We start from the raw sequence: 57,671 nt of genomic DNA on the forward strand, positions 1-57,671 counted from the left end.
GGATGGCGCCTTGCAGCAGACTCGGGTACGCGGCTGCGGCCGACAGGTGATGTTCCGATGAGCACGTTCGGCGGGCTCAAGGCGCGCGGCAATCCCGTGGGCGCGACCGGCGTATATCAGGCTGTAGAGGCTTACACACAACTCATGGGACTTGCAGGTGACAATCAGGTTCCTGATGCAGAGTTTGCGCTGATTCAGTCCGTAGGTGGTTTTGGTGCATCTGTATTCACTCATGTGCTGCGCCGTACAGACTGAGAGTGTGTGATAGTCGACACGGCCGCGGTGAGAGCTTTTGAGAGCGGCGACCGCCTATCGTTGAACATGAAGTTGCGAATGGAAGAAGTGAGGACAGTATGCAGATTTCCCGGCATTGGCGACTGAACGCAAACCGCTACCGTCTGGAAGGCTACGTGCTCGCGGACGGTGAGACCAGTCTTGAACCACGCAAGACGGTCGCTCCGGCTGAAGCTATTGCTGAAGAGCGCGACTCGCATCAGACTGAGGTCAAACTACCGGCAGTCGAACGCACTGCAGCGTAGGCTGATCATGACGACTGCTGCACCTCTGGTCACGCCGGAGCGCGTGCAATTTTCGGGCCGTGGGGTGGTGGAGAGCTTCACTGTTGTGATGGAACCTCCGACCGGCTTCGAAGATCAAGCACCGTACATGATCGCGCTCGTACGCTTAGACGAAGGCCCCATGGTGACCGCCCAGTTGACGGATGTCGACGGAAAAGTCTCCATCGGAGATCGCGTCGAAATGGTCACGCGGAAGCTCTCCACCGAGGGAGAACGAGGCATGATCATCTACGGTTACAAGTTTCGGCCCGTCCTCAAAATATGGAGAGTCGGGAACCACAGCCAATAAGAAAGAGGCGCTCGTAAACGGAGCGCCTCTTTTTGTTCTGACGTGCTGGCTGCGGAACCGATCAGCTCATGTCGGCAAGCGAGATCTTCGTGTCTGCATCGAACAGGTGCATGTTGTCGGTAGCCAGAGCCACACCGAGGCGATTGCCAACCGACGCTTTCGTGCGCGGGTCAACGCGTGCGATGAAGTTCTTGCCCTGCTCCTCGAGGTAGAGATTGACTTCGTTGCCCATTTGCTCGACAACTTCGACGTTGACCTCAATCGTGGCAGGGGTGATGCCTTGCGGCTTGAACTCGACGTCGTGAATGTCCTCAGGACGGATGCCCAAGATAACCTTCTTCCCGGCCGCCTTCTCGAAACGTGCAAGCTTCGCTGCGGGAACCGGGATCTTGAACGCGCCGAGATCAACGATGAGCTGCCCGTCGACCTTGTTGAGTGTACCGTCAAAGAAGTTCATGGCAGGGCTGCCGATGAAGCCGGCAACGAACAGGTTGTGCGGGTGGTGATACAGGTTGAACGGCGAATCGATCTGCTGCAGCTCGCCAGCGTTCAGCACGCAGATGCGCGTACCCATCGTCATAGCTTCGACCTGGTCGTGGGTCACGTAAATGAACGTGGTACCGAGGCGCTGATGCAGCTTCGAGATGAACGAACGCGCCTCGACGCGGAGCTTGGCATCCAAGTTCGAGAGCGGCTCATCCATGAGGAAGACCTTCGGCTCACGCACAATCGCGCGACCGACGGCGACACGCTGCCGCTGACCGCCCGAGAGCTGACGCGGGCGACGATCCAGAAGCTGCGCAATACCGAGCTGGTCGGCCGCTTCCTTCACGCGTTGATCGATCACGTTCTTGGGAGTCTTGCGCAACTTGAGGCCGAACGCCATGTTGTCGTAGACCGTCATGTGCGGGTAGAGCGCGTAACTCTGGAATACCATCGCGACGTCGCGATCCTTCGGGGCAACGTTGTTCACGATGCGATCACCGATCCAGATTTCGCCTTCGCTGATTTCCTCCAAACCGGCGAGCATACGTAAACTGGTCGACTTGCCGCAGCCCGAAGGTCCGACGAATACGAGGAACTCTTTATCCGCAACCTCAATATTCAGATCCTTGACAACGGCATTGTTGCCATAACGCTTGTACACATGCTTGAACGAAATGCTCGCCACAGTATCCTCCAGAGACTAAGTGACCTATGAACATCCGGCTGGTTTGTGCAACATGCACAGACTTGTTGCATTCTGCATAACTACGTTTCCAACCACAGCAGATTATAATTGCGCGAGTACAAGAATTGCAACAAATCCGTCGAAAGTGATCCAATCTCATGACCCAAACCATCAACAGCGAGTTGATTAGTGTCGGCACCGAGATTCTACTCGGTGAGATCACCGATACGAACTCGGTCTATCTAGCACGTTTCCTGCGTGATTACGGCATCAACGTCCTCTACATGACATCAGTCGGTGACAATCGGGCAAGGATTGCTCAAACCGTGAAGATGGCGATGGCTCGTTCCAACATCGTGATTATGTGCGGGGGGCTTGGGCCGACCGTCGATGACATGACACGCGAAGCGGTCGCCGATGCAACGGATCGCGAGCTGGAATTCCATGAATACCTCTACGCCCAAATCGCCGACCGTTTCCGCAGTTTCCACGCAGTGATGAGCGAGAACAATCGGCGGCAGGCCTACGTGCCTGACGGGGCAATCGTGTTGGAGAACGCCGTGGGCACGGCTCCTGGGTTTGCCGTCGAACACAACGGCAGCCTCGTCGTCGCGCTACCCGGCGTACCGCGTGAGATGAAGTTCCTGATGAACGACAAGGTGCTGCCGCTGCTCAAGTCGCGTTATGACTTAAGCGTGATCCTCCCTCGCGTTCTGCATACGGCGGGGATTGGGGAGAGCGCGCTAGACGAGCTTATCGGCAACGAACTGCTGGAGAGCGGCAATCCAACCGTGGGGCTGGCGGCGCATAACGGCCAGGTAGATGTGCGAATTACGGCCAAGGCCGCGACACGCGCAGATGCCGAAGCGATGATCGAAACGGTCGAAACCGACCTTCGTCAAAGAATCGGCCGTTATGTGTACGGGGTCGATAGCGAGACGCTTGCCGGAACACTCCACAAGCGCCTCGAGCAACGAAATATCGGCGTCTCCCTAGTGGAGTGCGGAATTGCCGGGCTTCTAGCCGACTTGGGCACCGACGTGGTTGATCGTAAGGCATATCCCACAGTCGCGGCACTACTGAGCGAGTTGCCAGATGCGCAGGACGTATCCTATCGCAGCATAGCCGAGGCGGCGGGCCGTGTGCTCGCCGATAGTGGTGAAGGCACAAGTAATCGTGCGTGTGTTGTCGTGGTCACGGCTGAGGATATCGATGAGGCTAGCGATCAGCAACCGGGTACGTCCGTCTACGTCTCATATGGCGGCCGCACAAGGTCGCGCAGCTACGGATTCGGTGCTCGGTCCGAACTTATCCGCAGTTGGGTCGAGACATGGTCGATGGCTCAGTTGTGGTGGATGATCGAAGAACAAGCGGCTCATGCGTGACATAAGTGACAAGGTGCACGGTATTGCGGCGCAGAAGAGACTGCTTGCGCTGTACATCTCGCCCAGATTCGACTACCTGCCGATTGAAGCGCAGCGGTATGACGAACCACTCCTCCCGTACGGCAGGCTGATACTCGAAGCGACAGGGGAGTATCTTGGGGCGGTTGTGTTCGACCTGGCAGCGTATGCGCGGTTCGGCGGGACAGGAACAGTCGCTCTGGAACGCTCCATACGCCTCTTCTCCGAGTCCGCGCTCACCGTGATCGACGGCCCGTTTGCGGATCCGGCGTTTGCGGCGCTGCTCGACGATCTTTCGTTCGGACCGGATGCAATCACCGTCGTCGGCGATTCGTGGGACACTTTTGTGCCAAATGCACGATTAATCGCGACAGCCAACAATGGATTCAGGACTGTCAAATGGTTCGATCTACATATCGGGAGCGCGATGTTTCAACTCGCCGGCTCGCCACTGCTAGACGAAGCACGCAGCCTCGACTTCCGCACATCGCTCAGGATTGCCGCCGCTGAGTTTCTCAGCCAACCCAGAACCGGCTAGTCCTCGTCATCGAGGCTGAGCAGCGCCATGAACGCATCCTGCGGCACCTCTACGGAGCCGATCATCTTCATGCGCTTCTTGCCTTTCTTCTGCTTCTCAAGCAGTTTCTTCTTGCGCGTGATGTCGCCGCCGTAGCACTTGGCAAGCACGTCTTTGCGCATGGCACTCACGTTCGCACGTGAGATCACTCGTTTTCCAACCGCCGCCTGAATAGGAACGACGAACATCTGCCGCGGGATGAGCTCCTTCAAGCGCGATACCAAGCGCTGGCCCTTGTGGTAGGAGTCCTCCCGATGGACGATCAACGCCAACGCGTCGACCGGTTCGTTATTGACCAATACGTCCAGCTTGACCAGATCGCCCGTCTCGTACTTGTCGAACTGGTAGTCGAGGCTCGCATATCCCCGTGTGACGCTCTTGAGCCGGTCGTAAAAGTCGATGATGAGTTCGGCAAGCGGAAGACGGTAATGCAGCACCACACGAGACCGATCCAGATACTCGGTTGTATCGTAGATCCCGCGCTTCTTGATCACCAGATCCATGATTGGCCCGATGAACTCCTGCGGGGTATACACCTGAATCTTCATCCACGGTTCGCTGATCTCTGCGATGACCGACTCGTCTGGCATTTGTGCCGGACTATCAATCTCGATCGTTTCGCCGTCACGCTTGACGATGCGATATTTCACACTCGGGGCTGTCGCAAGAATATCGAGATCGTATTCGCGCTCAAGCCGCTCTTGAATGATCTCCATGTGGAACAACCCCAAGAAGCCCACACGAAATCCGAAGTTCAGTGCCTGAGAGCTCTCCGGTTCGAACTGCAGCGACGCATCGTTGAGCTGCAGTTTCTCCAGGGCATCACGAAGCTCACCGTACTCGTCATTGTTAGTCGGGTAGATTCCCGCAAACACCATCGGCTTGACCTGCTGATAGCCGGGCAGCGGGTCATTCGCCCCGCCCACGGCCAGCGTAACTGTATCGCCGACCCGGCACTCTTTGACGGTCTTGAGCCCGGTGGCGATATAGCCGACTTCGCCTGTCTGCAACTGATCGACGGCCAGCATGCCCGGGCTAAAGACGCCAAGTTCCACGGGTTCGAACGCGACGTTGGTCGCCTTCAGGCGCAGTTTTTCCCGTGACGACACCGATCCGTCGATCACGCGTACATACGCGACCACGCCCTTGTATGAGTCGTAGTGGCTGTCAAAGACAAGAGCGCGCAGAGGTGCGCTGGCGTCGCCTGAAGGCGGCGGAACGGCGCGGATGACCTTCTCGAGCACGGTGTCGATGCCGATGTTGTTCTTGGCTGAGATCGGAACGATATCCTCGGCCGGGGTACCAAGCAGTTCTTCGACCTCGTGGGCGATTTCATCGGGACGAGCCGCGGGGAGATCAATCTTGTTGATGACGGGGACCAATTCGAGATCCTGCTCGAGCGCAAGATACACGTTGCTGAGTGTCTGTGCTTCAATGCCCTGACTGGCATCAACGACAAGAATCGCGCCTTCGCACGCTTGCAGCGCACGGCTCACTTCGTACGTGAAGTCGACATGCCCCGGCGTATCGATCAAGTTGATTAGGTATTCGGAACCGTCCTGCGACTGATAGTGCATACGCACGGCGGACGCCTTGATCGTTACGCCGCGTTCGCGCTCAAGATCCATGCTGTCGAGCACTTGTGCCTGCATCTCACGGTCGCTGACCGTGTGTGTGAGCTGCAAAAGCCGGTCGGCGAGCGTTGATTTGCCATGATCGACGTGAGCGATGATGCAGAAATTTCGGATATGGGATTGGTCCATGATTGGGCCGGATCGACGTCCATTACTGTCTGCTGAATGTGGCAAGCAGTATATCAGAACGATGGCCGGGCGTCGCTACCGGTCTGCCGCGAGCGCTTGCTCGATGAGCGCTTTGGAGTCGCTGCTGGACTGTTCGCCAGACAGCCAGACGAGAAACTCGATATTGCCCGCAGGACCGACAAGCGGTGATCGCATCAATGCCCGCGGGTAAAGGCCGATCTCAGCCGCATACGCGAGGATCTCCTGCAGTACACGCCGATGTACCGCCATGTCCCGCACAACGCCACCTCTACCGACATCTCGACGCCCTGCCTCAAATTGCGGCTTGATCAGCGCGATCACGCTGCCGGTGGCTTTGAGCCACCGGATCATTACGGGAAGCAGCAGCTTCAGGCTAATGAACGACGCGTCCACAACAGCAAGATCAACCAATTCATCGAGCTGATCGACGAACCGGGCATTTGTGCGCTCCATAACGACAACGCGTAGGTCACTTCTTAGGCGCGCATCGAGATGACCGTAACCAACATCGATCGCGTAGACGCGTGCAGCACCATGTTGGAGTAAGCAGTCCGTGAAACCGCCTGTGCTTGCGCCCACATCTGCGCAGACAAAGCCCTGAGGCGCAAACTGAAACGCAACCAGTGCCGCATCCAGCTTGTCGCCGCCGCGCGAAACGAATCGCGGCTTGGCTTTGGTTGAGATTGTGCTGTCGATCGGAACGCGCATTCCGGGTTTGTCTCGCACAACACCGTCTACGGACACCTCGCCAGCCATGATCATGCCGCGGGCTTTTTCGCGGCTAGGTGCTAAGCCCCGGCGTGCCACTTCGATGTCGAGTCGTTCGGTCTCCGCCACGGTCAACCTTTGGTCATGTAGATGTCGATTTCCAGCGGGTTCGCGGTCGTCTCGTCTACGACTATACCGTCGGCGGTAATTGGTAGATAACCGTCCGTGGTGATAATGATGCTGTACGGCACGTCGTAGCGGAGCAGGTCGGAGAACTGATAGCGTCCGTCACGATCCGTAGTGGCGATCGTGAAGACCTGATCGGCCAGTGCGAGATAATCTTCGACCGAAAATTGTTCGCTGAGAACCACGATCGTCACATTCTCGACACCGAGACGTGAATCGGCATCGATCACTCGACCACGCAGCAGCACGCCGGCGCCCTGTGCGAAAATGTCGATTGGGAGCTGACCAATGCCGACTTCTGCTTCGACGCGCTGGAGGAGAATGCCGTTCATCTGCAGGTCGAGGCGATAGCGTCCGTCAGGCAAAGCAGTGTTGGCCGTGAGTTCGATCCAGTAGCCGGCGCCGTCTTCAGGCAAGGTCCACGGGGCGATTCTGTCGAACAGAACGCGGTCGTCCACGCTGATTGTCACCTGCCAGAGCGTACCGACTGCGATCGATTCCCAGTCGAAGACTGCGAACAAGCGCTGAATCGTGTTTGTGACCGAGGTTGCCGGTCGCGCACCGATGGCGTCGGCGGGTGTGTCGGCTACCGCAAAGCGCTGACGACTGAACACGCGCGGGCGCAGTTCTTCCTGTATTCCAGCGACGGTGAAGTCTGCCAAGGCACTCAGCGTCCCTTGGATGTACAGCTCGAGTCGATAGCGTCCCGGCAGCAGCCCGCCGGGCACGGTGAATGATGTCGACTGCGAGCCGTTGGCTTGGCCGGTGTTCCATTGGCCTCCCACGCGAGGCTCGAGTTCCTGCCCGCCGAAGTACCAGACCCCAGCCCATTCAAGACCGTCCACCATATTGTCATACGTGAACTGCGCAGTCACGGTCGATCCACGGCCAAGGATGTAGCCATTGCCAAAGGCCTGATTCTCACCGGTAGAGACGAGAAATGCGATGCTGCGAAATGTGGGCCTCGGTTGGGCACCGCCGCCAATACGTATCGTCTTTGGATCACCCGATACCTGCCCATCAACCAAGAGCGTAAATGTATACTCGCCGTTGGGCAGCGCCTGACCGGTAAGCCCGATATACCACAGGCCGGCTTCGCCGCCGCTCCAACGCACCGGCGGAAGGCTAAACACCGTGCTCGTCACGCCGTCGACGGCGACGCGCAGTTCGTACACGGTGGTGGGCCGCATTCCGCGGTAGTCGAAAAACAAGTACAGACTAGTCGCGCCGGCAGGCATGTCAGCCAACACCGTCGTCGGCATCCCGTTGGTAACCGAAGGGGCGAAGAACAAGTTCGAAATCTGCGGGACCGGTGAACTCACAAGAGAAGTCTCGGTAGTGGTGCGGATCGCAATCCCGAGCTGCGCGCTTTGGAGAAGCGGAAGCGCGAAAGCGACAGGACGGATGGTGTTGATCGAACCTCCCAACGGCACACACGCGTCCTGCAGCGTAATCAAACCGTCCTGATTGGTATCCTGAATCTGGATACAGCTTGTCGAGTCGGCGGTACGGACCAGCGGGGCAATGGTTGGAATTCCGACGAGCAAACCGCTGCGGTTGTACGCGCCGCCACCCGACATTGGGCCGCTGATGGTCACATCGCCTTGAACGGCGCGTACCTTGAGCCAGGACTTTTCAGCGCGAGGCTCCGCAGCAAATCCCTGCACGCTGGCCTGCACTACGGTAGTAGGGTCGTCACCTATCCCAGGAAATCCGACCACGTACACGGTCTCATCGAGTATGACATCGCTAGGTCGCGCTACCTCCGTATAAGGAAGGCTCAGCGAAGAACTGTCGATTGGCTGTCCATTCAATTCCGCGACGATCTGAAGTAACGCGATGTCGAGACCGTTGTCGGCCTGAATCACCTGTGCCCGGAAAGTCGGAACCGGCGGTTCGCCGTCACGCACGCTGATGGCGACGATCAAGAGATTGCCGTCGCAACTCTCGTTATGGACCGTGCCGTGCGCATTCGTCAAGATCAGACCGGTCGGTGTGACCAGACTGCCTGAGCTGACACATGTGATTTGTGTTCCTCCGCCAGCCGTACGGGCCTGCATGATCTGAACGGTCGCGCGTTGCACACGGGCAAGGTCGAACGATACTGCTGGGACCTGTGCAGTGACCTCAATGGCGAGAGTAATCACGAAAACGAGTACGGCTGCGAATCGAAACATTGGGGCTAGAATTCCAACGTATCCAGAAATCGTTCGAAGACTGCCAATTCGCGTTCATAGACGCGGGCATCCGCTTGAAACGTCACGAGGATGACCTGATTTCGCCGTTCAATCGCAACGTCGCGTCCTACGACGACGGTTGGAACCGAGACGAGGAAAGGGTCGTTCAAGGCGCTGACGAACGTATACTCGTTAACGATGACCTCGTCTTGCGAACGGAGCAGGGAAGGGAACGTGGTCAGGCTGCGATAGTAGGGCAGGGACTCCCGCCGCTTAAACGTCAAGTCGTCGATGATGTTGCGTGCGCTCATACGGGTTCCAAAGGGCAGCACGGATATTTCGATGACGGTCTTGAACTCGCGTTGGCTGACGTCCGTAGCGCGCATTACGCTGCCGCTGGTGTCGAGCAGCCAGTTTGCTGGATAGTAGGCGACAATACCAACCTCGGCATTGCTGAACCGCGTCGTAGCGAACAGAGAGGAATCGCGCAGGCCAAGCGCAACGATGAGCGCGAGCACCATGTAGATTACGGTGAAGTAGTGGGCGAAGCGAACACGCCGCGATGTCGTATCGATGTCGTCGAAATAGGCCGCCACGAGCTACTCCGGTGTTCCGAGCCGTCGTTCGGCCGACTGACGCTCGGAGAATCGGTAAAGAAAGTGCATGACGAAGATCAACCCGGTCAAGAAGGCCCCGACGAATAGGATGGCGAACAAATAGCGCGGCAGCGATGTGCCGCCGGCCGAAAACGACGCATTAAGGAATCCCCCGAAGAGGGGGATCGACACGCCAACTACGGCCGCTCCAACAGCGAGAATGATCGGCTGGGCCAGCGCCGACACGCTGTCAATTGTAACGGCAGCAATGCCATAGCCGACGACGACCAAACCCATCGTTAGCGTCGTGACCCCGGCGGCCGTATGCAGCGCGACGACATACGCAAGCGGATTGCCCGTAACAGCAAATTCGATGTTTGGTATGAGTGTGTATCCAAGCGCGGCGACGGCAGCATAGGCGACAAAATCGTAGCGTGACCGTACGTTGTTAGGCCACACAATCGCGCGAATGACGAGATAGCAGATTCCTACCTCAACGAGTCCCGTCGTTAACGAGTATCCTGCAATGCGCGTCAGCGCCGACGACAGCGGCAGCCACTCTTGGACGCGAAGTACATCGTTGATCAGAGGCCTTCCGACTGCCTGACTCAACAGCCCGGACATGAGGAAGATCAGAATCAAGCCGGACCGGGGTTGAGGTGCGCGTTGTTCCGGCACGTACGACCAGATCAACCACAACACGACTGGAAGCACTGCCAGAGCGACATTGATGGGCAGGGATAGCGAGTCTGGAGGTGCAAAACCCAGAAACACCTGAACGGCGAACGTGCCTACGACAACCGCAAACATCCCGTACTGCTCGAAGATCAGGCTTCGCCAAACGGGCCGGAACGGACTGCGCTCTTCCTCTTCACGAGGCGGGGTGAGAAGCCCTGAACGAAATGCAGACAATCGGCCTCCGATGGCTCCGCGCGGCATGGTAGAATCTAGCCGCTCCATTTTAGTGTAACGGCCTAGATACTGGAACCATGTCTCTACGCGTACCGTGGAAACGCCCCGTTCTCTTCTGGTTGGCGCTCGTAGTGGCCTGTGGAATTGTCACTGCGTGCGCGTCCAATCCATCGACCGCCGTGTCGCGCAATCGAATCGTCTACGGCTTGACACTCTCGCCAAGCGGGTTCGACCCGCATGTGAACCAATCATCCGAGATCGGCATCGTGCTCCGGCAGGTCTACGACACGCTCGTTTATCGCGATCCGGACACCGGGCAGTTTGTGCCGGGGCTCGCTGAATCGTGGATGGTGTCGCCTGATCAAACCACGTATACATTCACGTTGAAGCAGGGCGTCACGTTTCACGACGGGACACCGTTTAACGCCGCGGCTGTCGGTACGACATTATCCCGTATCACAGCACCGGAAACGCGGTCTCAGGCAGCACTCGGGCTGCTCGGGCCTTACGCCGGGTACGAAATCTCCGACGATTACACGATCTCGATCATCTTGGCTCAGCCATTTAGTCCGCTGCTCGATGGACTGAGTCAGTTCTATCTCGGTATCGCCAGTCCCACGGCCTTGAGCACCTATCCGAGCGAACGGTACCAGTTCAATCAAGTGGGGACGGGGCCCTATACGTTCGTCGAGTACATCCCCGATGAGCGAATCGTCCTGCGCCGAAACCCGAACTATGCGTGGGGTCCGCCGTTCTATCAAGCGCCGAGCGCGAACCCGATTGAGGAAATCGAGTTTCGTTTCTTCGTCGATCCGTCCACACGCCTCACTGCGCTGGAACAGGGGGACGCGCAAGTCGTCGGCGAACTCCCGCCTAGCGACGCGCGTGTCGTTGTCGGAAGCAGCGTGATTGACCTCCAGACCGTACGCATTCCCGGCCAACCTGACCAATTCTTGTTTAACGTCCGGCAGTTTCCTACGGATAATCCGACATTTCGGCAAGCCCTATTGATCGGCCTTAATCGACAGACGATCGTCGACAATATCTATCAGGGCTTTTCGCCGGCAGCGCAGGGTCCGCTAACACCCGGAGTCCAGTTTTATCTCGACGTCTCGGTCGAACAATACGAGTTCGACGTACAGCAGCCGCGTGCGCTGATTTCCACATTGGGCTTTGTGGATGCCGACGCGAACGGCTATTGGGACGACGCCGGCGGCGATCTGACAGTGCGTGTGCTGGTACCGCCATGGGGAGAATACCGGCAGATCGTGCAGGTCATTCAGGATCAGTGGCGTACGATCGGTGTGCGTGTTGAGCCGGTGGCGGTACCGGACTTTCCGTCGCTCGTCAGTGCCGTGGACAATGGCGAATACAACCTAGTGTCGCTCACATCGTACGGGGTCGATCCCGCCTTTTTGCGGACATACTTCACCACCGACGCGGCACGAAATTGGACGGGCTTTGCGAGTCCAGAATTCGACAACCTGATGCGTGAAGCCGTGCAGCAGCTTGACCCGGGTCTGCGCGCCGAACGATACGGCGCTATCCAGCAAGCGATCATGGATCAGGCGCTCATCGTGCCCATCCGGCACAAGGTGAATTTGAACGGCGTGTCGAGCCGCGTGCGAGGTCTGCGCTTCGACGTCTACGGCTGGTATCCGATTATCTACAATGCGAGTTACGACCCTAGCGGCTAGAGTAGCATACGCGCTGGTAACAATCGCTGTCGCGGTGACCATAGCGTTCGTGGGCGTGCGTTTGCTGCCTGGCAGTGCTCTACGCGCGCAGCAAGTCGAGTCCGGGTCGAACGATGCGTTCCCGTCGGCTGACGGCACCGACGCAAGTCTCAGCGATCCGGTCGCGGTTCAGTACGCTGCGTATGTCGGTCAGCTCGTGCGTGGCGACCTCGGGGTATCGTTGTACGGCGGTCGTCCTGTGTCGGAACTGATCGGTGAGCGGCTTCCGAGCACCGTGGTACTCGCCTCGACCAGCCTGCTCTTTACGACTGCGTTCGTCGTGATCGCAGCGGGCACCAGTGCGAACCCTCGACTTCGGCGCATCGTCAGCTCGCTGTGTATCGTGGGCTCGGCAGCGCCGACGTTCATTACTGGCACACTGGCAATCGCGGTACTCGGAATTCCCAGTCCCTCGTCGCTTGAGAACGTCGTGGCAGCGGCGGTGGTGCTCTCGTTCTACGTAGCGTCGACGATAGCGATACCGCTTATCGCCAATATCGCCGATCTCGAGAAGCGCAGTTTTGTCACAACGGCGCGCGGCAAGGGGTTGCGGCCGCGCCGGGTCTTTTGGATTCACGTCATGCCTAATGCGATGCGGCCCCTGCTGGGATTGATTGCCGTGCAGTTCGGTTTCCTGCTCAGCGGCACAGTCGTGACGGAAGCTCTGTTCACGAGGGGCGGAGTTGGCCGGCTTATGCTCGACAGTGTAATGCGACGGGACTATCCCGTCGTGCAGGGACTGGTGTTGTACGCCGCCAGCCTCTATGTTATCGGACAGACGATTGCCCGCATGGTGGCCGGCAGGGATGAGCCGGGGCGTCTCGATGCGTAATCGCGCTGCCGCGTTGACTTTGATCTGTGCTTTGGCTGTTTTGATCGCGCTGCCCATGTTGCACAACGCCGATCCGTATGCAACCTTCGTCTTCGACCCGCGCTTGCCACCGAGTGCCGATCATCTGCTGGGCACGGACGCGCTTGGCCGGGACGTTCTTGTTCGGCTTGTAGCGGGTGCGCTGCCGACGTTGGCCGGGAGCGGCGTTGCTCTGGCTGTCGCACTTGTGGGTGCCGCCCTGCTTGGCGGGATTGCTGCATTTGGGGCGATGCCCTTCGTGCGGCGTGTGGGCGACCTAGTGATCGAAAGCCTGCTTTCGATGCCGTCAATTGTGGCCGCAATGGTGATCTTGACAGCGCTTGACCGTACGGGGATTTCAGTTGCGGTCGCCGCGGGGCTGAGCCATATCCCGTTGGCTGCAGTCGTGTTTCGGGATCAGATTCAATCGACGTCCGGGCAGCTTCACGTTACTGCCGCTCGTTCACTCGGCGCGCGTCGCTGGCGCATTCTCGTCGTACACATCTTGCCCGTGTCGAAACCCGTGCTGCTGGCCTATTCCGTCACGGCTTTTGCGTCTTGTCTGCTGATGATCACCACCCTGTCGTTTCTTGGCTTTGCCGGGGATGTTGCTTCGCCGGAGTGGGGGAGCATGATCGCCGACGGGCGTGCAGATGTCCGAAGTGCGCCGTGGGTCGTCGCCGCGCCGGCCATCGGAATTATCCTTGCAGCGGCCGGGCTTTCGGTCGCAGCTAGGCGCCTGAGTCGGCAACGATAACCGTGCCGCCGTCGTAGTTCCCGACCAGCGCGCGAAATATGGCGTCAGTCTCCAACCCGTTGACAATCTGAATTCGCAGAGACGGATACTGCGTGACAAGCCGAAGCATGTCGGTCACCTTGGTCAGCATTCCGCCCGTTACGTCGGTCCCGGTGCTTCCGCCTAAAAGATGCGCAACGCCGCCCGCGATACCCGGGGTGATTCGCTTGATGACCTGCCCGACGTCGTCAAGCACGCCCGGCACTTCCCCAGCGAGTATGATCGACGTCACGGCAAGCCGGTCGGCCAAGTACGTGAACAACGACTCGGTCGAGACGATTGTCCCGCCGCGCACCTCGTCAAACGCCACATCGCCATGGACGACCGGAATCAGACCGTGGTCGAGGGCGTGTGAAATTACCGCAATGTCCATTTGCACGGGCACGCCGTCGTGCGCAATGATCGACGCGGAGGGCTGCATCCGCATGGCCGACAAGCCCGCATTCCATAATTCCGCCGTGACAAGCTCGTTGAGCTCAGACGCAACGCGGGCGACTTCTGCGAAACCACGCCACTCCTCGTCAGAATGCACGCCGCTGATCGTGCCATACTTACTGGCAGGTACGTGCCCGAACGACCCGCTGCCGTGGCCGATGACAAGCCGTGTCGCGAAACTGTCGTTGGCCCGTTTGACCTCATGTGCGATTCGCCGCATCACATCCTGACGGTACGCTTTTTCGCCACGCTTATCAGTGATCAGCGAACCGCCGAGCTTGAGCAAAGTTGTCATCGTGGCGCGACCTCCGTACCTGTGCGCAGCACGGTCACAAACGCGTGCGCCGCACCTGCGGCACGAAGAGCAGCCTCGACTGCAGGGGCGGTGTCTGAGGCGACGAGCGCGATCATGTTTCCGCCGCGCCCTCCTCCCGAGAGTTTCGCACCGATCGCCCCCGCGTCGATCGCGGCCTGTACAAGGCGATCCAGTTCCGGCGATGACACGGTAAGCTGCTGGAGCAAGGAGTGATTCTGGTTCATGCAATTGCCCACATCCCGACTATCGCCGACCGCTAGCGCATCCCGCGTGCGCGTTGCGAGTTCGCCGATTGCGGAAACGGCGGCTGTTGTTGCTGCCGGCTGAGTCACCATGAGCGCGCGAACGTCCGCGACGGACTCGCGCGTAGGCGCACGAATGCCTGTATCGGCTACGACGAACGTGTACTCTCCCCGCACGTGAAGGCGTTGGATCGGATGACCTCTTACGAAGTAGACGGGCTGTTCGTACACGACGACCGTATTATCGATACCGCTCGGCGTCCCGTGATAGAGACGCTCGACCTCGAAGACGACGTCATTGAGCACCGCCGGATCGATGTCGATGCCAGCCGCTAGGGCGACGGAACGCCCGAGCGCAGTTGACAGCGCCGCTCCACTTCCGAGGCCACTTGCTGCAGGTATATCGGACTCGATGGTGTAGTGGCGAATAGGGATAGGGATTCCGAGAGCTTCCGCCGTCAGGCTGATGGCCGAGTACACCGGGTCGGCATGCATCGCAACGTCGGCAATCTGATATGACCGGTCCCATATCGCAGAGGTAACGCGGAGTTGATCCGCAACATCGACGGTTACCCGCGTCCGCAGTGCCGACACGGGAAACGCAATCGCTGGCTGACCGTACACGACGGCATGCTCACCCAACAAGATCACCTTGCCGGGAGCGCTGGCGTTAGGGGACTTATCGCGGGACGACATAGAGAATGACTGCGAATGCCAGTGCATAAAGCGCAATATCGATTTGGAGCGCACGATCCTTGAGCAAGACCTCGTCAGGAGGAGCACTCTCGCCCCGCACGTAGATGAGATACAGGTACCGGAACAAGCCGTACATTACGAATGGCACAGTGGCGAGCGCCAGATTGGTCTGCGCAAGTAAGGGAGATGGGGTTTCTATCGTATAGAGCGTGTAGGCGATAAACGTACTTGTGGCTGTGATGCGCAGTAGTTCATCGAGCAGCGGCAGAGAGTAGTCGCCATAGGTCTTTCTTACCGCGCTGGCATCGTCTCCCAACAGAATGAGTTCCTGCCGACGCTTGGCGACGGACAGAAACATGGCGAGAAGACCTAGGCAGACGTAAAGCCATGGTGAAAACCGCGTGACTTCGATGACCACGACTCCAGCCACCACACGCAGAACGAACCCGGCCGTCAACGCCATGATGTCGACGAGGACCACATGCTTGAGCCAGAAGATATAGAACAACTGCAGGATGTAGTACGCGCCAAGAACGACACTCAGGCGCCAGTCGAGAAGGTAGGCGACGATCAAGCCTACAACAGGGAACACGATAGCTGCAGCGCGCGCGATAGACGTGGGAAGCTCGCCGGAGGGTAGGGGCCGCAATCGCTTGCGTGGATGCTGACGGTCGCTCTCAATATCGACGAGATCGTTGAGGATGTATACGGCGCCCGCGATCAGGCACAACAGCGCACACGCCGCCGTCACGCGCAGAAACGGAACCGCCAAGAACATCTGACCATCGGCGATCAACGCTGGATACACGAACAGGACGTTCTTGGTCCACTGCTTGGGCCGCATCGTTCGAAGCAGCGCGATCAGGACAGGCAACCGATGATCCTCTCACGGAGTTGAGGTCTTTATCAGAAAGGGATTATATCTGAGGGCGATTCCGGTACAATGCTGACGTTTCGTCTTGTCTAGGGAAGTGGCTGCAGTGAATCGTACCGCGACTGCGCGCGCGCATCCGAATATCGCGTTCATCAAGTACTGGGGCAATGCCGACGAGCGGCTTCGAATCCCGTCGAACGGCTCGCTCAGCATGAACCTCGACGGCCTCTACACTGAGACGCGTGTCACGTGGTTGAACGATGCGGAGCATGATAGCTTGACTCTCAACGGGCAGCCGACTTCCGGTCCTGCGCTGGATCGCGTCAGCCGTCACGTTGATCATTTGCGTGAGCGGCTTGGGCTGACGGGTAGGGTAGACGTACAGTCGCAGAACAATTTCCCGATGGGGGCAGGTATCGCGTCCTCTGCATCGTCATTCGCAGCGTTGACGGTTGCGGCCGTTGCGGCAGCCGGTATCACGCTGCCGGAACGCGAATTGAGTGCCCTTGCACGCTTGGGCTCGGGTTCGGCATCGCGTTCAGTGCCGGGCGGATATGTGGAATGGGTTGCAGGTGAAACCGATCAGTCGTCGTATGCATTCAGCATTGCCGGGCCGGACCACTGGGACTTAGTCGATGTGGTTGCGGTGATATCGGACGCACATAAGGATGTTGGATCGCGCGAGGGGCACGCAGTCGCGGCGACAAGCGAGTTTCAGAGCGAGCGTGTTTCGACAGCGAATGGCCGCATCGATACGTGCCGCGCAGCCCTACTTGAGCGCAACTTCACGCAGCTTGCGCAGGTCGTGGAGCACGACTCCGACATGATGCACGCGGTGATGATGACGAGCAGTCCGCCGTTGTTCTATTGGCTTCCCGGTTCGCTTGAACTGATGGCGGCCGTCCGGCGTTGGCGTTCTGAAGGGCTGCAAGTGTGTTATACGCTAGACGCCGGACCGAATGTTCACTGCATCACGACATCGCGCGACGCCGACGAGGTCGAACGCCGCGTGCAATCACTGGTGAGCGTACACACGACGCTGCGTGCAGGCGTAGGCGGTCCGGCGCTTGTCGTAGGCTAAACAACCGATGAACGTATGTAGATATCACGCGCGAGTCGACCAATTGTTCCGGTATACTTCGTGCACCGACCACAGAAAGGCAGCGTACCGCCACAGGTCAGCCCATGTTTGATTTTCTCCTCGGAAGCGACCTTCTATCGTCACTCGTAGCGTTCGGGCTCGTCCTGATCCCCGCAGTGATCGTGCATGAGTTTGGGCATCTGCTTGCGGCCAAGGCCGTAGGCATTACGATTCTCGAGTTTGGAATCGGATATCCGCCGAAGATCGCGCGCCTGTTCCGCTGGCGTGAGACCGACTTCACGCTCAACCTGATTCCGCTCGGCGGGTTTGTCCGGCCACTTGGCGAGGACATGATCAAGACGTTGAGCGAGGCGGAGACTGATGCCGCGCGCGCAGAACTTGCGGCGATAGAACCAAGTCGACTGCCTACGAAGACCAAAACCGTGAACGAGACCAAGCCATTGAGCCGGATCGTGTTCATGGCGGCGGGGGCGATTGCAAATGTTCTCGCGGCGCTGGTCGTGTTCGTGATTATCGGGTTGATCGGGGTCGATCAACCGATTGGCGAAGCATATGTCGCCGGTAACGTGACCTCGGATAGCCCCCTATACGCGATCGCCGAGGGAGACGAATTCGTCATCGAGACAGTAAACGGGGCGCCGTATCAGTCGCTGGAGGAGCTTCTCGCAGTTCTCGAATCCGAGAATCAGCCTGTCACTTTGGGCGTTTTAGTTCGCCCGATCGAAGACGGACCCGTCGAACACCGCGAAATCGAACTCGCACTGACTGATCAAGAACGCACGGATCTTCGAGACTTCCGGAGCCGGCTCGTGGTAGGATCGATCCAATCCAACTCGCCTGCGTTCGATGCCGGGCTGCAGCTCGAAGACGCGATTATCGGTATCGCCGGGGTCGATCTACAGACCAGCAGCGACCCGTTCAGCATATTGCAGGAAATCAATCGTGAGAGCGCAGGCACGCCCGTTTCCCTGACGGTACTGCGTGACGACGAAGAGGTAACGCTGAACGTGACACCGCGCCTCAATCCTGCGCCCGGACAAGGTTACCTCGGTGCGGGGGTTACGGTAGACGTGTACTCGATCGGTCTAGGTGCAAGCCTGTATACGGCCGGGCCACTAACGCAGGTCGTGCCGCTATCGCTGCCAGACGCCATCGTCTACGGCGTTACCGAAATCCGCAACGTGTTCGATGCAATTTTGGGCCTTCCGGCGCGATTGTTGTCCGGTGATGCAGCGCCTGAAGAAGGCCGTGTGATCAGCATTGTCGGGATTAGCCAAATCGGCGGGTCGTTCCTCCAGGACAGTATCGAGACCGGGTCGCCTACGCGTATTCTCAGCTTCATCGCGCTGGTCAACATCGCGCTTGGCCTGACCAATTTGCTTCCGCTGCCGCCCCTAGACGGTGGCCGAATCCTGTTCATCCTGATCGAAATTCTCCGCGGCAAGCCGCTTTCGCAGCGCCGCGAGGAAGCAATCATGATTATCGGGATGCTTTTCCTACTCGCAATCGGTATCGTGGTCATCGTACAGGATATCCGCGAGCCGATTCTCAACCTACTTCCGAGGTAGAACGACAGAATGGGACTGAAAGACGAAATTCGCCCGGTTGGGCCCAGCTTCACACAGACGCTCGCGCTAGTCATGCAGCTTGAACCGGGACAGATGATCCCGCCGACGATTGTGCAGGGATTGAGCGAACTGCTCCCGACGCAGATCATCGACATGTACCCGGTTTGGGAGTCATTGACGGCCGAGGTAAAACGCGACTTGATGACGGCGTTGATCGAAGCCAGTGAAACGGACTTCGCGACCGACTTCGCACTGCTCGGTATTATGGCCCTCGACGATAGCGACGCTGACGTACGCTGCCTCGCTATCGATCTATGCGTCCATGTGACGAGCCAGCGTCATGCCGAGATACTGCTTGAAATGGCCCAGAATGACGAGGCGGAGACTGTCCGTGCCGGCGCCATCCGTGCACTTGGCGCCTTCGTCCTGGAGGGCGAATTCGGGAAACTCGACGCAGCCTTGAACGACTCCGTCGTGGACTATTTGCTGCGCGTCGCAGCAAGCAACGAAAGCGGGCCCCTCGTGCGAAGCCGTGCGATTGAGTCGCTCGGTTACAGCAGCCACCCACGCGTCGCCAAGCAGATTTCGAGGGCGTACGAGTCCGGTGAACCGATGCTCAAGACCGCATCGATTTTCGCTATGGGAGTGAGCAGTGATGCCCGCTGGCGCGATCATGTGATTCATGAGCTCGAGCGCGGAACCACCGAAGATCGATACGAAGCGGCACGCGCTGCCGGTGAACTTGAGCTTGCAGAGGCTGTCCGTCCGTTGTCCGAGATCGCATTGGCCGAGGAACGGCAGCTTGCCGGCGCGGCGATATGGTCGCTGGGCGAAATCGGCGGCAAGGAGGCTGTCCGGGTGCTTGAGGCACTCGCCGAGCGCGCAGGCGCTGACGAAGACGACGACTTGCTCGACATGATTGAAGACGCGCTAGACAGCGCGAACGCAGCAGCAGGCCTAATTCCCGGATTCGAAACGTCGGACGACGAGTAACAGAGGAGTCGGATTGGATGGTGATCCTAGGGGTTATTGCCGCCCTGCTTGCGGCCCTGTATCAAACCACGCCTACACCCATAGCCACGCCCACCGCAGAAGCCGAAGCGACCGAAGTGCGTGTGCCGTTCGAGGTCTTGACGCAGGAAGACCTGACTGTCATTACGGGCAACGTACAGCGCCCGAACGGCATGCAGTGGTTCAATGGCTTCCTGTACGTCGTTTGTACAGGTGACTGGACGATTTACGAAGTCGACAGCGTGAGCGGCTCGACCCGGACGTTTATCAGCGGTGTTCGAAATGGTCACGCCCTTGTTGTCGAGCAAGGCGAATCGGATCGTCCGCGTGTGTGGGTGCCAGACAGCGATACTAGCCGCTTGCTCGACGTCGACCAGACGCGTGCTCCAAGCCCGTCGGCGGACAATCTCAACACCCCGTGGGGTATCACGGTCTTCGACGAAGAGTCGTTCCTGATTACCAGCTTGGGCGCAAACGCGTTGATGCACGTGACGCGGACAGGAGAAGTAGAGACGGTTGCCGCCGACTTGCGATCCCCGACCGGCGTGGCGGTGGACGACGAACGCGTCTATGTCGCCAACAGCGGCAGTTCGCGCAGGGCGATTGAATGGCTGGATCGCGAGGCCGTCGAAAGCGGGGACGAAATCGTTTTTCAACCTCTTGTGCGTGGGCTGCAGAATGTGGCGAATATCGCCATGGGGCCCGATGGCTACCTGTACTTTGCCTACGCCATTGGGGCACGCGGGGTTGTCGGGCGGGTGATGCCGGGCGAATGCGCCGAGAACGGCGGTTGCGATAACGATCAGGTCGAGCTCATCCTGTATACGGACCTGTCGGCGCCGCTTGCGGGCCTGACCATTTCCGACGACCAACGCATCTTTGTACACACGTTGTTCCGGCCGGAGATCTATTGGGCTAGCCTCGATCAGGAAAGCACTGCCACCGACTGAGCTATTTGCCGAGCGGTGTTGCAAGCGTCAAGCCGACCAGCGCGAAGAGCACGCCGACGCTGTGTGTGATCGTGCCCGCGATTTGCAGGGCGCGCGAGTTCGACGCGTAGCCAACGAGATCGATGATCAGCGCGACGGCAACGAGCACGATCCCGATCACTACTGGGAGGCCGCGGCGTCGGGCCAAACTGGACGAAGCGAGATCGATTAGGCGCCCGAGACGTCGAGAGCTGTCCAGCCTTCTCATGATCTGACCTCGTGTTCCTTCAACTGTTCGGCGAATGCCGCGGGCATTCGTGCGGTTAAGTGTACCCCATCTGCCTTGTCTTCCCGCGTCAGTACCGTCGCGTGTTCATACGCGAGTGACACCAGATCGCCACGGTCGTACGGGAAGCGAAGGTGCAAGGTGTGGGATGCCGTGGCCAACCCGTGATCGATCGCTTCACGCAGTTCATCCAAACCACTACCGGCGACCGCACTCACGAGGACTGCGGAGGAATAGCCGATCTCGTGAGCGTTAAACGGGAGTTCGGCGCCGTGCCACCGGTCCGCTTTGTTGAAGACGAGTATGCGCGGAATAGGCGGGACATCTATCTCCGCGAGTGTGTCTTCTACAGCCTCGAAGTGCTCCGCGACATTTGGGTGTGTGACGTCGATAACGTGGAGCAGGAGGTCCGCCTCGGCGACTTCTTCGAGCGTGGCACGAAACGCCGCGATAAGCGTGGTTGGCAGCTTCTGAATGAAGCCCACGGTGTCGGTCAGCACCGCTTGCCGTCCTGAAGGAAGTTCGAGTTTGCGGGTTGTCGGGTCCAGTGTCGCAAAAAGTTGATCTGCCACGAACGCGTGCGCGTCAGTCAACGCATTGAGCAGTGTCGACTTGCCCGCATTGGTGTAACCGACCAGTGCCACGACCGGCACACCAGAGCGCGACCGTTGACTGCGCTGCCTGCCGCGGTGACCGCGTACGATCTCCAGTTCTTGCTTCAGCTTGGCAATCTTGCGCGACATTTCGCGACGATCAACCTCAAGCTGCGTTTCGCCGGGCCCGCGAAGACCGACGCCTGCCGCCGCTCCCTTGCCGCCACCTTGCCGGGCGAGGTGTGTCCATTGCCGGGTGAGGCGTGGCATGCGGTACTCGTACTGCGCCAGCTCGACCTGAAGCGAACCCTCCCGCGTTTGGGCGTGTTGGGCGAAGATATCGAGTATGAGGGCTGACCGGTCGATGACTTTGACCTCGGGTATGGACGGGCGCAGTCGCTCCTCGATCTCGCGCTGATGGCGCGGAGAAAGCTCGTCGTCAAAGATCAGGACACGGGCGTCCATAGCCACGAGCAAGTCCCTGACTTCTTCGAGCTTTCCCGAGCCGATGAACGTTGCCGGCTCAATCTGACGCAGGACCTGCGTGGTCTGACCAACCACGTTGATTCCCGCTGTCGAGGCCAGCAAAGCCAATTCGGACAGCGAGTCTTGCATAGACATTAGCGGGCGCGAACCACGTTCCATCGCGGCCACGAGGATGGCCCGCTCGACTTCAAATCGCACGACCTCGTGCAAGTTAGGCATATTGTGCTGCGTACCACTCCTTTAACCGCCGGATAGCATCGTCGAACTGATCATCTGGCACTCCGATGCTGAATCGGATCCAATCCGTTCCGTCCGGGCCGTACGCCGCCCCGCCTGCCAGCGAAACGTGGGCTTCGACCAGTGCCTTCTCGACATATTCCGAGGCGTTGAGCTTGTCCGGCGTCGCCCACACATAAAGCGTAGCTTTCGGCGTGTCGCCACGCAGACCGATCTCGGGCAACGCGGCCACGAGTTTGTCGCGGCGCAGTTGATATGTGTGATTGCGGGCATCGATCCACGATTGGGGTGTGTCATCAAGCGCCGTCTGGCCGGCGAGGTAAACGGCGTTGAAATGCCCGCTGTCAAAGTTGCTCTTCACCTTGAGCAGCGTGTCGATTGCCTGTTTGCTGCCAACGGCGGCACCAAGCCGCCACCCGGCCATGTTGTGGCTCTTTGACAGCGAGATGAACTCGACAGCCGTCTCTTTCGCGCCATCGACCTGCATGATGCTCGGCGCGACATAGCCATCGAACGTGACCTCGCAGTAGGGATTGTCGAACGCGAGAAGGACATCGTGGGATGCACTCCATGCGACGGCATCTTGCAGGTAATCGAAGGGGGCAACTGCGCCGGTCGGGTTGTTCGGGTAGTTGAGCCAAAGAATCTTCGAACGCCGTGCCGCAGCATCGCTCACGCGACTCAGGTCTGCGAGATAACCGTTTTCGACATCGATCGGTGCCCATTCGATGTCGGCCCCAGCCAGACGGGCGCTCTGCATATACGACGGGTAACCGACAGATGGGATCAGTACGGCGTCGCCAGTATCGCAGAAGGCGAGGGTCAGGTTGACGATCCCCTCCTTGCTTCCCAGCAGGGGCAGTACTTCGGTGTCAGGGTTTATCGTCACTCCGAAGCGCCGTTGGTAGTAGCGAGCGACGGCCTGTCGGAACGCCGGATGGCCACGGTAGCCCGAGTAACCATGCATATTCGGGTCAAGCGCGGCTTGTGCCAGCCGCTGGATCACATTTTCTGGCGGTGGAGCATCCGGGCTACCAATGTCCAATCGAATGACATCGACACCAGCGGCCTGCATCGCCCGCAACCGGTCCCCGATCACTGCAAACACATAGGCGGGGAGGCGGTCGAGACGGTTTGCCGGTTGAGTCATGTGATTGCGCCTTTCAACGTTAGTAAGTAACTGGAACCGAGTGGTCGGGAAGCTCGTCCAAGAGTTTCGGGTCATGCGCTGCCCGGATACATCTGTCGAGGTCGGCCTTTGCCCGTTCGGCATAGGCGGCGTAGCGATCGCGCTTGCCTCGAACTCGTTCGTCGAGCTCGGGCAGGATGCCGAAGTTCGCCTTCATCGGTTGGAAGTGCTTTGGTTCGGCGCTGGAAATGTAGTGCGCAAGCGCGCCAAGCATCGTCGTAATGGGCAGCACAAACGGCTCGAGGCCAGATCCGGATCGGTGCAGGTTTATTGCAGCCAACAAGCCTGTGGCGATGTTTCCAGCGTAGCCCTCGATGCCTGTGATCTGGCCCGCCAGATAGAGGTCGTCACGCGTTCTCAGCTGCATGGTCGGACCGAGCAGCTTGGGCGAATTGACAAACGTGTTGCGATGCATCTGTCCCATACGTACGAACTCAGCTTCTGCGAGCCCGGGGATGAGGCGGAGTATCTGCTCTTGTGCGCCCCATTTGATATTGGTCTGGAAGCCGACAATGTTGTACAGGCTCCCAGCGATATTGTCGCGGCGCAGCTGTACGACCGCGGCAGGCCGTTTTCCTGTTCGCGGATCCCGCAGTCCGACCGGACGCATTGGCCCATAAGCCAGCGTATCGTCTCCGCGCTTCGCTAACTGCTCGATAGGCACACAGCCTTCGAAGAAGTGCGGATCTTCACGTTCAAAATCGCGGAGCGTGCTGGTCTCGGCGTTTCGTACGGCTTCAACAAACGTCCTGTACTCGTCTGCGTTCATCGGGCAGTTGATATAGTCGTCATCGCCACGATCGTAGCGGCTCGCCCGGAACGCGATCGACATGTCGATCGACTCGGCGGTTACGATAGGCGATATCGCGTCGTAGAAGTAGAGGTGCTCTTCCCCGGTAAGAGCGATGAGTGCCTGCGCCAGTGCAGGGGAGGTGAGCGGTCCGGTAGCGATGATCGCCGGGCCAGACGGGATGGTGGTTACCTCTTCGCGGACTATCTCGATTTTCGGGTGTCTCTTGAGTGCCGACGTGACATGTTCGGCGAACATCTCGCGGTCCACCGCGAGTGCGCCACCCGCCGGCACGGCGCTCGTTTCAGCCGCGTGTATGAGCAGCGATTTCAGTGTGCGCAGCTCGTTGAGCAGCACGCCCGTGGCGCGGTCCGGGAGGTTCGAACCGAGCGAATTCGAGCATACCAACTCCGCGAGGCGGTCGCTGACGTGCGCGCCGGTAGTCCGGACGGGGCGCATCTCGTAGAGGGTGACATCATAGCCGCGTTGGGCGAGCTGCCACGCCGCCTCAGAACCGGCGAGTCCACCGCCGATTACTACTACTGGTTCAACCATGAATTGCGCTCAAGTCCGCGAGTGTCTTCCCATCGGTAAGGGTACATTGTAACCCGCGACGCTAGCCTGTCACAGGGTTGTGCGGCCCCTTGTCCAGTGCATACGCACGGTAATGGGCGATCTTGTCCACGATTGCTTCCGATCGAGGGGCAAGCTGCAGCGCATGATCGTATGCGGCTACGGCCTCTGGATAGTTGCCTAACGCGTAGTGCGCGTTGCCCAAGAGATCATAATGACGATAGTCGACAGCCTGATTCTCGGCACGCGCAACGTCCAATCCATGGACAAGCGCACTCAGCGCGCGGTGATAGTCGCCATGTTGATAGTAGGCAACGGCCGTACGATACAGGATTGACACTTCCCACGGATGATACGGGTTGTACTGGAGGGCCGCCAAGTACGCATCGACAGCGCGTTCATAGCGACCAAGCGAGGCGAGTGCGTCTGCGAGCATCTCGTACGCCCGCGACCATGTAACATCGATGCCTTGCGGCCGCCGAGACAAGCTGAAGAACTGCTCGACAAGCTCGACGACTCGTTTCTCGCCGCCCACCGATCGCGAAAGAATCTCGCAAGCCGTGAACAGCGCCTCTCGCTGAAGGTTGCGTGATGCTTTGCGCATCGACGCACCCATCTTTAGCGCGGTCTCGGCCGCTTCGATCGCTTCGGGAATTCGATGTGAGTCGCGCAAGATTCGTCCCCGCAGGAGATAGAGCTGTACGAGCCAGCTGCGATCCTCGTGTGCGGGGTATGCGCGGAAGGCAAGATCAAGATAGTCGAGTGCTCGCTGGGTGTGGCGATACTCGTAGAATTCGATATACCCAAGGCGTTCGAAGCAGTATGCAGGCAGCGACTCCACGGCGGATTGGCTTTGCTGGGCTTGCTTGAACATCGCTACGGAATCGTCTGGCAGATTGTTGATCGCAAGCAAGCGTCCCAGTTGATAGGCAATCCACCCGATGTTTCGATAGTCCGGGTAGTCCGCAAGCAGCGTTCGATACAGCGTCTCGGCCTGTTGAATATCCGCACGCTCGACCAATCCCACAGCCGACAACTCGAATCGCGAGAGATGGCTGTCGGCAAGCAGTTCCAACCACTCGGGATCCTGCGTGATCGACGGGTCGAGGGCGCGAGCACGCGCGAGGTCGTCGATTGCGCCTTCGGGGCGTGATGTATACAGCTTAGCGCGCGCCCTAAGCGCCAATAGATCGCGCGACAATGCGCCGTGCGACGCGGTGCGCATTTCCTTGGCGATTGCAACTTCTGCCTTTTTGACTTGACCTTGGTCAAGCAGGCCGCGAATCACTTCTAGTGCCGACACCCATCGGCCTCCTCAACTCAGCATGCTCCGACATTACTTGATAAACCGTCGGATCGACAAGCTGCAGGTCCGGAAGAACGACTTGTATCTAGCGGACCTGCAACCGGTGAGGAGGTTATATCCGACCCATGACTAGCGTTGCGTTTTGCCCACCGAGGCCAAAGCTGTTGGACAATGCGATATCCAGTCCATTCGCGTCTCGTGCCGTATTGGGAACGTAGTCGAGATCGCACTCGGGATCGGGAGTTTCGTAGTTAATCGTGGGGTGGACCTTCTGCGTGAAGAGCGACAGCGCAGTCACGACAGCCTCAATGGCGCCTGATGCACCGAAGGCATGCCCAAGCATACTCTTGGTGGAGCTAATCCATGTGTTGTATGCGTGTTCGCCGATTGCACGCTTAATGGCAGTCGTCTCCATCACATCGTTAGTGGGTGTCGACGTACCGTGGGCATTGATGTAGGCGATCTTCTCCGGGTTGATCCGCGCGTCCTCAATCGCCCACTTCATCGATCGTGTGGCGCCGCTCGCGGAGGGGTCCAGGGCGGCAACGTGATAGCCATCCGATGAGGACGCGTGCCCGAGAATCTCCGCGTAGATGCGCGCACCACGCCGGAGTGCGTTGGCCAGCGACTCGATGATCACAATTGCTGCGCCTTCCCCGATTACAAAGCCCGACCGGTTCTTGTCGAAGGGGCGGCTGGCCTTATCCGGGGTGTCATTATACTCCGTCGCAAGGGCGGTCATGGCGGTGAATCCAGCGACTGTGTAGTCCTGCAGGATCGCCTCCACACCCCCTGTTACGACATAGTCTGCTCGCCCGGTCCGGATCAGTTCGGAAGCTTCACCAATCGACTGAGTACCCGCAGCGCACGCCGTAGACGGTGTGGTGAGCGGCCCGAGCGCGCGCAGCAGTTTGCTGATGTAGTGTGCAGGCATGTTGGGCAGCGAGTTCACCATCGCTAATGGATTGGGCTTGCGCCACGTCGTCCTGAAATCGAAGGTTGCATCGGTCGATAGCTCGTGCGATCCGAATGTAGTGCCGACCACCACACCGACCCGATCCGACTGCTTCTCGACCGCTTCGACATCGAGTCCGGAATCTTCAAGCGCTTGATATGCTGCTGAAACGGCGAGCTGCGATGCGCGTCCCATGCGCCGCGCTTCCTTGTAGTCCACGTAATTCGACAGATCGAAATTGCGAACCTCTGCAGCGATCTTTACCGACACGTGCTCGGTATCGATCGTCTCGATCTTGCGTATCCCGGAACGGCCCGCTAGCAGGCTGTCCCAAAGCTGCTTGACTGGACCGAGGGCTGTCACAGCTCCCAGACCAGTGATGACTACCCGCGGCCGGCCTCTCCGTAGCAGGTCCATACCTTTCCTCCTATGGTGCACTCTCCAGCAGCGATGTAACTTCGGGAAGCCGCTGCCGGATGTGGTTGACGATATCTCCGTTGACTGCACGTTCCGCCTGGAAGATCGCGTTTCGTACTGCGATTTCGTTCGAGCTTCCATGACCGATAATGACAACACCGTCGACGCCTAAAAGGGGCGCACCTCCGACCTCGGTCGTGTCGATCTTTGTGCGTACACGGCCAAATGCTGGCCGCAGAATGGCGCCGGCAAGGGTCCACACGATGTTGGCGCGAATTGTACGACGGATATTCTCAGAAAGGTATCGTGTTCCTGCCTCATAGGTCTTGACCAGAATGTTGCCGACGAAACCATCGCTAACGACGACGTCGGCTTGGTTGTGAAAGATCTGTTTTGGCTCAACATTCCCCACGAAATTGAGGGGCAGGCGTGCCAAGACTTCGGCGGTTTCCCGGATCAGCGTGTTTCCTTTGCCCTCTTCCTCGCCGTTTGACAACAAACCAACACGCGGGTTGGACGAGGTCCCGAGCGCATGTTCCGCGTAGATTGCACCCATCAGTGCAAACTGCACCATCCACTCCGCCTTCGCGTCGGCGTTCGCGCCGATGTCGGTGAAGATGACGGGCTGGCCGAAAACTGGAAATACGGCGGACAACGCGGGGCGTTTGACGCCGCGAATCCGCCCGACTGAATGCAGCATGGCGATTGCGTGGGCGGCTCCTGTATTGCCCATCGTCACGAATGCGTCTGCCTGCTTGTCTTTGACCATGTTGAGGGCGGCATGCATCGACGACTCGGGCTTGCCTTTGCCGACGGCGCTTGGCTTGTCATGCATCGTGATCGCCTGCGACGCGTGTACCACATCGACCGCGAGCCCAGCCGTATCGTACTTGATGAGTTCACGCCTGATGGCTGCGTCATCGCCTACGAGCACGACGTGAAGCCCGCGCTCTCGTGCCGCGAGAACCGCACCGTGTACGTCCGCGACTGGGCACGCATCAGTTCCCATAGCATCTACAGCAATGATCATAACTTTCCCATTCCAATACCGGGCCGGTCAGCCACTGTCTGTTCTCTATTGACCGGCACTTAGCTTACCGATATACTGACCTCCAATGCAATATGCCCTGGTGGCGGAATTGGCAGACGCGCATGGTTGAGGGCCATGTCCTTCACGGGGTGGAGGTTCGAGTCCTCTCCGGGGCACACGACGGACCCGTATCACTGCCGATACGGGTCCGTTTTTGTCTTAAGTTGCGATCGCGGGAGTGTGCGTTTACACTTTACCGTGACTTGCCTTATTGCTCCCTAGCAGGAGATACGGTCACATGACGGAAGCATCCGGTGGTGAGCTTCGTGCCGCCTACGAAGCGATTCAGGCGGACGAACTCGCCCGCGCTCGGGACATTCTCTCGGCCTATCTCGTCGACCATCCTAACGACCCCGACGGCTGGTGGCTTTATGCTCACGCTGTCTCCGATGCCTCGCAGGGGCTCAAGGCCCTGGAAACGGTCGTGAAGCTCGATCCCAAGTATCCGGGTGCACAGGCACTGATTGACGAGGCAACGACGTTCGATATCGAGCCCGCGCCGTCTGAGCCGGCGAGACCGGTACGTTCTCTCGCGTCTGACCAGCCGAAGTCCAGATCAGTAGAACAGCCTGCTGCACAGGCACGTTCGTCTGGCGGCCGGTTTCCCGTGTGGCTGGTGGCTGTCGTTGCGCTGCTCATTATCGTCGCTGCGCTTGCCCTACTGCTCCCGCGGATAGTCGGGCAGAATGGCCAGTCGCCGACGGCTGTTGCTGAGGCGACGGAGACCCCCGGAAGCGCTGGTGTGAGCAGTACCGAGACGGTTACGCCTCAGGTCGTCGAGACGAATACCGATACACCGGCGACGGACACACCCAGCGCAACGCCGGAGACCGCCACTGACGCGCCTACCGAGAGCCTACCGAGACCCCTAGCGAAGTTCCAACCGAAACGCCAGGCGAGACTCCGGCTGAACCGACGACTGTACCGACCGAGGAATCAGGCGGTGCCGAGACTGCTGCTCCGCAGGTTACTGTAGTCGAATCTGCCCTGAACGAATTTGACGTCGTAGCAGGGTCGGAGACTCAAATGCAGACATCGCTCGGAAACACGGCAGTTGCCGATGTCTGCTCCGATACGGGTTCGCTTCGGTCGCAGATTCCAAGCGCAATTACTGCGCTGGGTTCGGCTGCATCGCAAATCCCGACCGACATTAACGGGTTGGCGGTGCGCTTCGTGGACTGTACTGCCAATCAGGCACTGATTCGGTACGTGGGTATCAGCAGCGACGATGCGCGTGCGTTCGCAGCTGGCAGTATCGATGAGGCGACTCTTCGCTCGCGGATTGTCGTGAACCCGTAGTGCACAGGAACGCATCCTGTAGTGGTTAACTCTATGACTTACTTGCTTCGGCGATTGCAGGCTTCGCAGGGCTTAGGCTTGCTGTTCGTCGCATTCGGACTCGGCGCGATCGCCGCCTTGATCGTGCGGCTATACCGCGTGGCGATCGAGGTCATTCACGAACACGGCGTGGAAGCTGCAGTGCACGCACTAGGACCCTTGTTCGGCGCTGCCGCCATCGTTCTCGTTCTCGGCGCAGCGGGATTCGTCGTCGGCTTCATTATGGATCGCGCCGTCGGTCATGAGCGGCACCACGGTGTTGCTGGCGTAATCGAGTCGGTTGCATTGTCAGGCGGACGTCTGCCATTTCGCAAGATGCCCGCGAAGGCGATTGCCTCGGCGCTGTCGCTCGGCGCTGGCGCTTCGGCCGGGCCTGAGGATCCGAGTGTTCAGCTTGGGTCGAATCTCGGTTCGTGGCTGGGTGTACTGATTGGAATGCGCGAAGAGGGGGTCCGACTGCTTGTTGCCGCAGGCTCGGCAGCGGGGATCGCGGCTGCCTTTAAGGCGCCGATTGCAGGCGTCTTCTTCGCGCTTGAAGTTGTGCTCAATAACTCGTACGCGGCCGGTTCACTGAGTGTCGTCATCCTTGCCGCAGTGGTGTCTTCTGCGATGACGCAGGCCCTTGATCCGCATGTCGAGATGGGGCCGTTCAATTACCAACTCGGCGGGCCGATCGAACTTGTGATGTTCGTCCCGCTTGGGATCATCGTCGCTCTAATCGCAGTGGCGCACGTGCGCGGTTTGTACTGGCAGCACGACTTGTGGCACAAGTACGTGACACTGCCTCGACCTTTGCGGACCGCGCTAGCAGGTGCACTTGTCGGCGGGGTAGGGGTGTTCGTACCGCAGATTCTCGGAATCGGGCGTGAACCGATGAACGCGGTTCTCGAGGGCGCCGCGAACTATGGTGTCGGGTTCTTGCTGTTGCTCTGCGGCCTCAAAGTTGTCACCAACATTATCTCGCTTGCCGGCGGATTCGTCGGCGGCGTGTTCGCGCCCGCGCTGTTCTCCGGGACGATGATTGGTGCGGCTTTTGGGCAGGTCGCGAACAGCGTGATCGGGCCGCAGGCAGGCGATCCGCAGTCATACGCAATTGCTGGAATGGCTGGAATGTTGGCTGCAGTACTTCGCGCACCAATCACGGCAATCATGATGGTGTTCGAACTTACAAACGACTACCGACTCATCCTGCCAATCATGTTGACTACGATTATCTGCATTCTGGTGGCCGATCGGTTCGAAAAGCACGGTATCTACGCGATCTCCTTAGTGCGACAAGGCGTACGCCTGCAGCCCGGGCGCGAGATCGACATGATGCAGGGCGTTCAGGTATCGGAGGCGATGGTCTCTCCGGCGCCGAGCATACATGAGAATGCGACGCTGGTGGAGCTGCGCGACTCTCTCCGTCGCCAGCACACAAACTCGCTCTGCGTTCTTGACGACAACAATCGACTTGTGGGGATCGTGACCCTTGCCGATTTGCAGCGCGCGTATGAACTCGATCCCACGGCGTCGCACACCGTGGGAGACATTTGCAGCCGGAACTTGGCCGTCACGTATCCCGAAGACGATCTATGGACAGCGATCAGAATCATGAGCGCACGGGACGTCGGACGCCTGCCCGTCGTGAAGCGAGGGACAAGTGAGGTCGTGGGTTTCATCGGGCGACATGGCGTTGTACGTGCCTATAATATTGCCGTGTCGCGCAAGATTGAAGATCAGCATGTCGCCGAACGCGTGCGCCTCAGTCACCTGACGGGCGGACATGTGTACGAACTGAAGGTGCGCGAGAACGCTCCGGTCCGCGGAATGCTCATCAAGGACGTGAAGTGGCCAGCAGAGTGTGTGGTCGCGTCGGTTACGCGAGCCAACCGCCTGATCGTGCCGCATGGCAGTACCGAGCTGAAAGCCGGCGACGTTATGTCGATCGTCGCCGATCCCAGCGTGGAAGGGGATCTCGAACGCATAACCGGAAACCGCTAGCTTCGGCGGGCGACTAGTTGGGTTCCGAATCTCGCAGGATTCGCTTCAGGGTCTTCCCGGCAGCGCTGCGCGGGAAGTCATCCATGATCCGCACTGCACTCACACGCTGGTATCGCGCCTCGACACGCTCATTGATCCAGTCCCTCAACTCATCCGCGGTAGCCAAACCGGGAGATTTCAGGGTTACCGCGGCAATGGGTGTTTCACCCCACTTGTCCGATGGGATGCCGTACACTGCCACCTCTTTGACGGCAGGATGGAGGATTGCGACCTCCTCGATATCGCGCGGGTAGACGTTGACACCGCCCGAAATGATCATGTCTTTCTTGCGGTCCACGAGATAGAGAAATCCATCCTCGTCCACGTATCCGAGGTCACCGGAGAACAACCATCCATCGCGTACGGCCTGTGCGGTAAGGTCGGGCCGTTTGTAGTATCCGGCCATCATCATTAGGCCGCGACCAACGATCTCCCCGACCTGACCGACACCAACCTCAACCCCCGTATCATCGACGATTTTGAGTTCCATGAGCACGGGCGGGACGCCGACAGAGTCGATTTTGGAGGCGGGGTGGGTTGGATCGAGAATAGTCATGAAGCCTTCTGTAAGCCCATACAACTCATAGAAGCGGCCGGGTAGGTCGCGGTTCAACTGCTCCTTGAAGCGGTGCAGGAGCGGCGCCCCAACCGATCCGATCATCTGAAGGCTCGAAAGCTTTTCCGGGTCGTAGTGGGGCGAGTTCAGCAAGGCGACAATTTGGCTTGGCACCATCATGATGTGAGTCACGCGCTCGCGCTGTACGGTCTCGATCAAGCTCGTGGCGTCAAATTGCTTATGGAGGATGTACGTGGCGCCGAGAAACATGTGCGGCATGAACGTGAGGAACGCTCCGTTGAACACGAGCGCCCCGGTATGCAGAATCACGCTCTCTGGCAGAATCCGGAATGCGGTGCTGAACTGCGACCCATAAGCTGACCGGACGTAGTGCGTAAGGACGATCCCTTTTGGTAGACCGGTCGTTCCGCTGGAGTAGACGATATTAAACGGATCGTTATCCTCAATCTCGACCCAACGTGGCTCGTGTGTCGAGAAGTGGTTCACCCACGAATGATACGCGGTGTACGGCGGCTCAACCTCTGAATCCACCAGGATCAAACCACCATTGACGATACCCGGCAGGTCGTCTCGAACGGTCTCGATCTCTGTCTTGAGCGCAGAACTCGTCACAATGACTTTGGTGTCGGAGTCGTTGATCAACGTAACAAGTCCGCGACCGCGCAGTAGCGGGCTAAGGGGGACCGTCACAGCGCCGATTTTTGCCGCCGCCCAGTACACTTCCATGAGTTCGAGGCAGTTCCCCAGCAGCGTTGCGATCTTGTCGCCTTTTCCGATGCCCAACGCTACCAAACCGTTCGCAAGCCGGTTGACGCGTTGATTGAACTCAACGAAGGACAGCCGCACGTCGCCGACAACGACAGCCAGATGAGATGGGCGATACCTTGCGTGATGCGCGATTAGGCTTCCAACGTTCATAGCGTTGCCTTTCCTGCAGCATGAGGCACAAGCAGGTTCAGCACCTCTGCGACAAGTGCGGGACGATCGGCGTTCTCAACCTCAATCGTCGCTTGGCATTTGACGAGCTTGGAGCCATCCGGCCGATCTTGCACGTTGAGCACCTCAATCCGAGCGCGCACCCGTGTACCCGCACGAACTGGCGTAATGAAGCGGGCGCGATCTATCCCGTAGTTGATTATTTGCTTGGCGCTTGTGGGAAACAAATCGACCTCAAAGAGAAATCGCGAAATGAGTGACAGCGTGAGAAAGCCGTGGGCTACGGTGCCTCCAAACGGGCTTTCCGCGCTGGCACGCTCGACATCGACGTGTATCCACTGTGTGTCACCGGTGGTGTCGGCAAAGGCGTTAATGTCGGACTGTGTGACCGTGTGCCACTCTGTTGGACCCAGCTCAGTACCGACCAGCCGGTCCAGACGATCAAACCCGTGACCTTGAGGTACTGACACAATCAGACCTCGATTTCCGAGACCTTAACCGGACGATTGAGGTCCACAGACTTCTTTGCCGCCATTGCCATCACAACAGGCACGCGTCCGTCGAGGCCGGTGACAGGAACGGTCGTGCCGCTCAAGAGCGCTTGTGTGAACTCGTTCAACTCGGTGATGAAGCTGTCTTCATATCGTTCAAGGAAGAAATGAAGGGGCAGATCACGCCACACGCCTTGCGTCGTCTGAATACGAGCCTGATTGGCGTACAGGTTCTCAGTATAGACACTGCCGCCGCTTCCGAACACTTCGACGCGCTGGTCGTAACCGTAGACGGCACGCCGGCTGTTGTCGATCGTTGCGATAACCCCGTTCGCAAAGCGCATCACAATCACGGCAGTGTCGACATCGCCTGCATCGCCGATAGCGGGATCGACCATCACTCCGGCCGTTGCGAAGATTTCCTCAGCCTCGCTACCCGTGAGAAAGCGCGCCATGTCGAAATCGTGAATCGTCATGTCAAAGAACAACCCGCCCGACACCTTGATGTACTCGATAGGGGGAGGCGACGGGTCGCGGCTTATGATGTGCACGCGGTGCGGATCACCGATCTCACCGTTAACGACCGCTTGGCGTACCCGTCGATGGTTTGCATCGAAACGGCGGTTGAAGCCGATCTGCAGTTTGACGTTGGCATCCTCGACGGCCTGCAACGCGCGATCGATCCGGTTTAGGTTGTAGTCGATGGGCTTTTCGCAGAAAATGTGTTTGCCTGCCTGAGCCGCCTCGACGATGATGTCCGCATGTGTAGGGGTTGCCGACGCAATCAATACGGCATCGACACGCGAATCGTCCAAAATTCTTCTGTATTGATCCGTCGCAGAGACATCGTGAAATCGGGCAGCGAGGGTACCTGCGGCATTGTGATCGATATCCGCGACCCACAGAAGCTCTGCGTTTCGAACGCGCGCTGCCACGTTCTCAGCGTGAATCCTGCCTATGCGACCAGCACCTATTACTCCAAACCGGATAGTCATGTTCAACCTTCTTGCTGGGTTGAATAAGTTCTTGCCGGAATTATACTTACGTGTCACGCAAACTCGCAAAACAAGGCCCTCGAAATGATCTCGATCGGTAAGTTTAGGCATCTGACGCAATGCACGACTCACGATGGTCATTTCGTGGTACTGGCGATTGATCATCGCGCTAATCTGCGAGATGCCCTCTCTGCCGCACGCGGTGCGCCGGTCGACGATCGCGAAGTTGGGGAATTCAAGCGAGACGTCATTCAAGCATTGGGTGATCAGTGTTCTGGCATATTGGGCGATCCCTCGCTGGTCATTGGACAGGGAATCGCGTCGGGAATGGTCTCTGCGACACTTGGTCTGATCGCTCCTCTAGAAGTCACCAATTATCAGCAGCATCCAAGCGAGCGAGAGATTCAGTTTATACCGGATTGGAATGTCGAGAAAGCCAAGCGCGCGGGCCTAAGCGGGATAAAACTCCTGATCTACTTCCATCCGCTAGCCAATACTGCGAGCGAACGGCTGCGGTTGGTTAGTCTGCTGGCCGGCGTGTGCAGCAGGTTCGACCTGCCGCTATACCTCGAACCCATCCTGTTTGATGTCCCGGGTGAGAACACGCAGGATCCGAGAGCGCGAATCCGTCATACGGTGTCGATGCTTCGCGCCATGGCGGACTGTGGCGTCGATATCCTAAAAATCGAGTTCCCGGTGCGCGATAGCTCGGACAACTCCCGGTGGCTGTGGGATGATGCGTTGGGCATGGTAAATGATGCATGTGGTGCGACGCCGTGGGTATTGCTCAGTGGTGGCGTAGATGGCGCAACGTTCAGACAGCACGTGCTGGCGGCCTGCCAAGCGGGAAGCAGTGGCATCATGGTTGGGCGTGCCTTGTGGAATCCGGCTGTGAAGGCCGTTGGGCAGGATGGCCGTATCCAGGTGCTGCGCGGCAAGGCGCAGTCAGAACTTACCGAGCTTGCGGCAATCGTGAAGCAGCACGGAACTCCATTCTGGGACCGTACGGGGCGACCCAACGGCGACACTGACTGGTTTCGCGACTATCCAGGCTTTGTGGGCGGAAAATAGACGCGCTGCAATCGCTTCTTCTCAAGATAGTCCCTGCGCGCGTCTTGAACCGCGTGCTTGTCTGACACTTCGGCAACGGCGACATCCCACCATGCGTCTCCGCCTGGGACGCGCACATTTCGGTCGGTTCGTGTCACGATTGCCACCGGACCACCGTCATGCCGCTTTGCCTCCGCAAGCGCCGAGACAAACGCGTCGTGGTCGTCGGCTTCAAGAACATGAACCCCGAGCGACCGCATGTTCGCGGCGAAGTCGATCCTCAGCGGTTCGCCGTCGTAACGCCCTGACGCAGACCGATACCGGTACTCTGTGCCAAACCCCTCGCTTCCGACACTCTGTGATAAGCCACCAATACTGGCAAAACCGGAGTTGTCGAGCACGACTACAATCACCTTGATGCGCTCTTGAACCAGCGTGACGAGTTCCGTGTGCATCATGAGGTATGAGCCGTCGCCGACGACGACGATCGCGTCGCGGTCGGGTAGGGCCAGCTTTACGCCGAGGCCAGCGGGGATTTCGTAGCCCATCGTTGAGTACCCGTACTCAAGGTGGTATCCACGGTCGCTTCGCGTACGCCACAGCTTATGGAGGTCGCCGGGCAAGCTGCCGGCGGCGCAGATGATGACATCCGAAGGGTCGGTAAGCTCGTTCAACATGCCGATCACTTCGCCTTGGCTCATGGGTGGCCCGTGGCGCACATCGTAGATGCGCTGGACTTCGTCGTTCCACTGGGATGCGAGCTGCGCCGCTTCGGACTGGAACGATTGCGCGGTGCTCCAATCACCAAGCCTTTCGGTCAGATCTTCGAGGACCGCGCGCGCATCCCCAACCAGCGGCAGTGCGCTATGCTTGTAGGCGTCCATCTCCGTGACGTTGATGCCTATGAATCTCACGTTTGGGTGTTGGAATGCCGTCTTGGAGGCAGTTGTGAAATCAGTCAGACGGGTTCCGACGGCAATCACGACATCGGCCTCGCGCATCAGCTCGATGGCTGCAGTGGTGCCGGTTGCGCCGGCTGCGCCCATGACCATACGCGCATCGAATGGGAGCGCGCCCTTGCCAGCTTGCGTCTCGACTACGGGTATTCCGTGTCGCTCGGCGAACGAGGCAAGCGTGGACGTCGCATGTGAGAAGTGTACACCGCCCCCTGCGACAACGAGCGGACGCGAGGCAGCCGTGATGATTTGTGCAGCATGGTCGATCATTGATCGATCCGCACGATTGCGCGGGATAACCCACGTCCGAGGCTCAAAGAACGCGGCAGGGTAGCGGTGAGAGTAGGTTTGCACGTCCTGTGGCAAGCTGAGCGTGACAGCGCCAGTCTCTGCAGGCGAGGTCAGGACACGCACCGCTTCAGGCAGCGCGGCAAGAAGCTGTTCTGGACGAGAGATGCGGTCCCAATAGCGGGAGACGGGCTTGAAGCAATCATTCACCGAGATGTCTTGCGAATAGGGAATTTCAAGCTGTTGCAGAACCGGTGCCTGAACACGCTCCACAAAAATGTCACCGGGGAGCAGCAGTACCGGGAGCCGATTGACCGTTGCTGCTGCTGCTCCCGTCAGCATGTTGGTTGCGCCCGGGCCGATGGATGAAGTTACGGCAAACGTACGCAGACGATTGCTCGCCTTAGCAAACGCAGCCGCAACATGCACCTGCGCCTGCTCATTCTTGCTCTGAAAGTACGGGAATACTGACGCGTACTGCTCAAGCGCTTGACCGATTCCGGCAACGTTGCCGTGTCCGAAAATGCCCCAGCATCCGGCAAAGAACGGATTTCGCTGGCCGTCACGCTCGACAAACTGGTTGGAGAGGAACAGGATGATGGCTTGCGCTGTCGTAAGCTCGATCGTATTCATGATCGTTTGCATCCCTATGTCGTGACTAAGGCGCTAGGTGCGAGGAACAATTGGCAATCGTGCGTCGATTGGGCCGAGTGTCGACTTGATCCACGCGTATTCGGGGTCGTCGGTATTCGCCAGTGATTGCGCCGATCCAGCAAGGAAGTTCAAGTAGTACGTGGTAGAACCGACACCGCTCGCTACAGGATGATAACCTTCCGGAACCAGTACGATGCTGTAATCTGTGGCACGTACCAGTTCGTCGAGCCGCTTGTCGGCCGTATAGACGCGTTGATACGCAAAGCCGTCCGGCCGATCAAACCGATAGAAATAGGTTTCTTCGAGGTCTGCTTCCACTAAGCTCCCATCCGGTCCCACGGTGTGACGATCGTGCTTGTGCGGTGGATAACTGGACCAGTTCCCGCTCGGTGTATACACCTCGACACAGACGATCTTCTCGCATGGAAATCCCGGTGGAAATACGCTGACGATCTGCCGTGACGCGTTGTCGCCCCCGCGAAGTTCGACCGCGCAATCCTCGGGTCGCACGATTGCATAGGGATACTTCACTGTCGCAGGCACGGAACAGATAGCGATCTCTACGTCATCCAGTGCGTTGAGCCGGGCTTCCATATTGGTCGAGAGGTACAGGGCGTATGGCTTGTCCTCGAACACGCTGGTTCTGCGGCCCAACGTCTCAGGGTTTTCGCCGTTAACGCTGCACTCGACCCGCCCGTGAAGGATAACGCAGCCCAATTCACTGTTGGCGGTGCTCAGATAATGCGTGTCGCCCGGCTTCAAACGCAGGACCTTGACATCGAGCAGAGACCATCCCGCTTGTTGGGGCGTTACAGCGACGACGACCCCAGTCGATGTCGTTTGGGTTGGCTGGACGAGCAGCGGTGATTTTGCGTGCATCAGAGACCCCCATACGCGTTGACGAATTCGACTACTTGCGCCATAGTCGGCATGAACTCGGAGCAGCCGTGCTGAGTGACTAGGATAGCGCCACAAGCGTTGCCCAGCCGTGCCGCGCGATACCAGTCCCAACCTTGAGAAACGCCATACAACAAGCCTGCACCAAACGCGTCTCCGGCACCCAGAATGTTGACAATCTCGACGGGAAAACCGGGAACGTCGGTTGTCGTTCCATCGTCAAAATGGAGCCGACAGCCTTTCGCGCCGGTCTTCTGAACAGCCACACTCGGGCCGGCGGCAAGCATCTGCTGGACGGCGTCACCTTGCACTGTAACGTGTGCGTCGGACATTTGTGAATGCGTGATCTGTACGCCCGATGCATCGACCAGAGCTGCCGCGTTGAATTCGTCCTCGGTGCCGATCACGAAATCGACCAAGTGCAGCGCCGACCGGATGCTGACGCCGAATGCCCGTATGTCGTGCCATTGATCCGGCCTGAAGTCGATGTCTAGCACGATCTTCGCGCCGTTCTTGCGGGCGATTTCGGCGGCATACAAGGTCGCGCTTCGGCTCGGGTCGCTCGACAAATTCGTGCCGGCAAATTGGAAGATACCGCATTGGTCGATCGGGGAGTTCAGCACATCATCGATGTTCAGGGCAATATCGGCGTTGTTGGCGCGGTAGAACACAAGCGGGAATCGATCGGGTGGTTGGATGCCGAGCAAGACGGCGCTTGAACGACGCTCAGCCTTGACCGGAATAAAGGTCGTATCGAAGCCTTCCGTCTGTAGAAAGTGGACGATGAACTTACCGACAGGGTCATCGCCGATGGCCGTAAGGATTCCAGCGTTGAGCCCAAGCCGACGAGCGCCGACGGCGATGTTCGTCGGTGAACCGCCGACATACGCCGCGAACTGCGTGATCTCCTCAAAGGGTGCGCCAAGGTCTTTCGAGTAGAGGTCAATGCAGCTGCGACCCATACACAGCAAATCGAGCGACATAGTAACTACCTGTTCGGATGCAACAATCTACGAGCCAATGTGTACTATACCGTGCGGACATGATGCAACTGTCCAAACCTACCACCGAGTTCATACCAATAGGGACTCTGGTGCAGAAACGCAAAACCGGCGATCCACAAGGGATGCCGGTTGATGTGTGCCCCATAGGGGAATCGAACCCCTGTTTTGGCCTTGAGAGGGCCACGTCCTGACCGCTAGACGAATGGGGCGGGCGCTCCAGAAGTATAGCAGTCTCACTTTCGCTGTCAAGCGCTACTCGTTAGCGTGCTCCCGCAGAGCGCGCCGCAGCTGCAAGTCGGATTCGCGCTTGGCGATCTGATCGCGTTTGTCGTACTGCTTGCGTCCGCGTGCCAGTGCGATCTCGACCTTGGCGCGGCCATTTCTGAGGTAGACCTGCGTCGGGATGAGCGTGAGGCCTTTCTCATTGACCCGCGATATCAGGCGGTTGATCTCCTTTCGGTGCATGAGCAGCTTGCGCGGGCGACGTGGGTCGAGCGAATCGAATGCGCTTGCCTGCTTGTACGGGCTGACGTGCACGCCCATAAGCCAAAGTTCGTTGCCTACGGCCTGCACCCAGCCATCCTGCAAGTTGATCTGGTTGGCCCGAATTGACTTTATCTCGACGCCCGAAAGCACTAGGCCCGCCTCAAACGTGTCCAGCAGCTGATAGTCATGCATCGCTTTGCGGTTTCGGGCGATGATCTTGCGGTTGTCAGCCATGAGGTATTCGTCGTCCTGTGCGGTGGTTTAGCTCGGTGTAATGATGGATTGAAGCTGTCGTATGGCTTCTGCGAGTTCGACATCCGCCCCGTCGCTTGACGGGATCATGACGATGTCAGGCGTCAGACCGATGCCCTCGATTGTATTTCCAAGCGGCGTCAGCCACTCCGCAAACGTCACGTGAACCGATGACTTGTCGGCAAGCTGGATGATCTGCTGAATCGTACCCTTGCCATAGGTTTGCTGGCCGATCAAGATGCCGCGTTCATAGTCTCGTATCGCTCCGGCAACAACCTCTGCCGCGCTGGCAGTACCGCCGTTCACCAGCACAACCATAGGCAGGTCAGTCAACGACCCGCCTTCCGAGTCCTGATACTCCTTTTCGCCAGTGCGTTGGCGTTCCGTAAGGAGCAGGCCATCGTCTACGAACTCTCCGGCGACGACGAGCGCCTCTTGCAGCAGCCCGCCGCCATTGTTTCGAAGGTCGACGATGATGGCACGTACACCCTGATCCTTCAATCCGGTGGCAGCATCGCGGAGTTCAGCAGGTGTGCGGTTGGTGAAGTCGGTAAGCTGAATGTAGCCGAGATCTTCGTCCTCATCGAGGACCCGAAATGTCACAGAAGGGACGACGATGACATCGAACGGGACGAAGAACGTCCTCGAGTTCCCCCTGCGGGTTACTTCAAGTTCGACGCCGTTTCCTTCAGCTACCTCGCCGCGCAGGCGCACGTCGATTGCCGAGATCGGGGTGCCTTTTTCAATCGGTGTTTCGTTGATTCGAATCAACAGATCCCCGTCACGAATACCCGCCGCTTCTGCTGGGCTGCCTGCAAACGGCGTAAGGCGAAACTCGCCGGTCGTCGTCGTGTGAATCCGGACGCCAATACCACCGTATACGCCGGCAAGCGCATCAGACTCGACTTGGGTATCTGGTGGCTCGATGAAATACGTCGCAGGATCGCCGAGGCTACCCAAGTATCCACGAATAGCAGAGTACTGCGTCGCGGTCTCGTCTGGCGAGCCGCGCAGGTACGTGGTTTCGACGATCGTAATTACGTCCTGCAACAGCGGAAACGGCGACGCTGCACTGACGTTCGGCGCCGCCGGCAGCAGGTCACGCACAAAGAAACCCGCCGAAAAGACCACCGCGATGAACACTCCGCCGACAACGCCGGCGGCTAGGGATCGAATGATACTTGACATCTCTGCTTCGCGATTTGACGTACGATCGGAGTATTCTATCATTCTAGTGTTTGGTGCGCGTTGCCAGAACTTGGCAACGCGACAACCTCGCGCTCAACATTTATAGGCAGATCACCCATGGCATTGACGACGACAGAGACGCTGCCCGCATCAATGGTCACGAACGGACTTCCAGAAATCCTGATCGCTGATGCGGAGGTTGTGACGTCCCATTTGCTCAAGGGAGTGTTCGAACGTGAGGGATACAGCGTAAGGACTGCGCAATCCGACAAGGCTCTTTTTGCCGCGATTGAAGATCGGATTCCCGACCTAATCATAATCGAGCCCCGCTTGGGTCGCGTGTCTGGCTTCGACATTCTTCGCCGCCTTCGGGAAGATCCCGCCACAGCAAAGATTCCGACGTTCCTGCTGACGTCTGCGACCGACTGGCCAGACGTTCTCCAAGGATTAGAGTTGGGCGCGGACGATTCGATGCGCAAGCCGGTGCATCCGCGTGAACTTCTGGCTCGCGCAGAGACCAAGATTCGTGCGCGGCGACTCGAGCTCGCATTGCAAAGAAGAACGCGCGATCTCGAGGTGCTGCTGCGCATCAGTGAAGTCCTCAATCAGCATCACGATGGCGAGGCGCTGGTCGGCTTGATTCTTTCGCTGATGCAAGACGCGCTCCCGATCTCGGCCGGCGCACTGGTAAACATTTCGCGGAGCACGTCGTCTGTCGCCGGAATTCGCATCAATCCGGCGCCAGTTGAAAGACGGGTTTCGCGTTGGATCGCATCCAACCTCGCGCAGCTCGACGTTTCTGCAATCGCGGTTGTCGCGGTTGTCGCGGAGAAGTGGGCGACACAGGCCCTTGTGGTGCCTTTGAACTATCTCGACGACAAGGAAGTCGCATCACTGTTGATTGGATTCTCGCCTGAAGCGCTGGACAATCAGCGAATTCAGTTATTCGAAGGGCTGGCGCGGCAGGCCAATCTCGCGTTGAGAAATGCCGAGCTCTATCGAATTCAGATGGATTATGCGCGCCATCTTGAGCAGAAGGTCGAAGAGCGAACCCGCGAGCTGCAATCGGCGCAGTCACAACTCATTCAAGCAGAGAAGCTGGCGTCAGTGGGCCGGCTCGCCGCAGGCATCGCACATGAAATCAACAATCCTTTATTGCCCATCAAGATCAACTTGGAAGGCATCCTCGAGGACATTCAACTGAGGCGCCCAGTCGAAGAAGATATGGTAGTTACGACCCTTGAGAGCGTAGACCGGATCAAGCGACTGGTTCAGCGGTTGTTGGAGTACAACGCCGGCAACCAGGGAGACAGTGAAACGTTCGTAGCTGTGAACCTAAATGAGATTGCTGAAGCGGTGCTCGACCTGACTCGCAAGTCTTTTGCCCAGGCGGGCAAGCGGATCGAACTCGACCTCCACTCCGTGCCGCCTATCGAAGGCAATCCTGACGCATTGACGCAAATATTCATCAACCTCGCGCTGAACGCGAACGAGGCGATGAGCGAGGGGGGAGTATTGACAATTTCAACGGCGGCCCAGGGAAGCACTGTGACTGTTGCCTTCCGAGATACTGGGGCCGGAATTCCAGAAGAGATGATGGATCGGCTGTTTGATCCGTTTTCCACAAGCAAGCCCGGAGGGAGCGGCCTTGGCCTATTCGTGACGTACGGGATCGTGCAAAGCCACGGTGGAAAGATAGACGTGGAGACTCATGCCGGGAAGGGCACGGTGTTTACGGTGACCTTCCCGGCTTCGCGATCACGTTAGCGGTAAGTCCCGCTCGAATAGACGTAGACTGCAGGGCCTACGTCTTCAGGAATGGAGTAATCGAACTCAGGCGATGCCCAGTCGTACAGCAGCTTGGCGTCTGTGATCGACAAGTTGACGCATCCGTGGCTGCGGCGATACCCGAAACCATCATGCCAGTATGCGCCGTGGAGCGCGATATCGTTGTCGAAGTACATTGTCCACGGCACTTCTTGCAAATAGTAGAAGTCGGGCTGACCATACGCGCCAGCCATGATCGTCCGCGGATAGCGAACGTATACGTGGAACAGCCCTTCGTTGGTCGGCCATTCAGACATGCCGCTTGACACCAGTGTTGCGAAGACGGGTGTGTCGCCCTCATACGCGATTAGGACTTGTTCGTACAGGTCAACACTGACCCAGCGCTCCGTGTCGACATCGGCGGGCTGTTCAACGGGTTTGATGACAGCCACCTGCGTTTGCTTGACCCACTGCTGGTGGCCGATCTGATACCAAACCCAATCGTCCACCAAAACGGAATCGTAGAGGTAGACTGTTTTGTAGCGGAGCAGAACCGGGACATCGGAGTTGTTTGGACCGCCCGGTGTCGTGCTTGGGCGCACGTGAACAAGAAGCCACGCCACAGGGTAGGGCAGTGTCTCTTCCGTAAGGTGTACGCCGGCAAAACGCGACGTAGCGACTTCAGTCGAGAGTGAGTCGCTCGGCAGCCATTTTCCGTTGCTTGTGCGTGCCCATCCGCCTTCCTCATGGGTGAGCGTGATGAAGTTGAAGCCGGAATCCAAGTTGTCGGTTGGCGCGCCGCCCGGCGCGTCAAAGAACTGGGTGGCCGACGTCACGCGACGATAGCGCCGGTCGAATACGATGCGGTCGTCTGCATAGATCTGCTGTACGGCGGGCGATGGATGAAGCTCGATCTCTTCCAGCGGCAGTCCATGGCTTTCGTCCTCACAGTCCACACCCACACTACACGTTTCGATCACAGAGTCGTCAGCATGTGCGACCGCCGCGCCGATCACTAAGACCAGCACCAGTAGGGTGACTGTGTATGTGCTCTTGCGTGTGTAGGTGAGGAGCATTCGAGCCATGTTCATCCGATTAGATCCTTGTCGTTAGTGTACTTCACTTAGCATAAATGTGGATGAGCGTCAGTTGGATGTCGCTAGCGGCACGCGCGAACGACGTTTGTACTACGCTTGCGCGACGCCTTAATTTGCCCATCGTGGCAACAGTCCTTATACTACGCACAAGAGACGTAAATCCCCGTCTTCATTTGCTAGACGGCGAGCTGCATTGGATCGGAAGGGCAAGGAGGCCTGTAATGATGCATCGCGTGTTGCGCCTAGTGTTGGTCTTTGCGTTCTTAACGATCTTTGTGGGTGCCGCGGTTGCCGCACCGGTACAGCAGCAAGCTCAGTACGCGACACCGGTCGCAGTGGTGAACACCAGCTTCTTGAACGTGCGCACGGGTCCGGGTGCTCAGTACACAATTCTGATTACGGTAGTCGGTGGTACAACGCTCCAGGTGATGGGCATATCGGCTGACGGAGCATGGCTGCAAGTGTCCACTCCGGCAGGCTTGGGGTGGGTGAACGTACAATTCACGTTACCGCGCGGCAACTTCGAGTATGTGCCGGTCGTTTCGGCGCCGCCAGTTGTGGAGTCAGCCCCCAGACCGGAATTCTCCGGCTCGATGGGCTCGGACGACAGCTCGGCGGACGCTGGGTTCGCCTCAGGCCGGCTTTGGGGTGCATCCATTTTGGACTTCCACATCATACGGGCGACGCCGGCACAGGATGGGCTGCGCGTTGGCGATGCGAATGTGTCTCCCGGTGCGATTTATCGCGTGCTCGACGCGACCTTTGCGGATGGTATTGCGTGGGTGAAGCTGGAGTTCAATTCTCAGCTTGTCGGCTGGGTCGAGCAAAGCAAAGTCTTGTTCCGTCCGTACGGGTGCGGTTTCACCATCGTGCGAGTAACCCGTGACGTCACCCTCCAGCGCGGACCTGACGGTTCGGGCACGGACGGCGTCGGGCTGGCCAACAACCACGAGGCTTACTTGTTGGATCGAGTAGGCGAGCTGTATAAGCTTGAATTGCAGAGCGGTGCTGTGGGTTGGGTCGACGGAACGGCAATTGCTGTTCGCGACGAGAGCGGTGTCGCGAAGCCGCCGTGCACGTCTTCGGCTCTGGTTGCTGGCTCGGGCGATGGGCGCAGCGAGGGCGGCTTCGTCAGCCCGCCAGCCGTCTCGGGGCCATACGTTGTGGTCAACACCGGCTACCTCAACATTCGTTCGGGCGCAGGCGCTCAGTACTCATCGGTTGCCACTGTTCCGGGCGGAACACGACTCCCCGTGGTGGGTGTCGCGCCCGACGGCGTGTGGTACCAAGTCCGGGGAGATTTCGGCCTTGGTTGGCTCAACATTGAATATGCGTTGTTCCGCGGCGATGGCCGCAGCCTTCCCGTGATTCGCGAGACGGCTGGTGAGACTGTCAAGCCGGTCGGCACGTTCCGCTTCACGCTGACGGTCTACGCCGCGCCAAATCTAACGCTGGGAGTCGTAGGAACCCTACCGGGACCGGGCGAACTTACGGTCCTTGGCCGTACTGAAGATTCGCTTTGGATTCAGGTTGCCACGACGATTGGGAACGGTTGGGTACAGCGAGATCTTGTGACAATCGTCGGCAATACAGCAGCAATTCCGGTTGTGCGCTAGCGCCAAGTTGAAGTCGCAGTTGGGATGCGCCCTGCCGCGACGTGGCAGGGCGCGTTTGTTGTAAGGAAGAGAACACACATGCTGAGCTTCGCGGAATACGTGTCAGCGCTGCTTGGGGACGATTGGCGGGGACAGGCACCAATAGGTCGGCGTGGTATGTCGGCGATCTTTGGGTCGACGGTCGCTGTCCAAGATGATCGACCCGAGCAACCTGACTCCGTCGTGATCTTTGCTGCGTCTTTGGACGGCGCCAATCGGAAGCTAGGCGAGGGGGTGCTCTGCACAGTTGCGGCGCTGGCTGGACGTTTGGCTGGGGTGCGGAGCATATCGTGCGTCAGTATTCCGTCTGCGCTTGAAGCGGAGTATTTTGATCTCGGTGGCGGCACTACTGCATTCGAGGAGGCCGGGATTGGTTACGACACGATTGTTACGGGTAAGTGGACCGAGGAATCGAGCGCCGTTACAGGTGTGGTTCTGCTGGACCCCGATGAGGCGCATGAGATAGCGGTAGTTACTATTGGCGATGGCGTGTCGCTGCAATCGTTGATGCAGGTAGCCGACGAGGTTGCGCGCTATGCTGCCGGTGCTGAGAGTGTCGGTGACGCACCGTCTGACGCGATTGTCGATGGGGCCGTCTCCATAGCGATGTTGCAGCGTGTTGCCGAGCTCTTCCGAACAAGTCAGGAGTCGTTGACCCGAGGCGAGGGTGTTGATTTCAGGAGCATTCTGGAGTCATCGGTTGCGCTGTCTGTGCCCGATACCCTAGTTTGGATCTCAGCAATTTTGAGTGTTTCGGATTGGTATGAAGTGATCGATCTTCAACAGCTCGCTGGGGACCTGATGGCGTTACCGTATTGGCGTTCGGCCGCAGGCTGGATCGCGGCATGTTTGACACAGCGCGGCGGTGTTCGGCTTGCAATCGAGGTGCTGGAGGCAGCGGTTGGGGACGTCGAAGTGGCGCCTGTCTCGACATGGCTTGCACTTGCGCGCGTCTACGGCGCGGCACGTCGGCCCGACTTGGCGATTGCCACGCTTCAGAGCGCATTGGAGCAGCGGCCAGATGAGCCACGGTTATTGAGAACGTACGGGCAGCAGCTTATCAGCAGCCAAGAACTTGAGCGAGTTGACCAGTCCGCGTTCGGGGAGGACAGTGCCGAAGCACGGGTAGAGGCGCTAGAGGCATTGGAGCGTGCACTTCGCGCTTCGTCGCAGCTGCAGGATCGGCTTGCAGTACTGTTTCTGCTCGTACAAGGCGCTGTTGACATGGACACCGATGTCGTGTGGGAGTATTTCTCTCTGTTGGCACGAGATGACAACAGCGGCAGGCTGGTTGATTCTGCGCTTTCCGCGCTTCTTGTTCGTGACGATTTCGAGCGAGCAGTAGAGCCGGTGGCGGTCGCAGCCAGTGCGTCCCCGGCTAATCCGCGTGCTTGGCGGAACTACGCATTTGCGGCGTATCATGCGGGGCGACCGAACGAGGCCAAGCCGGCGGCGGAGAAGGCGGCTGGACTTGGTGAGAATGGTCCCGAACGTGGCGAGGCGCAGTTGATTGCAGCCTTTTGCGAGAGTAGGGGGGCTGAACAGCTTTTCTCCGAGCTTGCCGATCGCATTGCGGTGGGACGGGAGGCAAGCGAGCGTGATCTCGAATTCCTCGAGTGGCTCGTCGAGTCGGCACCTGATCACTTGGACGGCTACATCGTCTTGGCGCGGGCGTATGCGAACCAGGACGAACCATCGACAGCACTGGAAGTGCTGCTTGAGGCTCACAAGCGGATCGGTGATGTCCCGCAGTTGCTGAACGAGCTGACTGATCTGTTGATTGACGATGAGGATTTGTCTGTAGCGCTTGACTACGTTGAGCGCGCGCTGGCGGCAGAGCCACAGCATGTGCCGAGTCTTGTTCGCGCGGCTCGTATCACATATTTGTTGGACGACCTCGACGGGGCGAAGGTGTTCTTGCGCCAGGCCCACACGTTAGCCCCTTATAATCAGGATGTCGTGCAGCTGACGCGGGAGATGGCTGCTGACGATACGGACTAATAAAGTTCGGCAACGCGAGCGGTGCCGCCCGTTGCTTCACGCAGGGCGTCCACAAGCCGGGATACATTCCGACTTGGAAGCTCGACCAACAACGTGACGTCTTGTGCAAACGTTGAGTCTATGACTTCGGCGTTGTGTTCGAGCAATATGCGCTGAACACGTTCGTACTGGGCGTAACCGATTCCGATTGTCAACTTAGCGTTTGAGACTTTAAGCGTTGTTTGGCATTGCTTGATGGCCTCAGCAGCAGACTCGGTGTACGCGCGCACCAATCCGCCAGTGCCAAGTTTGGTGCCGCCAAAGTAGCGAACGACTACGATTAGTGCGTCTCCAATTGCGCTGCCGCGCAACACGCTCATTACGGGAGGGCCAGCAGTGCCGGATGGTTCGCCATCGTCGGATAGGCCTTCGTGAACAGTGTTGCCATAGCCGATCCGAAATGCATAGACGTGATGGTTTGCGGTTGGATGTCGTTTTCTGATTTCCGCGATCTCTGCACGTACGGTGTCTACGCTGTCGCAGCGTTTGATGATGCTGATAAAGCGCGAATTCTTGACGAGAATTTCTGTGGTGACTTCTGACGCAGGTACTGGATACTCGTCCATGGGCTGAAAAACACGTGTTTGTATATGATAAGACACATTATCAAGAGTAATGCGTAACCCCAAAAGCAATCGACACGATAATCCCGACGCATCAGGATATCGTGCCGATTGACGTTGGATCTCTATTCAGTGTCCGAGACTAGTGGCTGCCGCATCCGCACGTTGAACACGATTCATCGGACTCGTTGCGAGAACCAGATGTGCGAAAGCTGTGCCCGCATCCACACGATGACACGGCGTTGGGATTGTCGATCCGAAAACCGCCGCCCATCAGGCTGTCGACGAAGTCAATCGTCGCACCGCGCAAGAACTGCAGGCTCGTCGGATCAATCACAAACCGAGCACCATCCGTCTCCACAACTGCATCAAACGATTCAGGCGCCGACTCAAACGCCATGCCGTACTGCATGCCCGAACATCCACCGCCCTGTACAAACACACGCAGCACATGGTTCGGGATCTGACGCTGCTCAAGCAGATTTCGCACGGTCTGTGCGGCAGCCGCTGTAACGGTCAGCATGGGAGTTTTCTCGTTACTGGTTTCGGCCTCAACATCCGGCGTGAAGAAGTCTACCATTGGACAAGCCTTTCCTTCCTCTACTGACCTCAATTGTAGCGAAGCACTTGGCGAAACGTCAATCACAATTGGGACGCATGTCCACTTTGGTCAGATGGATTGAAATTCTTCCCTCAGCCTGTTACCATGGCGACGCTTACCGCCGGGTAGCCTTCCCTACCCTTCACAGATTCGGATGTGTCGATTGTCACCAAAAGTCGCCTTTCAAGGGGTTCACGGTGCCTACTCAGAGCAAGCGATACGGCAGCACTTCGGCGACGACGTGCAGACGGTGCCTTGCCCGCTATTGGGGGACGTGTTCGACGCAATCCACCGACAGAGTGTCGATTTGGCTGTACTTCCCGTCGAGAACGCTCTTGCAGGGGCCGTCAGCCAAGCCTATGAACTGCTGATGGACTCCGACCTGCTCATCCAAGCCGAGATCATTCTTCACGTCCACCACTCACTCCTGGCCCCTTCCGGGACAACCTTGCAGGATGTCAAGCGCGTGCAGTCACATCCTCAGGCGCTGGCACAATGTGAGAAATACCTTCGCCGGCATAACCTCGAGGCTGTTCCCAAGTACGATACCGCCGGCTCAGCGCGTGACCTCGCCAGCACGCGAGAGTCTGGAACTGCAGCCATTGCCAGCAGGCTTGCGGGCGAACTGTACGGGTTGGACGTCCTAGACCACGAGATTGAGGATGTTCCGTTTAATTTCACACGGTTCTTCGTCTTGGGCCATGATGCACCGGAACGTGGCGACTACAACAAGACTTCGCTCGTATTCGCCACGCGGAACCGACCCAGCGCACTATATGACTGCCTCGGCGAGTTCGCCAGCCGTGGTATAAACTTGACCAAGATCGAGAGTCGCCCGCGGCGTAATCGCCCGTGGGAACCTGTGTTTTATCTCGATTTTGAGGGGTACTGGCAGGATGCCGCGTGTCAGGAAGTTCTCGCAAAGCTGCTCTTTCGTGCATCGTTCGTGAAAATGCTAGGCAGCTATCCGGCGGTGCGGGCAAACTCGGTTGGAATCTAGAGTCATCGGTACTCTGTGAGAGAGGAATCACGTGGAAAACGGCAAGCTCCCGGTGGCAATCCTCGGCGCGACGGGCGCCGTGGGCCAGCGTTTCATTCAACTTCTCGAGAACCATCCGTGGTTCGAGGTGCGCGAGCTGTTTGCCTCTGAACGCAGCGCAGGCAAGACCTACCGCGAGGCCGCCAACTGGGTACTGGATGGTGGTCCTCCCTTACGTGTCGGCGAGCTTCCCGTACAGCTTCTCGGCGGTGCCGTCTCTAGCCCACTGGTCTTCTCGGCACTCCCAAAGGAAGCAGCTGTCGAACTGGAGCCTATTCTCGCGGCGCAAGGCAAGATCGTGTGTACGAATGCCTCCTCGTACCGGATGGCGACGGACGTTCCGCTGCTGCTTGCCGAGGTCAATGGCGAGCACATTGCGCTTCTGGACCGCCAACGCGTCAACCGCGGTTGGAGCACAGGCGCTTTGATCGCTAACTCCAATTGCACAGCGATGCCCGTGGTGATGGCCTTGGCGCCGCTGCGCCAGTATGGTATCCGAAAAGTGCATGTGGTCAGCCAACAAGCGACGAGCGGCGCAGGCTATCCGGGCGTCCCTTCGATGGATGTCATTGATAACGTCATCCCGTACGTGAGCGGGGATGAAGACAAGCTGGAGACGGAAACGCTAAAGATGTTGGGCGATTTCGATGGCGAGCAAATTAGGCCACTTAAGACGCTTATCGGCGCATCGTGTACCCGAGTGCCAGTTCTCGACGGACACCTCGTGCATGTATCCGTTGAGCTTGACCAACGGCCGTCACACGCGCAGATTCGTGAGGCGTGGGCGTGCTTCCGGGGAAGCACTGAGGTCGCAAGTCTGCCCAGCTCCCCTGCCCTACCGGTGGTATACCTGGAACAGCACGATCGACCACAGCCTCGGCGAGACCGCATGATCGGCGCGGGAATGGCGACCTCCGTTGGACGTCTGCGCGATTGCCCGTTGTTAGGCTACAAGTTCTTCGCGCTATCCCACAATACGATTCGGGGCGCTGCCGGCTCAAGCATCCAGAACGCCGAGCTTCTTGCTCGACGCGGTTATATCGACTCATTTCGTCCCGACTAGGCCTGCAAAGCACGCGCAGACGACGCGATGAACGTACTCATTCTAGGTGTTGACGGCTACTTGGGGTGGCCGCTGGCTCAGTGGCTCGCTGCCGCTGGTCATTCCGTCTCCGGAATTGACAATTTCCTGCGTCGCAAGATGGTGCAGGAGATGGCATCGATCTCCGCGATCCCAATTGCACACTGGGTGGATCGCGCGGAGGCTTTTTCGGCGTGTTTCTCCCGACCGATCGACTTCTACGAGGCTTCGCTGTTGGACTACGACAGTCTTGTCGCGATCCTCAGTGAGGTCAAGCCGGATGCGATCGTCCATCTGGGCGAGATACCCTCGGCCGCGTACTCTATGCGCGATGCCGAACACGCGGCACTCACCCAACATAACAATGTCGTCGGCAGTTTGAACCTTTTGTGGGCGATGCGAGAGACGTGCCCCGACGCGCACCTGCTGAAACTTGGGACCATGGGTGAATATGGAACACCCAATGTGGCCATTCCTGAGGGATTCTTCGAGGTGGAGTATCGGGGGCGCAAAGATACCCTCCCCTTCCCACGGCAGGCGGGTAGTATCTACCATCTCAGCAAAGTCCACGACTCGCACAATGCGCACTTCGCATCAAAGACGTGGGGGCTGCGAATCACCGACGTTATGCAGGGCGTTGTCTACGGCACACGTACGGATCGCACGCCTCCAGACGAGCGCTTCGCCACTCGCCTCGACTTCGATGAGTGTTTCGGAACGGTCATCAATAGGTTCGTTTGCCAGGTGGTAATCGAACATCCCTTGACGGTGTTTGGTTCCGGCTCGCAAACACGCGGCTTCTTGCCGATCTCCGATTCGCTACAGTGCCTTGAGCTTGCCTTGCTGAACCCTCCCGATCGGGGCGAATATCGGGTCTTCAATCAATTCGAGTACACCTACTCGATCTCGACGCTTGCAGAGGTGGTGAAGCAGCAGGCAGTCGCCCTCGGCATGCCAGCAAAGATCGAACACGTCGAGAATCCGCGTTCAGAACGCGAGGAACACTACTATCAACCGGATCGGAATCATCTTGTCCAGCTTGGCTACGAGCCGCACGAGCATATCGATCAGGTTGTTCGGGACATGCTGCTGGATGTACAAGCACACCGGGCGAGAATCGAGCAATATGCCCCGAACATGCGTCCTTCCATTCGCTGGCGTTGACGGGTCTCCGCAATGTATTCAAGTCGAGGTATCAGGAACAAATGATCAAACTCTGGAAACTAAGCAGCATGACTCCGGCGGAGCGCACGCTTGTGATGAGGCGCTCGGAACAAGACATTGCTGAACTGCTACCTCTTGCTCAGGAGGTCATCACCGCCATCCGCGAGCGCGGAGACGCGGCGGTCGTGGAATATGCACGGAAGTTCGATGCACCTGAGTTCAGTGCTGCCGATCTTCGGGTAACCACAGATCAGTTCAAAGCTGCACGCGATTCCGTTCCAGCCGACGTCATCGCTGCAATTGAGCTCGCGCACGACAACATTCGCGAGTTCCACCGGCACCAGATGCCTGAACCGATGTGGTTCACAGAGGTTAGGCCCGGAATCATGGCGGGCGAGAAAGTGACGCCGGTGACAAGCGTCGGCCTGTATGTACCGCGTGGCAAAGGTGCCTTCCCGTCTGTCATGCTGATGCTGTGCGTTCCAGCAGTCGTGGCCCATGTAAAGCGAGTCGTTGTGGTAACGCCGCCTGCACCGGACGGCAGGCCCGATCCGGCCGCGCTTGTCGCCGCAGAGGTCGCTGGTGTTGGCGAGGTGTACGCGGTTGGCGGAATGCAGGCCATCGCAGCACTTGCGTTCGGAACAGGCACTATTCCCCGCGTGCAGAAGGTTATCGGACCCGGAAGCAGTTACGTATCGGCCGCAAAGCGCCTCCTTTACGGGACCTTTGACGTTGGGCTACCTGCGGGTCCGAGCGAGTCGATCATCCTTGCCGATGAACACGCCGATCCCCGCCTTGTCGCGCTGGACCTGCTCGTGGAGGCGGAGCACGGACCGGACTCGGCAGCGCTCGTCGTGACTCACAGCGAACGCGTTGCCAATGCAGTACTCGAACTTCTCCCCGGCTACATCGCGGAACTGCCGGAGTGGCGTCGCGCATTCGTCACGAAAGTACTGGGCAACTACGGCGGCGTGATGCTCACAAGGAGTCTCGCCGAGTCGATCGCGTTCACAAACGATTACGCGCCGGAGCACTTGGAACTACTGACCGCAGAGCCGTTCGTTACCCTCAACCGCATCGAAAATGCCGGCGAAATCTTGCTCGGGCCGATGACCCCGATTCCGACCGCGAATTACGCGCTCGGCCTGAATGCTATTCTCCCGACAGGCGGCTTTGCGCGAACGTACTCATCGGTGAGTGTATGGGATTTCCTCAAGCGGTCAGGAGTCGGCTACCTCTCGCGCGATGGATACGACAAGCTGCGCAGCGCGGTAGCGCGACTCGCAGACTACGAGGATTTCCCCGCGCACGCGATGGCGATCCGCAAGCGTGACGAGATTCTGGGTTTCTAGGCGTGAGTGGGTCGGGGGCACTTCTTCGGATCCAACACCTCCAGTTTAGGGACAAGCCGGCTGCCGAGGCGCTCTTGCTCGAGGTCATTGGGCGGCTTTTTCCAGATCTGGGCGTAATGGATCTGGAACTGCGCCCCCAGGCGACCTCATTGAATTCCTTCAATGGTTTCCTGACCACCGCTGACGGTCGTCGTCTGTTCTTCAAGACGCACGTCGAACAAGACAGCGCGATCAGCGAGTACTATAATGCCGCGCTTCTGGCGGATGCAGCGTACCCGATCGTTCAGCCGTTGTACTCCTCTACGCGAGATGGGCAGCAGCTTCTCGTGTACCCGATCATCAACGATTCCCCCGTATTCGACATCGCCCGCGACATCGAACGGCGGCGTGACTTCGGCGGAGAGATGGCGCGCGCACTGGGCGAAGCGCAGTCCCTTGAAGACCGAGCGCTGTACCAGCGCTACTGCGACACGCTCTCCTATTCGGATGCCGAAACGCACAGGAAAGCGCCCATCCACCAGCTCTTTTGGCACCGGCTAACGGGCGGTCGCTTCGATCGCTTCTACGGCGAAGGCGCTCAGTTTCGGGTTCCTGGCTTGACGACAGACTCGACAACAGTGATGACGCGTCGGTGGGTCGTAAACGGCCACGAGTTTACGGCCACGCTGCAAGAATTGGTGGCGACGGCTGTGGCCCTGCTTGACCCTGCACAAGATGGCCCATCCGTTGTCGGGCACGGCGACGCGCACAACGGCAACGTCTTCTATTCTGCAGAGGGGTTGACGTACTTCGACCCGGCGTTCGCTGGACGACACGATCCTCTACTCGATCTCGTCAAGCCGCTTTATCATAATGCGCATGCCATGTGGATGTACTTTCCTGACGAGGAAGCGGAAACACTCCAGATTCGCTTGGAAGTCTCCGGAGACAAATGGATCGTCACTCACAATTACGACCTGAATCCACTGCGCGAGATGTTCTGGCAAAGCAAAGTCGAGCACTGCTTGCGACCCATCATTGGGCGGCTGCGCGCACAGGGTGCGCTGTCCCGAAACTGGGCTGATCGGCTTAGATTGGCACTGATGTGCTGCCCGCTGCTGACCATGAACTTGACGACGTTTCGGCCCGAAATTGCGCTGCTCGGATTGACGCATTGTGTGGAGTTCGGCAGCGCGACCGGGGATCGAGGATCGCGGCTAGATCGGCTGCTCGCAGACCTTACTGCCGACCTACGTTAGGCCCAATTCGTAGAGCACACGCTGGAAGCTGTGACTCTGTTCGAGAAAAATCGCATTGACCGGGCTGATGACGATCTCCGAACTGCCGACCGACCGCAGGTGGTTGACGGCTTCCAGCACGTTGCGTGCTTCCACGTTCAGGGTCACCGTGTACCAGAATATATCGGACCTGTCCTGAGGCGCGCCGAAGATCGGCGCGATGGTCGGGCCGCGCAGTCCACGGGTTATCTCGGAACCACTGACCTTCGCCGCCACGTCTTCGGGGCTTTTGCCGCGGATGTTCACAGTCAGTTGACGATAACGCCGCCCGAGTAGTGCTGCGTCGATGAACTCAAGCAGGTGCTGCGCGACCTTCAGCGCGTCCGGCGAGGTCTTCAACGCGGTTCGGTTGCCAATGAGGCACGCTTGCGCTTCAACGATCGTACCGTCCGCGAGTGGACGAAGATGATTCTCGCGTAGGGTCGTTCCGGTCTGAACAAGGTCGACGACGATGTCCGCATATCCGATTGTGGGGGCGGCCTCAATCGCTCCTTCGGCCTTCACGAGAGCGAAATAATGCAGGCCGCGTGAGTGGAAAAAGTCCCGCGCCATGTGTGCGTATGTAGTCGCAACACGCATTGTACGCCCGTAAAGGCGACGAAAGTCGGACGCAACTTCGACGAGGTCGGTCATGGAGGTTACGTCTACCCAGTCCTCGGGCACCGCTACGACAAGCTGACAATGACCGTAGCCAAGCTCCGGATGCAGTACCACGATCTCATCGCTTGGGTTCTCGCGTACGACATCCAGCCCGGTGATGCCTAGCTGCACTGTGCCGTCCGCGACCTTATAGACGACATCCTTCACGCGCTGGAAGAGTACCGACAACCCTGGGATCGCCGGCACCGATCCGACATACTGCCGTTCGTTGGGTTTGTCGACACGCAGCCCGGCATCGCGTAAGAAACTCAGCGTCGGGTCGGCAATAGCCCCCTTGCTTGGAAGTGCCAACAAGACACGATCACTCATGCGTTTTGTATCCAAGAATAGTCGCGCACAGATTCTCAACATCGGCTCGCGTGAAGCTGAAATCCGCATAAACCGCGTCGCCAGTACCGGGGTCGATCGAGACCGTACGTTCGACCTCGATTGAGACGTCCGACGGATACTCATCGAGGATTGCGGTAATCCCGCGCGCCCTGAGCGCACACGCCCACCACACAACGCTTGGTGCTGCCGCACGAGGCCCTTGCACTCGAACCGAGGTGGCGTGTGGGGCTAACGCACCGAAACTGGCTGCAAGCGCATCCACATTGAGCTGGAACCCAACTGCAGGAGATGCTCTCCCGCCTAACAAACGCACAAGTCCGTCGTAGCGCCCGCCACCACCCAACGACACACCATCTGCTGTTTGAAACTCGAATACGATGCCGCTGTAGTACTCCCAAATGCGGTTTAAGTGCGGCTGAAGGAGAATCGCGTCAGACGGAACGCCGTAAACGTCGAGAAGGTCCAGCGTCGTCCGCAGATCGGCAGCGATCCCTGCCACAGCTGGATTGTCCTCGCCCAACTGATAAATCCGCGCAAGGGCAGCCGGAGCTTGCGAACGAATCGAGACCCAGTCAGCGAGAAACTCTAGTGCCTCCTTTACAGCGCCTGCACTTGCCGCCCGCCGCCGTTTCTCAGCCAGTCTGCCCTGGATGTCTCGCCGCCGCCGCCCGGCGATGAACGTATCGGTGGATCGCTCGTCGACATACTCAAGTGGCGAGTCCATGCCGTCGGCCTCGCGCGAACGCACGGCCAAGTACTCGTCAACCCTGCTTGCAGCCTCTCGGAGGCCGCCTTCAAGCCTCAGCGTGTCGCATTGGTCAAGCAAGAACTGCACAAGCTCCGGATCGGTTGTGTAGCGTTCAATGAGGACGCGCGATAAGCCCGCGTGCCCCACCACGATAGTGAAGTCTGAATTCCCTTGTACAAGCAGTCCCGACGCAGCCAAGCCAATGATCTCGCTGTCCGCACCCGGTCCCTCGAAGCCGATGAGCTCTGCGCCCACGCTCTCGCGCTGAAATGGGCGCTCTGCAGTCGCGAACAGGTCCGAGAACA

The 57,671-nt window shown here is 58.6% G+C and carries 53 protein-coding genes and 2 tRNA genes (2 of these 55 cut by a window edge); 25 read left to right on the top strand and 30 right to left on the bottom strand.

The annotated features are described in order from the left end of the window. From IPM16_06115 to IPM16_06125, 3 genes are all read left to right on the top strand, one after another. Nucleotides 1-255 carry the 3' portion of a hypothetical protein gene (locus IPM16_06115; GenBank protein MBK9122682.1) on the top strand. Its footprint begins 900 nt before the window's first position, so the window shows 255 of its 1,155 coding nt (coding positions 901-1,155); the start codon falls outside the window, past its left edge; its stop codon occupies nucleotides 253-255. A 98-nt stretch (nucleotides 256-353) separates the two neighbouring features. Further along, entirely contained in the window at nucleotides 354-539 is a 186-nt protein-coding gene (locus IPM16_06120; protein ID MBK9122683.1) for a hypothetical protein, read from the top strand. Nucleotides 540-546: 7 nt separating this feature from the next. Beyond that, nucleotides 547-867, top strand: a complete 321-nt coding sequence (locus IPM16_06125) for a Zn-ribbon domain-containing OB-fold protein (GenBank protein MBK9122684.1) — start codon at nucleotides 547-549, stop codon at nucleotides 865-867. A 61-nt stretch (nucleotides 868-928) separates the two neighbouring features. Here IPM16_06125 and ugpC read toward each other — a convergent pair whose 3' ends face one another. Beyond that, nucleotides 929-2,038 (bottom strand): sn-glycerol-3-phosphate ABC transporter ATP-binding protein UgpC, encoded by a 1,110-nt coding sequence (gene ugpC, locus IPM16_06130; protein MBK9122685.1) that lies wholly within the window; start codon nucleotides 2,036-2,038, stop codon nucleotides 929-931. A 158-nt stretch (nucleotides 2,039-2,196) separates the two neighbouring features. On the opposite strand from ugpC, the gene IPM16_06135 reads away from it, so the two are divergent. Together IPM16_06135 and IPM16_06140 are read left to right on the top strand one after the other, a co-directional pair. After that, nucleotides 2,197-3,423 (top strand): CinA family nicotinamide mononucleotide deamidase-related protein, encoded by a 1,227-nt coding sequence (locus IPM16_06135; GenBank protein ID MBK9122686.1) that lies wholly within the window; start codon nucleotides 2,197-2,199, stop codon nucleotides 3,421-3,423. Then, a complete protein-coding gene (locus tag IPM16_06140; GenBank protein ID MBK9122687.1) occupies nucleotides 3,416-3,979 on the top strand; it encodes a hypothetical protein in 564 nt (187 codons plus the stop codon). Before IPM16_06135 ends, IPM16_06140 begins: the two co-directional genes overlap by 8 nt. Here IPM16_06140 and lepA read toward each other — a convergent pair. The 5 genes from lepA to IPM16_06165 form a co-directional block, all read right to left on the bottom strand. Next, a complete protein-coding gene (gene lepA, locus IPM16_06145; GenBank protein MBK9122688.1) occupies nucleotides 3,976-5,781 on the bottom strand; it encodes an elongation factor 4 in 1,806 nt (601 codons plus the stop codon). The two genes, IPM16_06140 and lepA, sit on opposite strands and share 4 nt — an antisense overlap. 75 nt (nucleotides 5,782-5,856) lie before the next feature. Then, complete coding sequence (locus IPM16_06150) at nucleotides 5,857-6,639, bottom strand: TlyA family RNA methyltransferase (GenBank protein MBK9122689.1); 783 nt, start codon at nucleotides 6,637-6,639, stop codon at nucleotides 5,857-5,859. 2 nt (nucleotides 6,640-6,641) lie between these two features. Beyond that, nucleotides 6,642-8,873 (bottom strand): trypsin-like peptidase domain-containing protein, encoded by a 2,232-nt coding sequence (locus tag IPM16_06155; protein ID MBK9122690.1) that lies wholly within the window; start codon nucleotides 8,871-8,873, stop codon nucleotides 6,642-6,644. 5 nt (nucleotides 8,874-8,878) lie between these two features. Further along, the gene (locus IPM16_06160; GenBank protein MBK9122691.1) at nucleotides 8,879-9,469 is read right to left on the bottom strand and encodes a hypothetical protein; all 591 of its coding nucleotides are present in this window, start codon (nucleotides 9,467-9,469) and stop codon (nucleotides 8,879-8,881) included. A 3-nt stretch (nucleotides 9,470-9,472) separates the two neighbouring features. After that, a complete protein-coding gene (locus IPM16_06165; GenBank protein ID MBK9122692.1) occupies nucleotides 9,473-10,381 on the bottom strand; it encodes a hypothetical protein in 909 nt (302 codons plus the stop codon). Between the two features lie 179 nt (nucleotides 10,382-10,560). Between IPM16_06165 and IPM16_06170 the strand changes: the two genes are divergently transcribed. The 3 genes from IPM16_06170 to IPM16_06180 are packed head-to-tail and all read left to right on the top strand — an operon-like array spanning nucleotide 10,561 to nucleotide 13,724. Then, nucleotides 10,561-12,078 carry a hypothetical protein gene (locus IPM16_06170; GenBank protein MBK9122693.1) on the top strand — a complete coding sequence of 506 codons (1,518 nt, stop codon included), beginning with the start codon at nucleotides 10,561-10,563 and terminating at the stop codon, nucleotides 12,076-12,078. A gap of 55 nt (nucleotides 12,079-12,133) precedes the next feature. Next, complete coding sequence (locus IPM16_06175) at nucleotides 12,134-12,949, top strand: ABC transporter permease (protein ID MBK9122694.1); 816 nt, start codon at nucleotides 12,134-12,136, stop codon at nucleotides 12,947-12,949. After that, nucleotides 12,942-13,724 carry an ABC transporter permease gene (locus IPM16_06180; protein MBK9122695.1) on the top strand — a complete coding sequence of 261 codons (783 nt, stop codon included), beginning with the start codon at nucleotides 12,942-12,944 and terminating at the stop codon, nucleotides 13,722-13,724. Before IPM16_06175 ends, IPM16_06180 begins: the two co-directional genes overlap by 8 nt. On the opposite strand, the gene IPM16_06185 is transcribed toward IPM16_06180, so the two are convergent. From IPM16_06185 to IPM16_06195, 3 genes are read right to left on the bottom strand one after another with little or no spacing between them, the layout of a single operon-like run. Next, the gene (locus IPM16_06185) at nucleotides 13,699-14,493 is read right to left on the bottom strand and encodes an isopentenyl phosphate kinase family protein (protein ID MBK9122696.1); all 795 of its coding nucleotides are present in this window, start codon (nucleotides 14,491-14,493) and stop codon (nucleotides 13,699-13,701) included. The genes IPM16_06180 and IPM16_06185 overlap by 26 nt on opposite strands. Beyond that, nucleotides 14,490-15,452: a mevalonate kinase gene (gene mvk / locus IPM16_06190; protein MBK9122697.1), complete on the bottom strand. Its 963-nt coding sequence runs from the start codon at nucleotides 15,450-15,452 to the stop codon at nucleotides 14,490-14,492. The genes IPM16_06185 and mvk overlap by 4 nt, the downstream gene beginning before the upstream one ends. Continuing rightward, the gene (locus IPM16_06195; GenBank protein MBK9122698.1) at nucleotides 15,436-16,326 is read right to left on the bottom strand and encodes a decaprenyl-phosphate phosphoribosyltransferase; all 891 of its coding nucleotides are present in this window, start codon (nucleotides 16,324-16,326) and stop codon (nucleotides 15,436-15,438) included. The genes mvk and IPM16_06195 overlap by 17 nt, the downstream gene beginning before the upstream one ends. Nucleotides 16,327-16,432: 106 nt before the next feature. Between IPM16_06195 and mvaD the strand changes: the two genes are divergently transcribed. From mvaD to IPM16_06215, 4 genes are all read left to right on the top strand, one after another. Continuing rightward, entirely contained in the window at nucleotides 16,433-17,407 is a 975-nt protein-coding gene (gene mvaD, locus IPM16_06200) for a diphosphomevalonate decarboxylase (protein MBK9122699.1), read from the top strand. Nucleotides 17,408-17,511: 104 nt separating this feature from the next. Continuing rightward, entirely contained in the window at nucleotides 17,512-18,996 is a 1,485-nt protein-coding gene (gene rseP, locus IPM16_06205; GenBank protein MBK9122700.1) for an RIP metalloprotease RseP, read from the top strand. 9 nt (nucleotides 18,997-19,005) lie between these two features. After that, the gene (locus IPM16_06210) at nucleotides 19,006-19,989 is read left to right on the top strand and encodes a HEAT repeat domain-containing protein (GenBank protein MBK9122701.1); all 984 of its coding nucleotides are present in this window, start codon (nucleotides 19,006-19,008) and stop codon (nucleotides 19,987-19,989) included. Nucleotides 19,990-20,006: 17 nt separating this feature from the next. Continuing rightward, the gene (locus tag IPM16_06215; GenBank protein MBK9122702.1) at nucleotides 20,007-20,957 is read left to right on the top strand and encodes a hypothetical protein; all 951 of its coding nucleotides are present in this window, start codon (nucleotides 20,007-20,009) and stop codon (nucleotides 20,955-20,957) included. 1 nt (nucleotide 20,958) lies between these two features. Here the strand turns inward: IPM16_06215 and IPM16_06220 are convergent, their stop codons facing one another. From IPM16_06220 to plsX, 7 genes are all read right to left on the bottom strand, one after another. Beyond that, nucleotides 20,959-21,105, bottom strand: coding sequence for a hypothetical protein (locus tag IPM16_06220; GenBank protein MBK9122703.1), 147 nt, complete (start codon nucleotides 21,103-21,105; stop codon nucleotides 20,959-20,961). Nucleotides 21,106-21,200: 95 nt separating this feature from the next. Further along, nucleotides 21,201-22,520: a GTPase HflX gene (gene hflX, locus IPM16_06225; GenBank protein MBK9122704.1), complete on the bottom strand. Its 1,320-nt coding sequence runs from the start codon at nucleotides 22,518-22,520 to the stop codon at nucleotides 21,201-21,203. Next, nucleotides 22,513-23,688, bottom strand: a complete 1,176-nt coding sequence (locus IPM16_06230; protein MBK9122705.1) for an aminotransferase class I/II-fold pyridoxal phosphate-dependent enzyme — start codon at nucleotides 23,686-23,688, stop codon at nucleotides 22,513-22,515. The genes hflX and IPM16_06230 overlap by 8 nt, the downstream gene beginning before the upstream one ends. Nucleotides 23,689-23,707: 19 nt before the next feature. Then, nucleotides 23,708-25,072 (bottom strand): methylenetetrahydrofolate--tRNA-(uracil(54)-C(5))-methyltransferase (FADH(2)-oxidizing) TrmFO, encoded by a 1,365-nt coding sequence (gene trmFO / locus IPM16_06235; protein MBK9122706.1) that lies wholly within the window; start codon nucleotides 25,070-25,072, stop codon nucleotides 23,708-23,710. Between the two features lie 61 nt (nucleotides 25,073-25,133). Further along, nucleotides 25,134-26,393, bottom strand: coding sequence for a tetratricopeptide repeat protein (locus IPM16_06240; protein ID MBK9122707.1), 1,260 nt, complete (start codon nucleotides 26,391-26,393; stop codon nucleotides 25,134-25,136). A 115-nt stretch (nucleotides 26,394-26,508) separates the two neighbouring features. Continuing rightward, complete coding sequence (gene fabF / locus IPM16_06245; protein ID MBK9122708.1) at nucleotides 26,509-27,768, bottom strand: beta-ketoacyl-ACP synthase II; 1,260 nt, start codon at nucleotides 27,766-27,768, stop codon at nucleotides 26,509-26,511. 10 nt (nucleotides 27,769-27,778) lie between these two features. After that, nucleotides 27,779-28,798, bottom strand: coding sequence for a phosphate acyltransferase PlsX (gene plsX / locus IPM16_06250; GenBank protein ID MBK9122709.1), 1,020 nt, complete (start codon nucleotides 28,796-28,798; stop codon nucleotides 27,779-27,781). Between the two features lie 94 nt (nucleotides 28,799-28,892). On the opposite strand from plsX, the gene IPM16_06255 reads away from it, so the two are divergent. The 4 genes from IPM16_06255 to IPM16_06270 all read left to right on the top strand — a co-directional run bounded on the left by IPM16_06255 (nucleotide 28,893) and on the right by IPM16_06270 (nucleotide 32,179). Beyond that, nucleotides 28,893-28,974, top strand: a tRNA-Leu gene (locus IPM16_06255). A 122-nt stretch (nucleotides 28,975-29,096) separates the two neighbouring features. Next, nucleotides 29,097-29,834 carry a hypothetical protein gene (locus tag IPM16_06260; GenBank protein MBK9122710.1) on the top strand — a complete coding sequence of 246 codons (738 nt, stop codon included), beginning with the start codon at nucleotides 29,097-29,099 and terminating at the stop codon, nucleotides 29,832-29,834. 50 nt (nucleotides 29,835-29,884) lie between these two features. Next, nucleotides 29,885-30,157, top strand: a complete 273-nt coding sequence (locus tag IPM16_06265; GenBank protein MBK9122711.1) for a hypothetical protein — start codon at nucleotides 29,885-29,887, stop codon at nucleotides 30,155-30,157. Between the two features lie 33 nt (nucleotides 30,158-30,190). Next, nucleotides 30,191-32,179 carry a chloride channel protein gene (locus tag IPM16_06270; GenBank protein ID MBK9122712.1) on the top strand — a complete coding sequence of 663 codons (1,989 nt, stop codon included), beginning with the start codon at nucleotides 30,191-30,193 and terminating at the stop codon, nucleotides 32,177-32,179. 13 nt (nucleotides 32,180-32,192) lie between these two features. Here the strand turns inward: IPM16_06270 and IPM16_06275 are convergent, their stop codons facing one another. Genes IPM16_06275 through iolG form a run of 3 tightly spaced genes read right to left on the bottom strand, consistent with a single transcriptional unit; the run spans nucleotide 32,193 to nucleotide 35,217 of the window. Then, on the bottom strand, nucleotides 32,193-33,713 hold the full coding sequence (locus IPM16_06275) for an AMP-binding protein (protein ID MBK9122713.1): 1,521 nt from the start codon (nucleotides 33,711-33,713) through the stop codon (nucleotides 32,193-32,195). Further along, a complete protein-coding gene (locus IPM16_06280) occupies nucleotides 33,710-34,168 on the bottom strand; it encodes a MaoC family dehydratase (GenBank protein ID MBK9122714.1) in 459 nt (152 codons plus the stop codon). The genes IPM16_06275 and IPM16_06280 overlap by 4 nt, the downstream gene beginning before the upstream one ends. A gap of 35 nt (nucleotides 34,169-34,203) precedes the next feature. Then, the gene (gene iolG / locus IPM16_06285; protein MBK9122715.1) at nucleotides 34,204-35,217 is read right to left on the bottom strand and encodes an inositol 2-dehydrogenase; all 1,014 of its coding nucleotides are present in this window, start codon (nucleotides 35,215-35,217) and stop codon (nucleotides 34,204-34,206) included. An 84-nt stretch (nucleotides 35,218-35,301) separates the two neighbouring features. Between iolG and IPM16_06290 the strand changes: the two genes are divergently transcribed. Continuing rightward, nucleotides 35,302-36,288: a tagatose 1,6-diphosphate aldolase gene (locus tag IPM16_06290; GenBank protein MBK9122716.1), complete on the top strand. Its 987-nt coding sequence runs from the start codon at nucleotides 35,302-35,304 to the stop codon at nucleotides 36,286-36,288. Here IPM16_06290 and iolD read toward each other — a convergent pair. The 6 genes from iolD to IPM16_06320 form a co-directional block, all read right to left on the bottom strand. Then, entirely contained in the window at nucleotides 36,261-38,144 is a 1,884-nt protein-coding gene (gene iolD, locus IPM16_06295) for a 3D-(3,5/4)-trihydroxycyclohexane-1,2-dione acylhydrolase (decyclizing) (GenBank protein MBK9122717.1), read from the bottom strand. The genes IPM16_06290 and iolD overlap by 28 nt on opposite strands. Before the next feature lie 33 nt (nucleotides 38,145-38,177). Further along, the gene (gene iolB / locus IPM16_06300) at nucleotides 38,178-39,044 is read right to left on the bottom strand and encodes a 5-deoxy-glucuronate isomerase (GenBank protein ID MBK9122718.1); all 867 of its coding nucleotides are present in this window, start codon (nucleotides 39,042-39,044) and stop codon (nucleotides 38,178-38,180) included. Continuing rightward, the gene (gene iolC / locus IPM16_06305) at nucleotides 39,044-40,024 is read right to left on the bottom strand and encodes a 5-dehydro-2-deoxygluconokinase (GenBank protein ID MBK9122719.1); all 981 of its coding nucleotides are present in this window, start codon (nucleotides 40,022-40,024) and stop codon (nucleotides 39,044-39,046) included. Before iolC ends, iolB begins: the two co-directional genes overlap by 1 nt. Nucleotides 40,025-40,203: 179 nt before the next feature. Further along, nucleotides 40,204-40,275, bottom strand: a tRNA-Glu gene (locus tag IPM16_06310). A gap of 43 nt (nucleotides 40,276-40,318) precedes the next feature. After that, nucleotides 40,319-40,786 carry an SsrA-binding protein SmpB gene (gene smpB / locus IPM16_06315; protein MBK9122720.1) on the bottom strand — a complete coding sequence of 156 codons (468 nt, stop codon included), beginning with the start codon at nucleotides 40,784-40,786 and terminating at the stop codon, nucleotides 40,319-40,321. Between the two features lie 27 nt (nucleotides 40,787-40,813). Beyond that, nucleotides 40,814-41,992: a S41 family peptidase gene (locus IPM16_06320; GenBank protein MBK9122721.1), complete on the bottom strand. Its 1,179-nt coding sequence runs from the start codon at nucleotides 41,990-41,992 to the stop codon at nucleotides 40,814-40,816. Nucleotides 41,993-42,109: 117 nt separating this feature from the next. Between IPM16_06320 and IPM16_06325 the strand changes: the two genes are divergently transcribed. Beyond that, entirely contained in the window at nucleotides 42,110-43,759 is a 1,650-nt protein-coding gene (locus tag IPM16_06325; GenBank protein ID MBK9122722.1) for a response regulator, read from the top strand. On the opposite strand, the gene IPM16_06330 is transcribed toward IPM16_06325, so the two are convergent. Next, entirely contained in the window at nucleotides 43,756-44,850 is a 1,095-nt protein-coding gene (locus IPM16_06330) for a L,D-transpeptidase (GenBank protein ID MBK9122723.1), read from the bottom strand. The genes IPM16_06325 and IPM16_06330 overlap by 4 nt on opposite strands. Nucleotides 44,851-44,891: 41 nt before the next feature. On the opposite strand from IPM16_06330, the gene IPM16_06335 reads away from it, so the two are divergent. Together IPM16_06335 and IPM16_06340 are read left to right on the top strand one after the other, a co-directional pair. Then, complete coding sequence (locus tag IPM16_06335; GenBank protein MBK9122724.1) at nucleotides 44,892-46,472, top strand: SH3 domain-containing protein; 1,581 nt, start codon at nucleotides 44,892-44,894, stop codon at nucleotides 46,470-46,472. Nucleotides 46,473-46,550: 78 nt separating this feature from the next. Further along, a complete protein-coding gene (locus IPM16_06340) occupies nucleotides 46,551-48,512 on the top strand; it encodes a tetratricopeptide repeat protein (protein MBK9122725.1) in 1,962 nt (653 codons plus the stop codon). Here IPM16_06340 and IPM16_06345 read toward each other — a convergent pair. Both IPM16_06345 and erpA read right to left on the bottom strand, forming a co-directional pair. Next, nucleotides 48,509-49,117, bottom strand: a complete 609-nt coding sequence (locus IPM16_06345) for a YigZ family protein (GenBank protein ID MBK9122726.1) — start codon at nucleotides 49,115-49,117, stop codon at nucleotides 48,509-48,511. The genes IPM16_06340 and IPM16_06345 overlap by 4 nt on opposite strands. Nucleotides 49,118-49,256: 139 nt before the next feature. Beyond that, nucleotides 49,257-49,637, bottom strand: coding sequence for an iron-sulfur cluster insertion protein ErpA (gene erpA, locus IPM16_06350; protein ID MBK9122727.1), 381 nt, complete (start codon nucleotides 49,635-49,637; stop codon nucleotides 49,257-49,259). Between the two features lie 232 nt (nucleotides 49,638-49,869). On the opposite strand from erpA, the gene pheA reads away from it, so the two are divergent. From pheA to IPM16_06375, 5 genes are read left to right on the top strand one after another with little or no spacing between them, the layout of a single operon-like run. Beyond that, nucleotides 49,870-50,715, top strand: coding sequence for a prephenate dehydratase (pheA, locus tag IPM16_06355; protein ID MBK9122728.1), 846 nt, complete (start codon nucleotides 49,870-49,872; stop codon nucleotides 50,713-50,715). A 31-nt stretch (nucleotides 50,716-50,746) separates the two neighbouring features. After that, nucleotides 50,747-51,817, top strand: coding sequence for an aspartate-semialdehyde dehydrogenase (asd, locus tag IPM16_06360; GenBank protein ID MBK9122729.1), 1,071 nt, complete (start codon nucleotides 50,747-50,749; stop codon nucleotides 51,815-51,817). A gap of 27 nt (nucleotides 51,818-51,844) precedes the next feature. After that, on the top strand, nucleotides 51,845-52,999 hold the full coding sequence (locus IPM16_06365; protein ID MBK9122730.1) for an NAD-dependent epimerase/dehydratase family protein: 1,155 nt from the start codon (nucleotides 51,845-51,847) through the stop codon (nucleotides 52,997-52,999). 41 nt (nucleotides 53,000-53,040) lie between these two features. After that, on the top strand, nucleotides 53,041-54,351 hold the full coding sequence (gene hisD, locus IPM16_06370) for a histidinol dehydrogenase (GenBank protein MBK9122731.1): 1,311 nt from the start codon (nucleotides 53,041-53,043) through the stop codon (nucleotides 54,349-54,351). 2 nt (nucleotides 54,352-54,353) lie between these two features. Beyond that, a complete protein-coding gene (locus IPM16_06375) occupies nucleotides 54,354-55,589 on the top strand; it encodes a phosphotransferase (GenBank protein ID MBK9122732.1) in 1,236 nt (411 codons plus the stop codon). Here IPM16_06375 and hisG read toward each other — a convergent pair. Continuing rightward, the gene (gene hisG, locus IPM16_06380; GenBank protein MBK9122733.1) at nucleotides 55,581-56,597 is read right to left on the bottom strand and encodes an ATP phosphoribosyltransferase; all 1,017 of its coding nucleotides are present in this window, start codon (nucleotides 56,595-56,597) and stop codon (nucleotides 55,581-55,583) included. The two genes, IPM16_06375 and hisG, sit on opposite strands and share 9 nt — an antisense overlap. Continuing rightward, nucleotides 56,590-57,671: the 3' portion of an ATP phosphoribosyltransferase regulatory subunit gene (locus IPM16_06385; GenBank protein MBK9122734.1), read on the bottom strand. It continues 247 nt past the right edge of the window; 1,082 of the gene's 1,329 nt are visible here — the last part of the coding sequence; its start codon lies off the right edge, out of view; it ends in the stop codon at nucleotides 56,590-56,592. Before IPM16_06385 ends, hisG begins: the two co-directional genes overlap by 8 nt.

Origin of the sequence: Candidatus Flexicrinis affinis, assembly GCA_016716525.1 — a bacterium.
GTDB classification, from domain to species: domain Bacteria; phylum Chloroflexota; class Anaerolineae; order Aggregatilineales; family Phototrophicaceae; genus Flexicrinis; species Flexicrinis affinis.

Bases quoted from the DNA above. Each gene is read 5' to 3' on its own strand.
- IPM16_06270 (MBK9122712.1), top strand. From the start codon at position 30,191: ATGACTTACTTGCTTCGGCGATTGCAGGCTTCGCAGGGCTTAGGCTTG.
- IPM16_06290 (MBK9122716.1), top strand. From the start codon at position 35,302: ATGATCTCGATCGGTAAGTTTAGGCATCTGACGCAATGCACGACTCAC.
- iolD (MBK9122717.1), bottom strand. From the start codon at position 38,144: ATGAATACGATCGAGCTTACGACAGCGCAAGCCATCATCCTGTTCCTC.
- IPM16_06335 (MBK9122724.1), top strand. From the start codon at position 44,892: ATGTGGATGAGCGTCAGTTGGATGTCGCTAGCGGCACGCGCGAACGAC.
- iolG (MBK9122715.1), bottom strand. From the start codon at position 35,217: ATGACTATCCGGTTTGGAGTAATAGGTGCTGGTCGCATAGGCAGGATT.
- mvk (MBK9122697.1), bottom strand. From the start codon at position 15,452: ATGTCGTCCCGCGATAAGTCCCCTAACGCCAGCGCTCCCGGCAAGGTG.
- hisD (MBK9122731.1), top strand. From the start codon at position 53,041: ATGATCAAACTCTGGAAACTAAGCAGCATGACTCCGGCGGAGCGCACG.
- IPM16_06345 (MBK9122726.1), bottom strand. From the start codon at position 49,117: ATGGACGAGTATCCAGTACCTGCGTCAGAAGTCACCACAGAAATTCTC.
- lepA (MBK9122688.1), bottom strand. From the start codon at position 5,781: ATGGACCAATCCCATATCCGAAATTTCTGCATCATCGCTCACGTCGAT.
- erpA (MBK9122727.1), bottom strand. From the start codon at position 49,637: ATGCTGACCGTTACAGCGGCTGCCGCACAGACCGTGCGAAATCTGCTT.
- IPM16_06325 (MBK9122722.1), top strand. From the start codon at position 42,110: ATGGCATTGACGACGACAGAGACGCTGCCCGCATCAATGGTCACGAAC.
- IPM16_06185 (MBK9122696.1), bottom strand. From the start codon at position 14,493: ATGACAACTTTGCTCAAGCTCGGCGGTTCGCTGATCACTGATAAGCGT.
- hisG (MBK9122733.1), bottom strand. From the start codon at position 56,597: ATGAGTGATCGTGTCTTGTTGGCACTTCCAAGCAAGGGGGCTATTGCC.
- IPM16_06180 (MBK9122695.1), top strand. From the start codon at position 12,942: ATGCGTAATCGCGCTGCCGCGTTGACTTTGATCTGTGCTTTGGCTGTT.
- iolC (MBK9122719.1), bottom strand. From the start codon at position 40,024: ATGGGTCGCAGCTGCATTGACCTCTACTCGAAAGACCTTGGCGCACCC.
- IPM16_06320 (MBK9122721.1), bottom strand. From the start codon at position 41,992: ATGTCAAGTATCATTCGATCCCTAGCCGCCGGCGTTGTCGGCGGAGTG.
- IPM16_06135 (MBK9122686.1), top strand. From the start codon at position 2,197: ATGACCCAAACCATCAACAGCGAGTTGATTAGTGTCGGCACCGAGATT.
- IPM16_06265 (MBK9122711.1), top strand. From the start codon at position 29,885: ATGCAGACATCGCTCGGAAACACGGCAGTTGCCGATGTCTGCTCCGAT.
- hflX (MBK9122704.1), bottom strand. From the start codon at position 22,520: ATGCCTAACTTGCACGAGGTCGTGCGATTTGAAGTCGAGCGGGCCATC.
- IPM16_06120 (MBK9122683.1), top strand. From the start codon at position 354: ATGCAGATTTCCCGGCATTGGCGACTGAACGCAAACCGCTACCGTCTG.
- IPM16_06260 (MBK9122710.1), top strand. From the start codon at position 29,097: ATGACGGAAGCATCCGGTGGTGAGCTTCGTGCCGCCTACGAAGCGATT.
- IPM16_06125 (MBK9122684.1), top strand. From the start codon at position 547: ATGACGACTGCTGCACCTCTGGTCACGCCGGAGCGCGTGCAATTTTCG.
- plsX (MBK9122709.1), bottom strand. From the start codon at position 28,798: ATGATCATTGCTGTAGATGCTATGGGAACTGATGCGTGCCCAGTCGCG.
- IPM16_06155 (MBK9122690.1), bottom strand. From the start codon at position 8,873: ATGTTTCGATTCGCAGCCGTACTCGTTTTCGTGATTACTCTCGCCATT.
- IPM16_06275 (MBK9122713.1), bottom strand. From the start codon at position 33,713: ATGAACGTTGGAAGCCTAATCGCGCATCACGCAAGGTATCGCCCATCT.
- pheA (MBK9122728.1), top strand. From the start codon at position 49,870: ATGTGTCGATTGTCACCAAAAGTCGCCTTTCAAGGGGTTCACGGTGCC.
- IPM16_06340 (MBK9122725.1), top strand. From the start codon at position 46,551: ATGCTGAGCTTCGCGGAATACGTGTCAGCGCTGCTTGGGGACGATTGG.
- trmFO (MBK9122706.1), bottom strand. From the start codon at position 25,072: ATGGTTGAACCAGTAGTAGTAATCGGCGGTGGACTCGCCGGTTCTGAG.
- IPM16_06330 (MBK9122723.1), bottom strand. From the start codon at position 44,850: ATGAACATGGCTCGAATGCTCCTCACCTACACACGCAAGAGCACATAC.
- IPM16_06215 (MBK9122702.1), top strand. From the start codon at position 20,007: ATGGTGATCCTAGGGGTTATTGCCGCCCTGCTTGCGGCCCTGTATCAA.
- smpB (MBK9122720.1), bottom strand. From the start codon at position 40,786: ATGGCTGACAACCGCAAGATCATCGCCCGAAACCGCAAAGCGATGCAT.
- fabF (MBK9122708.1), bottom strand. From the start codon at position 27,768: ATGGACCTGCTACGGAGAGGCCGGCCGCGGGTAGTCATCACTGGTCTG.
- IPM16_06365 (MBK9122730.1), top strand. From the start codon at position 51,845: ATGAACGTACTCATTCTAGGTGTTGACGGCTACTTGGGGTGGCCGCTG.
- iolB (MBK9122718.1), bottom strand. From the start codon at position 39,044: ATGCACGCAAAATCACCGCTGCTCGTCCAGCCAACCCAAACGACATCG.
- IPM16_06140 (MBK9122687.1), top strand. From the start codon at position 3,416: ATGCGTGACATAAGTGACAAGGTGCACGGTATTGCGGCGCAGAAGAGA.
- rseP (MBK9122700.1), top strand. From the start codon at position 17,512: ATGTTTGATTTTCTCCTCGGAAGCGACCTTCTATCGTCACTCGTAGCG.
- IPM16_06210 (MBK9122701.1), top strand. From the start codon at position 19,006: ATGGGACTGAAAGACGAAATTCGCCCGGTTGGGCCCAGCTTCACACAG.
- IPM16_06230 (MBK9122705.1), bottom strand. From the start codon at position 23,688: ATGACTCAACCGGCAAACCGTCTCGACCGCCTCCCCGCCTATGTGTTT.